Below are 48,755 nucleotides of genomic sequence, written 5' to 3'. Positions count from 1 at the left end.
ACCAGTCCCCGAACACCCACGAGACCAACTACACCGCTACGCTCCCGTCAGCGGCATAAATCCACCACCGTGTCCAAGAACCGGGGGTATGGCCCATCGGCGCTCGGGCCCGTATGAACCATTCGTACATGTAGTCATCGCGATGCTGGACGATGAGGGCCGCCTCGGTCACCTCAAGGTCAACGGGCCGGCCAGGGGAGGCGTCGAGCGCGGCAGCGATCTCGGCCGCGGGCTGCTGTCCGTTGGAGTAGGCCAGGCTCAGGTGCGGCTGGTAACCCGCGGCTGCCTCGGGGACCTCGGTCGCTCCCAGGACCTCGCCCAGTGCGATGCGGATAGCGTCTCGTACCTGGGTGATCTGGTTCGAAGGCAGCGCCGGGATTGCGATCGCCTCGGGTCGGACGATCGGGCGGTGGAACTGGACGAATACGCGGTCGAGTTGGGCCAAACGCTCCCGCACCGCCGTGACGATGCGGTCGACCTGGGCATCGTCGACGTCAGCGACGTGGCCGACACCCTGCATCGTGACATGGAGCCAGCGGCGGGGAACCAGGTCAAGTCCGCCGAACGGCGAGAGCACGGACTGGTAGTGGTCGACGAGCTGGTGAAGACCTTCGCGACCGTCGAAGGTCAGGTGCCAGGTGTAGAACCGGGTGCCTACCTGCCAGCCAGGTCGCCACCACCAGTGGTTGCGCAAGGCATCGGCGTGCGTCGTGGTCCAGTCGATCGGGGTGCTCACAGACGTAGTTCTCCTGGTCAGATGTCAGAGTGTTGGGGAGGCAGTTCGGCCTCCTCCGGGATGTCGTATTCGTCGATGATCTGCACGTGGGTCGCGGACCAAGCCGACTCGGAGACCTCGAGAATCGTTCCGTCCTGCGCCCGGGCGACATGGATGAGGTGGACCACGGCGGCGCCGCTCGGCAGTCCCAGTGCAACAGCTTGCTCGACGGTCGGAGGTCCTGCGCGCCAGACGTCACGGGCCGAGGTGTACGTCTTGCCGGCGAGCTCCTCCACACACAGGAACAGGGCTTTCGGTACGACGACCGGATCTTCGAGGTAGGTGCCCGCGGCAATCCCTAGCGGAAGGTAGCTCGCGCCGATCTCCTCGATCTGGCCTGTGACCGGGTCGGACAGAAGACGGTGCCGCGCAATGACCTCGGTATCGGGAGAGATCTCCATTGCCACCGCGATGTGATCCGGTACGACCTGTCGGCCGGCCTCCACGATCCGATGCTCAAGGTCGGAGCTGAGGAGCTGTCGGTCGCTACGGGCACGCCCGTAGCGTGCCCGGGAGTACCGCGAGCGGAGCTTGCGCGACTGAACGAATGTTCCACGGCCCTGCATCGATTCGATCAGGCCCTCGGAGCGCAGCTGAGCCAATGCCGACCGGATGGTCACTGCCGAGACCTTGAAGTGGTCGGCCAGCTCGCTCTCCGTCGGCAGCTTGGCGCCTGGAGCGTACCTGCCCGACCTGATGTCGCCTCGCAGTGAGTTCGCGACGTACTGGTTCTTCAGCTGAGCCGGCACCCGGACTCCTTCGGTCTTTGGGTCTTTATAAGAACTCTTGACTCAGCTTACGCGCTGAGTCACTCTGGAGAGGTCCGTACAAAGACCTAAAGACCTAAAGACCTAAAGACCTGTTCTCGGGCTCGAGGGGTGATCTGATGGACCTGGACATGGACGTACGGCCTGCTCGGGCCGTGACGGTGGAACAGGCCACCCCTCAGGTGATCCACGTGTGGTTCGGCCAATACCGGATCGCTACCTACCGCGCCGACAAGCAGCTCGCCGACCGGTACGCCGCCGCGATGGCCGCGGGTTTCGCCGGCCTGCACATCACGACCGCGCCAGCGGCCGACGAGACCAGCCCGCCGTGGCTCCCAGACGACGAACGACAGTGGGCCTTGACGGGCTTCGGTGGGGCTGGCCGCTGATGCGCCTTCGCCGCTTTCGGCTGTGCCGCCGCCACGACGTGTCCGGCGTCAGCGGCACCGGTCACCCCGCAGAGGGCGTCGAGTTCAGCGACGGATCGGTGGCGCTGCGGTGGACCGGAGACCATCCCGCAACGTCGGTGTGGCCGGACATCACGGCTGTACTGGCGATCCACGGCCACAACGGAGCCACCGTCATCGAGTGGATCGACGATCCAACCGGCAATGGCCTCGTCCACCACTTCGCGGCCTCGTGCCGCCAGTGAACCCGGTGTGACCGGCGGCAGTCCCTTCTGCTCTCCTGCGCTGCCGCCGGTCACACCGACCCAACGCCGTGCTGAGGAGCCGGCGAGAAGAACTTCGGGCCCCTCTGTCACAGACCGGGCCGGGACTGGGCCTTCTGTGGATATGAGCACCTCGACAGGCGGTCCTTAGCGAATGGGCCGGACTGCTTCGGACGTGCCGGTCGTTCCTGATCGGCAGGCAGCCGTCGTGCTCCTCATCGGCCCCGGTGGCGCTCCCTGCGATTCCGGCGCGGGCGCCACCGGGCACCACCCCGAACATGTCGATGGGAGATCGAACCTGCCAGCGACCGGCATCGGCAGGCTCAGCACAGCGCTGCGCATCTCGTCCGACGCTCTGGCGCCGTGGTTTGTCGCAACCCTGCTCGCCACGGGCGGGCACGGACTGGAGTGGCTGGCGCGTTGGATGCCGGCCGAATGCTGCAGGCCGACGCGATGCGCTCCCAGTAGTCGACCGCGAGGTATCGCGAGATCCAGACCCCTTACCCGAGCTGAAGCCGGAGATGATGACGATGAGCGATTCCAGCAACGAGACCCGCAAACCCCCGCCAACCGACGAACTCGGCCGATCGAAAGGCCCCTGGCTGAGCGTCCAGGCATGGAGGATCGTGGCGACCGCTCTGACCATGGGCGTAGCCGGCCTCAGTGCGATCTGGGTCCTGTACGGCGCCCCGGACCGGTACAGCGACATGCCGACCTGGTTCCGCAATGTTGCGGTCATCAACCTCGCGTTGCTCATCTTCTGGGTGGTCGTCGGCACACGGCTCAAGAGGTCGCCGTGAAGAACAGCTGCCGGCATCGCCGCCGCTGGCCCACGTGCAGTGCCACCGGCAAGCACCGCCTCAATGAGCTGAAGGACGTCAAAGCGGAACTGCACGCGGCTCGCGTTGCCAGAGGGCGTGCCACGGTGAACGGAGCTGTCCCGAACTGGGCTGTGGTCGACTGGACTGAATGCGCCGCCTGTGGCGGGTTTCACCTGACAAGCCGTCCGAAACCGAAGTGGACGACAGTGCGCCGGCGGACCCCTTTGGCCGTTGCGTTGCGGTTGGGATGGCAGATCGCATGCTGAGACACATGCGCCCCCAGTGCTCGACATCGGCGCGAATCCAGCGGGGCCAAGGCCCTGCCCACGTCATGGCGTGGGGCTTGGTGGTCGAGCGATGCATCGGTCGGCAGACCTCGCACAGCGTCCCTGAGGATCTTGGACAACCCAGCTGGCCAAGACAGTCAGCGCCGTTCTCGTTGCCTGAGGCACCACACAACCCAGTGCCTACGGCGACGCACTCGCCAGGACGTCCAGCCCTTGCGGCCCCGCGCGCAACGCTGCCGGCCGCACAGGCCACAGTTGTTCACCCCCGAAGACCCCATGCGGGGTGCTTCGGGGGTGAACAATCGGGCGCCGGAATGATGTTTAGGGCTGCGGTTGGCGCTAGCGTGGAGGGGAACCAACCACCGGGGCTAGCCACCCCAGACCGAGGGAGTTTCCCTATGTCCACAACAGTTGAGACTGCGCCTCAGACATCAGCTCAGGCGGCAGAGAGCGGGGCCGCCGCGCCGCAGAACAAGGCTCGTGCGTACTACTGGCCTTCGTCAGGCCGTGTGGTCGCCGCAACCGCGCGGAGCGAGATTCCCGCCGACGCGACGCCTTTGCCGGAGCCCGGCGAGGTCGTGAACCTCAGCGGGGCCGCGCTCGGAGACTGGATCGGCCTCGTTGAACCGGTCACCGGCCCGCAGGTTACGGCGCGTCTGCACCGCAACGGCGTGGTGTCGACCCACTCTGTGCAGGTCTCGAGCCTGCACGCTGATCGGGTTGTCATTGGCTCCGCAGATCAGCCCGCCACGTTCGCCCTCAAGGCCCTGAGCACGGCCTACGCGGACGCTGACCGGGCGCAGCAGGAGCAGAACTGGTGGAAGGCCTCGCTCGTCGAGGACGCCCACGAATGGGCCAACAGCAACGATCTGTGCTCACGCTTCGATGAGTTCATGCGCGAGCACGACCTGCCCGCGCGGGTCTTCGATCACCGCGCCGAGGTCGATGTCACGGTGACACTGACACTGACCGTCACCGGCCACGACGACGACCAGGCCCGCGATCAGGTCGATCGCGAGCTGGTGATCGATGCGCTCAACGACCGCAGCTCGCTCGATCTGGTGTCGTTCGAGGTCGTCAGCGTCGAAAGGGATTGATGATGTCCTACACCACCTATGTCGTCCTGGCGATCGACCATGGCCCGGAGACCACGCCGCACCTGTGGGATTGGCAGGTGCTGGGTGACCACCCGGACCGCATCGAAGTCCTGACTCATGCCCAGGTGCTCAACAGCGAGGGCGTTGGACTGTCCGAGCAGGTCCGCGATCGGTGGCAGGCTGAGTGGCTGATGCTCGCACTCGAGCAGCCGTTGTGCCTGCGGTGCGGTGCGACCCGTGAGGAGCCCGACCGGGAGTGCTCTCTGTGCTTCCGGCGCAGCAGCCATTCGGCCACCGCTGCACAGTGACCTAACCCTCCCGTGAGGTGTGGTTGCGACCGCAACCGCGACCACACCTCACAGCCCTGCAAACCCAAGGGACCCCATGCCGGGTGGTCCGGCGAGGTTGCTGCGCCCTGCTGCTGCGCCCTGTTGCTGACGTGATGTGCGGTGGCTCGTCGACGGGTCACGACACCATCGCGCGGCACTGCTCGCTGCCGCCTGCCCAAAGGAGCTGATCGAAGATGCCCGTAGTGCGCCGACGAGGGTCGCCGAGATGACATTGCCTGCTTGGGGCGAGATGTCCGACACCGATCGCGCGGCCGCGGTCGCCTTCGCCTGGCACTGCCGGCACCGGGGCGCACGGCACGCCCTCGAGCACGCACCCTGCCGCTACATCGACGCGCAGGCTCTGCAAGATCTCGACGTCACCGCGGCCGGCCTCCACGCACTGCTGGTGTGCGGGCCACTCGAGGAGCTGATCAGACGGATCGGCAAACCCGAATACGACCGGATCTACAACCTCGCCCTACCAAGACCTACCTGCTGACCACAACACGTGTGCCGGCCCGCCGTAAACGAAAGGACACGACAGGGTGACGATGACCCGCGACTCATTGACCAGCACAGCTGTTAAGACCAGCCAGGCCAGCGTCACCGAGATCGCCCCCAGTATTGCCGCGGTCGCGGCATGCCTGGAGGACGGTGTGTGCTGGCAGCTCCGGTCGAAGGAACATACCTCGAAGCCAAAGCACTTCCTCGTGCACGCCGACGCAGTCAAAGCCATGGACGAGACCTTCAACTTCGTTGAGAAGCGGACCTGCATGGACTCAGACTGCGTGGCCACAAGAGCAGCCGCTATCGACGCGTTCCACGAACTGCAGTCGAAGGTCGAGCAGGATCAAGCCGCGACAGCGCGTGCCTGGCACCTGGTCGCCACGAGCAATGGCGAGACCACCAAGGCTGACACGAAATCCGCCTTCATCGTGTCGATCGCTGCTGCGACGCTGCTGAGCTGGACTGCTGGCAGCAGCACGCTGCACGTCAATCAACCACTGCGATGGCTGGCCACCACGTTCCTCCTCGCGAGCGTCCTGGCCGTCGTTTGGGCCGTGCGCCCTCGCATGCCACGCCCATCGACGGGCGCCGGAAATGCCGCCGGAATGAACTTCGGCGCTGTGCGCCGGCTGTCAGCCGACGAACTCGCCGCGGCGCTCCGCGGTATCGACGAGCTCGCCGCGGCCACCTGCGAAGCCGTCGAGCTCGCTCGCATCGTTCACACCAAGTACGCCGTACTCGGGTGGGCAGTAGCCGCCGGCGCGTGCGGACTGATCCTCAGCGTTGCCGCTGTCGCTGTCGGCTGAGCAAGCCGAGTGCCGCCAGAGGGATCACCGACCTCAGCCGTACGGCTGGCTTGGTCCACGACGGTCACCAGTCGTCGCTCGTGAAGTCGCTGAGGAGGGACTCCTCGATTGCGTCATCGACACCGAGACCATCAGTGGCTGAGTGATCAGCAAGGTCGTCCGTGTGGGCCTCGGTGGTGTTCGGTTCGTCGGCTGTGTGGCTCATACCGCCAATTGCACCCGCGCAAGCCCGGGCGGCCGGTTCTGACACGCCCACAGCGTTGGAACAGCAGGCCGAGCGACGTCCTGTTCAGCCTCGGTCGGCTCCGGCATGCCGACGTGCGTCGATGCCCTGAGCTGCCCGCCTCAGCAGGCTCGTCACCCAGGAACAGAATGTGAGACCGATTGCTTCGACATCACAAGCTGAACCATCCGGCCACAGACGAAGGTCGGGCCTGACTCGACGTCAACGCGACCATGCAGCCCTGGTCAGGACTGAATAGCCGAACCGCACCACCATCAGGCACCACCATCAGGTGCCACCATCAAGCGCCCATGCGCGGCGTTGCGACTGTGCCGGCTGGCTGTCATGCCCGCGCGGGACGGCGCTGACCAGCTGCCTCACTTGCACCCCACGCGGCGTGGAGTACAGATGAAGTCGATTCTCCTGATCGCGTGCCGACTTGCGACCCATGCCCGCGTGACCCCCTTGCCGCGCGGAGCGTAGCCGATCGTGCGGTAGCAGACAGAGTCTGACATCGTGTTCGATGCTGTCGCGCCGTTACGGCCCCCAACGAGGAGAATCAAATGGTTCAGCGGACCACGATCAGACTCACCGACGATCTCGACGGCAGCGATATCCCTGCGGGTAAAGGCCAGACGGTGCAATTCGCCCTGGACGGGGCTTCCTATGAGATCGACCTGAAGACGAAGCACGAGGCCACGCTCCGCAGGGCTCTGCAGCCGTTCATCGCCGCTGGCCGGCGATCGGCACCGTCGCGGCGCGGCCCGCGCCGGAGCGCCGCCGAAGCTGCCGAGACCCGACGTATCAAGGCCTGGGCGCGGGAGAACGGCTACCAGGTTGCCGACCGGGGCCGTGTCTCGCGGCGCGTCCGTGAGGCCTACAACCAGGCCAACTAGGGATTCAGACGCGAGCCGGCGGTCGTCGCGGTGGATGAGATCAGGGCTCGAGGTTGCGCGATTGTCCTTGAGTCCTCCGGGAACGGCCGTACACCTCGGGGTCATCGTCGGGGTTCCAGCCAGGGTCGAGACGCGACCGGAGTTGCCGACTGTGGTTGAGAACGGTGCGGATCGCTGCCATCTTCTCTTCGAACGAGCTGGTCTCGTCGGCGAGTATGACGTTGATGGCGGCAACCTTTTCGGCGGCAGTCATGTCGCGGTCGTCGTCTACCCGGGATTGCGCCGGAGTGGGCATGGAGGGTCGATCACGTCATCGATGACGGAGAGTGAACTTTCCACGGAGTGTGCTCTGCAAGCACCAGACGGTGCGTGCGCTGAATCCCGGCGCTGCCGGAGCATGCGGGACCGCAGTGAATCCACTAAGTCAGTTGAGCTTCGGTGTAGAGCTCGGGGCATGGCGCAGACCCGGATGTCTTCCACACTCCGGAACCTCCAGCGCAGCTCGGAGAGATCCTTCGCGAGGCTGGCAGCAGTCTGCCGCCCCGGATCCCACGTGTTCATGGCGCCGACAACAGCCTCGAAGAGCCGTGCCCAGTTCGGACGGTCACAGCGCGCAAGGCTCTCTGCGATCTGCGCCAGGGAGGGAACATGCTGGTCCATGCGTGAGATCCCTCGCGGCCGACAGTGATGGGCTCGGAAAGAGGCGGGCCGGCACGGCGGACGCAGACTCGCGGCTCGTACGTCCGCCGCGCCGGCAGGGAAGAGTCCCTGGCCACCTGGGAATGTCAGCGACGGTGAGATCAGCTGACGGGGGCCGGAGACTCTGGCAGGAGGGAGAAGGGAGGCCCGGAGGCCAGCGACTGGAATCATCGCTGTGCACCGCCAGAAGGTGATGAATCAGCAGGACTGCCTGGTGCTTCAGGGGCGGCAGCCTCGGGCTCACAGCGGACGATGCCGTCGGAGAACTGGCGCCTCATGGCCTGTGCGAAGCGCTCCGCGCGGTTCCTCGCGCTGTCGGTCGGTGATCCGCTGACGACGTGGTCGACGCGCACCCTGCCGTCGACCGTCACTCGTACCCGGAACTTGTCCGGCAAGAACGCCTGGCGCGGTGCGCCTTGGCGTCCCGGCTGTGATTGCTGGCCCAAGGTCATCGCGCAGCCCTCTCGGTTCCGGGTGTCCCACGGGTAGGGCTGATGGGCGGCGGAATGACGGGCGAAGCACCCCGATGTGTACCGGCAGCCCGGTCTGCTGTAACCCAGGTGGGAGAACTGATTTCGCGATCCAGCTTCACTGGGCAGATCGACCAGGTGCCCCGTCGACAAGGGCCCTTGCGTTCGAGGACTGCGGTCCGAGAACCGGATCGTTCCCCGACCGAGGATGACCGCGGCGACGGTTGACGGACGTGCGTGAGGACTCCCGTGATCCGGCCCCCGATGTAGATGACGGCCCCCGCCGGCCGAGTCGCTCCCGACGCATCGGCAAGATTCTGGTCGTTGGTCACCAGGTGCCGTCCACAGGTACGTCGGGGTAATGCAGGGGGAGACAGCCGGGCGGCTTGCGGCCTTTGAACTCGATGTCCTTCCAGGTCTCGATGATCTGGAGGACCTCGTCGAGATCGAACAGGTACTCGCCCATGGGGCCTTTCACTGCGGGTATCCGCCCGGTCTTGGCGAGGCGTCTCAGCTGCATCTTGGTGTACCCGGTGTAACGCATCACTTCCACGGTTCGAGCCGTGTAGGCCGATGGTGCGGGCCCCGCCGACCTCGAGCCGGTGACCTGGCCGACCCGGTCGACCACCCACCCGTCGAGCAGGGTGGGAGCAGGTGTTCCGCGATCGGGCTCCTGGATCGGGCCGCGTTCGACGTCGTACATCTGCTGCTTCGGGTACAGGGACTCGATCTCCGCGGGGGTCCGGAACCGCAGCGGGCCGATCGGCGTACTGGCGAGCATGCTGGCCAGCAGCTCGGCGCGGTGCACACCCTCCTCGCTGTCGGGCAGCTGCAGGTGGGCCGAAACGGTGTAGGAGCCGTCGACCAGCTGGTCGACCCATTCGTCGATCACTTCTACGGCCTGCTCGGTGGGACCTGGGTAGTGCATCCAGGTGTCGCCGAACACGACCACGATCGGCTGGTCCCAGTCCAGCCAGCCGTCGATGTCGGGGTGCTGGCGTACTTGGAACGGCCGCCACGGGTCGGCAGGGTCGGTGGTGATGACGCGGACCTGGCCGGCCTGCGAGGTCGTGCGCAGGGCGCGGCTGTGGGCCGCGATGACCGGGTTGTCAGTGAGGTAGAGGACCTTGCGGTGAGGGTTGTGCGGCAGCACGATCCGGTACGTGTCACCTTCCGCGGTGGTCGCCGGGTAGCCCGGGCCGCAGTGGATCCACTGGCGCAGCTGCCGATCGGCAGCCAGCAGCCGCACCGCCCGGGCCCGGCCGGCCTCGAGCCGCCCGAACAGAAGACCGAGCTCGGGGAAGTCCCGCACCAACTTCGCGACGAGTTCCCGCTCCTGTCCCCATGCGTCCTTGCCATACAAGGCAGCCTCACGGAGACGCACCCAGTTCAGCCCGCCGATCCATCCGTCGTCCTGGGCGACCCCGTCCAGGTCTCTGCTGCTCGTTGGTGTCACGGTGGATCTCCTCTCGGCGAGCGGCGTCGATACCAGCGGGGTGGTGAACAGTGCAGACGTGGTGCGGGTTGCGGATCAGGAGGTGGAGTAGAGCGGCGCGGCGGACGCCGAGTCGGTGCTCGTACGTCCGCCGCACCGGCAGGGGAGGAGTCCCCGGCCCCTCGGGGGAGAGGGAGATGGCCGGTGTGGTTGCGGCTTCACCGGCCTGGGCCGAGGACTCCGGTAGGTGGGGCGGGATCTGCTCCGTTTAGTGAGGAGGTCCGCGGAGCATGGTTTGACGACAGCGGGTGAGGATGCCCGCGACCCCGCCCCGGTCTAGGTGACGACGGCCCCCTGACGTACCGATGTCGGAGCCGGCCGCTCATCCGGTCCCGGGTCGGGATCGTTGGTGACCCGGTGGGAGCGGAACTGGGCCTTGAGGGCGGCTTCGAAGGCCGCGGCCTTCGTCGCGGCGAGCGCCGGGTAGTCGATGATCGGATGCTCGCCGAGCCAGACCCTGACCCGGCGAGGCCCGTCGAGCAACGGTGCGGCCGTGACTGCTTGCCCGGCTGCTTGACTGCGCTGATCGTGACCCATGGTCAGGGGCCTTTCCGTGCGGTGGCGTGCCGGTGACTCCATCGAGGGTCGCCGCTGCATCACTCAGTGCGAGGGCCCTATCGAAGCATCTGGCATGCCAAAGTGGCAATCCCAGAATGGCATGCCATTCTGGGATTTGTGGCATATGGTGTAGGGCGTGGCGGCGTGTGGCTGACCTGTTACGGGGGACCGTTGCTACCGTTTTGGCCGTTTTAGAGATCGAGGTCAGATGACAGAACCCCCTAGCGGCGCGCTGGCGCGGTTTGCGATCGGGCCGCAGCTGAAGGAGTACCGCCTGCAGGCCAGTCTCACGCTGAAGGACGTTGAGGAGGAGACCGAGATCTCCGCGTCCAAGCTTTCACGGATCGAGCGTGGTGCGAGCAGCATCCGGTTGAGCGACCTCGGTGACCTGTGCAAGCTCTACGGCATCACTGACGAGGGCACAGTTCTCGACCTGCAAGGGCTCGCGAAGGCCACCAAGCTGCCCAGCTCGTTCCGGTCGTACGCCGACGTCGTGTCTCCGAACTTCCGTCGCTACATCGACCTCGAGGAGCAGGCGGCCACGTTCTCCTGGTACGAGGTCGCCAACGTGCCGGGTCTGCTGCAGACTCCTGACTTTGCACGCGCGATCATGGCCACCGCCTCGCGCGCCGGCTTCGAGCTGGACGACGACAAGCTGGAGCGACGGCTGCAAGTACGGCGCAAGCGCCAGAAGATCCTCGACCGTGATGCGCCGCCGGCGCTGAATGTCGTTCTGAACAAAGCAGTGCTGGACCTCGAGTACGGTGCGCCCCATGCATTGGCCGGCCAGCTCGAGTACTTCCTCGACACGATGGAGCGCCCCAACGTCGACATCCGCGTCATGCCGCCGGACCGGGTACACGCGGGCCTGGCTACCGGGCCGTTCATCATCTTGGACTTCCCCGAGGAAGCGACCACGCAGCTGCCGGCAAGCGTCTACATCGATGGCCACCTCGGCTTCAATCTCACCGACCGCAAGGAGGAGGTCGACCTATTCCGAACTGCCTGGGACGATATGTGGCACGCCGCACCCAGCACGCAGGAATCCGCCGACATCATCGGCGGGTGCCTCAGAGAGCTACGCCGCCGGCGCTGAGAGCCCGAACGGAAGGTGAGGCGCCCCCAGTTGACGGGAGGGAGAAGGGAGCTGTTTGCGTTGCCGAAGCCCCCATCCCATCCTGGCCCTCGGAGTCGGCTAGTTGCGCTCCGGCGGAGCGAAGTAGTTGCCGAGCATCGCGGTGGTCCAAGCCGGCTGATGGGTCTCGCCGCGGGGACCGAACTCTGCGAACCAGGGTTTGATGTCCAGCACGGGTGTTCCGTCGACGGCGTCTAGATCTTCCACATGCAGGTCGAGACCGTCGATCTCGAGCAGACGGCAACGGGACAGGCCGAACCAGTTGATCCGTCGCATATTTCGGTGGCCGAAGGCACCGACCTCAGGCCAGTCAGGGTTGTCCCGCGGGCGGCGCGCTCCGAGGTTCAGATCGCTCTGATCACTGAGATGGAAGAAGAAGACCACTTCCAGATGGGAGAACTCATCTAGCCCGGCCACAGCCCGCGCGTCGAACCGTTCGGAGTTGATGCGCAGGATCGCCCGGGTGCCGCCCCAGTTGTCGTCGGTCGGCTCGGTGCGGCCGCCGATGACCTGGGCGACTGGTTCAACCGTGATGGAGCTTTGTGGCATGGCGGGTTTCCTTCGATCGGCTACGGTGTTCGACAACGATCATCGTGCAGCGGACGCCAGATAGCGCGCAGCGCGGCGGTCAAGTTCGTCGGCAGCGGTGATCCGACGTGCCCGGAACGGTGAGAGCGCTGACCGCATGTCGACGACCGTCTGACGCGTACGGCCGGACTGTACGCCGTCCATGGCTTCGAGAGCTGTCGACCAGGTGGCGCAAGCTTCCTCGACGGCCCCTTGCCGCGCTTGGACCGCGCCGAGGTACCCGAGCGTCACAGCGTGCGTCCGTCGGAAGTTGGCGGCCTCGCGCAGTTGGACGCTGCGACGGAACTGATCGGTCGCTCCGTCGAGGTCACCGAGGTCCCGCAGGGTACATGCGGTTTCGTGAGCCAGGCTGGCTTCAGCGAAGAAGAAGATCCGGCCTGGTTCGTTGTCGCCGACAGTGGCGGCGTGGAGGTTACTCTCCGCGCGTACAAGCGCCCGTGCGGCCGCTGGGCCCTGGTGGTCGGCAGCAAGCGCGCGGGCGTGAACGACCTCGAACAAGGCACGTTCGCGAGAGCTGGCCAGGACAGATCGGCGTCCTGCCAATGACGCTTTGGCCAGCCTTACGGCCTGGCGAGAATGCCCGAGATCAACGGCCTGGTGAGCCATGGCCCGCAGGATGTGGCCTTGCAGAGGCGGATCGTCGGCCTCGGCCGCGAGCTGAGTGGCAACCGTGAAGTACTTCTGTGCGATCGCGTGGTCGTGTGCGTCGAAGGCCATCCAGCCGCTGAGGTATGCCAGCTCGCCGGCGGTCGAGAACAGTCCGCGGCGCACGTCTTGGCTGGCGTGTGCTGCCCGCAGCATGCTGGCGACATCGGTGGTGAGGTACTGGGTGACGGCGCTGCGTGCGTGGCCGCCGCCGCGTCGCTGGTCGATCTGGGTGAACATTTGGACGGTCTCGCGGATAGCTTCGAGATCGCCTGTGCCGATCAGCCGCCCCGCGCGGGAAGCGCGTGAGGTGCCCTGCCGGGCCTTGGCTTCCCACCACGAGTCAGGAGGCAAGGCGAGGGCAGCGACGGAGTAGCCGGCGGCCCGCAGGACCGACCTGCGTTCGATGTCCACGTTGCCTCTTCCCAGGTCGGCGAGCGTCGTCAGCGTATCGGCGGTCCAGCCGAGGGGCGTCGATGTCTGGGGGGTGGACATACCGAGCTCGTCGACGGTGACGACTCGGCCGAGACGGCGGGAGAGTGTCTCTGCAAGGACTGTCGGAGCGTCGCCCGATGGCATCGAGCCGTCGGCGACCCAATGGGCAATGTGCGATCGGCCCACCGAGGCAAGCCGATGGTTCCCTGATTCTGCAGCGACGCGACCGACTGCTTGAGCCAGCTGAGCATAGGACAGGTCAGTCTCAGCGATGACAGCAGCGAGTTGGTCGTTTCGGCGCGCAACGCCTCGGACCTGGCGCCGTTCCGCTGGGGTCTCGTTCATCACTTTCATCACCTTCGCCCGCTAGAGCCGTACCGCACCCACGGTAGCGAGTGATTCGCTCGTTGTGTTCCGCATCAGTTCACTACAGAACAGCACGGGGAGATCGAGTGATGCATCCCGGATTCTGGGCGCTGAGTGTCGTCGCGCTCGTTCTGTACATCGCGATGATCCGCGAAATCGGGCGGGAAATCCGCGGCTGATGACGACCATGACTGGGCGTGCAGGACTGCGCAGCGAATTCAGGGACAGGCCGTCCGGATCGATGAGGAGCCTGGTGGAGCGCCGGGCCTACAAAGCAGACGAGGACGCAGAAGGGAAGCCTGTGGCTGATCTGACCGGAGTTCAGTGGCACAAGTCGACCCGCAGTGCGCCCAACAACAACTGCGTCGAGGCTGGCCTTCTTGCCGATGGCGGTGTGGCCGTTCGTGACACCAAGCAGGGTGACACTGGCCCAATCCTGGAGTTCACCAAGTCGGAGTGGGTCGCGTTCCTCGACGGTGCCAAACGGGGAGAGTTCGACATCGTCCACTGTGGCCGATTCTCGATAGGTCGGCTGCTCGGCAGGATCTTGCGGCGGTGCCGGTCAAGGGCTCTCCTTCCTCCCAGCGTCTGATGGCCGGCATGCTGGGCGTTGCCGGGCATAAGGGCAGGATGCATCACGGTCAACCCAAGGTCCCTGCCAGTCTGATCCACCCGCATGCCGGCCTCGTCGTGTCGACCGGGCAACGCCCCTGGACCGGACCGCCGCGCCGGCCCCGACGGGTTGGTGGCGGGCGATAGCAAGGCGCGATGCCGCGGCCATGACCGAGCTGGGCCAGCTGCGCAGCCTCGCCCGACGCCGCGGAACACCGAGCCAGGGCCGCACTACTTCGAAGGCGATACCTCGAGGGTCTTGCTGAACGCCCGATTGGTTTCACGCCGGCCCGGCACGTAAGGCGGAATAGGTTCGTATCCGGCCGCGACGTAGAGCCGGATGGCGGCATGGTTCAGTGCGCCTGTTTCGAGGAGGACTCTCCGGGCGCCGTGATCTGTGGCGTGCTGCTCCAGCGCGCTGAGGATTCTCCAGCCGAGACCGCCACTGCGGTACGCCGGCGCGACGTACATCTTCCGCACTTCAGCAGTCCGCGGGTCTCGGTCGTAAATGCGATAGCCGCCACATCCGACAGGTTGCCCGGACGGCGAGTACGCGACGAGAAACAGGCCGGAAGGTTCGGCGTAGTTGTCGGCCTTCTCTGAGCTGGGCGAGTCGGCGAAGGTGTAGGTGTCGAGCTGTTCGGCGTACAGGGCGTTCACGAGCAGCTCGGCGTCAGCGTCGTCGTAGCGGCGCGGAAGAAGCTCGATCGGCGAATCGGTGCAGGCGTCGGAGAGCGGCCGATCCCCGCCGGCCGAAGGGGATCGCTTCATCGGCCCTCCAGCGCGACGTCGAGCTCCGGCAGGAAGTCGGCGACGACCGCGGCCCGTTGCCGCTGGGCGAGGTTCCGACGAAGTTCGCGCAGCGACGCAATGCAGCGCCCTGATTGCACCTCGGCCAGCCGGCCGAGTGCGATACGCGCGGTTTCAACGGTGCCCTCGAGGTCGCGGCGCAGCAGGTGGGCGCGCGCCAGCTGGCAACCGTGCAGCAGTGCCGAGCGTTGGTACGCCGGATCGTCGCCGATGCTGGACAGAGGTGTCAGCAGCTCGATCGCCTGCTTGAGCAGCGGTTGCCGATACAAGTCGGTGCGCGCAGCGATGGTGAGCAGGCCCCACCCGGCCTCGGCAGACAGCTGGTCGGGGCTCAGGTAGTACAAGTACGGCGACAGCTCGTCAGCTGTCGCGCCGGCCAGCAGATCCTGTGATCGATCGGCCGCGGTGCGGAAGGCTCCGAGGTCGCCGACGCTGGCGTGGGCGGTGGCGGCACGGCCGGTGGTCCGGGCCCGCAGCAGATCGCTCGACGTCGGCACGCTGTTGGCGGCGTCGATGATCCGGAGCGCGTCGGTTCCTTGGTTGCTGTGGGCAGCGATGTAGGTCAGCATGCCGACGTTGTTGACCATCCGGCCGTCGTCGCTGGCCGCGCGCGCGACCCGGATCGCAAGCAGCAGATAGCGCTGGGCGATGGCCGTTTCGCCGGCGTCGAACTGCATCCATCCGGCCAGCTGCGCCAGGTCGGCCACGATGGTCAGCAGGTCCCGGCCGACCTCGGGCTCGTAGCTCGCGCTGCGCACCAGGTCGAGCACGCCGGCGAGCTCGTGGGTGACGTAGCGCAGGCTCAGCGCGCCGCCACCTTGCCGGTCGTCGAGATGGCGCAACGCAGTCACGTGCGAGGCGATCAGCTCGGTCTGCGGTGTCATCACCCGATCGGGTTGGGCGTGCGCCGGGATCGACTCGATCGTCGTCTGGATGCCGTCGAGCACTGCCGCGACCAGATCGGGGCCGCTCGTCGGCAACGGCCGCGATCCGCTGACGAGCTGCTCGAGCGAACGTACGAGCCCGTCGAAGTTCTGGTCGACGCCCAGCTCGCTGACCCGGGCCGTCGAGCGGCGAGCTCTCGCGTTGCCCGGCCAGAGCTGCTCGGCCGACACGAAGCTGCCGAGCTGGTCGGTCAGGATGATCGCGACCACCTCCGGGATCGACCCGTGGGGGCAGTAGTTGGACCGGACCCACGGGTACGCCGCGGTGATGTCAATCCGCTCGGCCGCGCGGCCGCGGCGGGTCAACCAGTGGTTCACCGCGCGGGCAAGGTCCCGAGGGCCCCAGCCGACCAGGTCTAGCGCCTCGGCCAGCGATGCCGGGCGCAGACCGGTATCAGCCATGGCGGTTGCTGTCGTTTCGCGCCTCACGCTTCCACGGTAGAGCCCGGTAAGACACCAGGTGGCGACGATCCGCTGGTCCGTGGATCTCTGGAGCAGACTTCACGACCTTCACGCCCCCTGTCCTGGACTTCGCACCGTTCACCGCTTCATCAGGTTATCAACCGTCCACGCTCAGTGATCCACTCGATGGAACACAGCAGCGAGACGAGGGGAGGCGAACATGATCCACCTACTGATGAGCCCGTGGCCGCTGATCATCGGGTACGCCGTGGCAGCGGTGCTGGTGGTCTTCATGATCCGCGACATCGCCGAAGAGGTGCGCGGCGAATGACCGCGGTCGCGGGCGGGGCGATGCCGAACAAGCGCCGCGGCCGCAAGTGTCGCCGCGGGACGAACTCCACACCCTGCGCCGACGCCCGCGATACATGGGTAGTGCAGCTCTGGTACGGCCAGCTCCGCATCAGTGAGCAGAAGGGCACCCCTGCACTCACCGCCAGGTACGCCGAATGCTGGCAGCGCCGTTTCCCCGACCTGCGGATCACCCTCCGTCCGCTCAAGCTGGCGCCGGAAGTGCGGCCGTGATCGGCCAGGCGGGGCTGCTGCCCCTGGACTACCTGCGGCATTTCGGCCACGGCACAGGCGTACGCCGGCCGGGTGCCGTCACTGAGCAGGCGAGCGGGCGAGGTCGATCCCTGCATCCCGAGCCCGCTCGCCGTTCCACCCGCGGGGTCGGATCGGATCCCGCCGGGGCCGGCGCCGTTCCCGCGCCGGGCGAGCCGAGCGGGAACGGCGCCCGAACGACGACCACCACGACCGTCAGGGCTGTCACGGTCGTAGTGGTTCCTGAGCAGGTCTGGCTCCGGCCGGACGGCACCACCGACGCGAACGACTGCCTTGAGTACGCCGTACTGCCGGACGGCGGCGCCGGCGTGCGGCACGGCGGCCAGCCCGGCGTCGTACTCTGGTTCACCGCGGCCGAGTGGGAAGCCTTCGAGGCCGGCGTACGCGACGACGAATTCGAGCACGCGACGATGATCGCGACACGTCCTGTCCAGCCGGGCAAGCGCGAGCGGGAGTCCTCGTTGTGAACGACCCTCGCCCCGTCATGGTGGGCTACCTCGTCCGGCCACTGACCGCGTCCCCTCAGCAGGACCAGGAGGCCGCGAGGCATCTGCATACCCTCGCTCAGCGCCTGGGCCACCAGCTGACCAGGGTATTCCGTGATCAGCGCCACGGCCGCCCGGCTGCGGCCATCGCCATGCTCGCCTACACGCGCAACCACAGCGTCGACGTGGTCGCCCTGGTGGGCGTCGACGACCTCGCGGAACCACACCGGGCTGAACTCGTTGCTGCAGGCATCCGGATCGTCAACTTCACGCCCCGCCACCGTAGCGAGCACGGGACTGAGGAAGCCCGGTCCGACGAACCACAACGATCAGACTCAACACCGAAGGAACCCCGATGACAGACCCCGGCCGGCGCGTGTATCGCAAGTCCAGTCGCAGCAGCCCGAACAACAACTGTGTGGAGATCGCCGTCGACCTGGTCGACGACGTCGTGGCGATGCGCGACAGCAAACTCCGCGAGGCCAGCCCCGTGCTCCAGGTTTCGGCCGCAGCCGGCCACCAGTTCCTCGCCAGCATCAAGACCGGCCGGTTCAGCTCACCCACGACCTGACCAGCCCCACGCTCTCCGTGCCGCCTCCAGGGCTTGGCGACACGGAGAGGTCGCGACGCCGCCTGCCCCTGATGCCTCATCGCTGTTGGAAGCAGAGAGGCCCAGTGGGTGGAAGCTCGGTGCCCCTCCCGAGGCTCCCGCCGAGCTGTCGCTCGCCGCGGCGACGCCGCTACGGATGCCCGCACCTCACGCAAGTGGAGGTGCGGGCATCGTCGATGCTGCCGCTGGTCGTACGCCGAGGCGGCTTGACCGCGCCCGGCCGGCAGCGGACTGTCGGTGCAAGAGTTCGGGGAGGGCGTCCGGCGCTGCAAGGCCAGCTGCGACTTCTTCGCTCACTGCCATGGATCGCACGCCGAAAATCTGTTCTTCGAGCACGGAACTCTCCTGGCTACCGAAACCGAACACTGCCGGACCTCGACCCAAGCCGTCGTGCTGGCTTGCACGACATCCATTCCGGAAGGCCTCCCAGGATGACCCATCCTTGAGCAGTTGGCCACGGCAACCGACGGCCAAGTGGCCCACATGATCGCTGCCCGGCGCGCGGCAACCCGAGCAGGAAATACCTGATCCCACACTGGTGGGGTGGGACTACAGGCCGAGCTGGGACAACTGGGCACAGAAGCCGAAACCGTTCAAGAAGAAGCGGGTCTACTTCGGCAAGAGGAACTAGCCTGCTACAGAGAAACGGTGACGACGCAGGCCGTCAGGATCGGGTAGGGAATGCAAACTCAGAAGTACGGCCGGGCGCGGGTCGTGAAGCCGCACATCGAGCTGTCCGAGCTGCACCACATAGACAGCCTGGAGGGCGAGAGGACGATCAGCGACTTCGACTACGGCCCGCAGCACGTCCGTGACCTCGTGGTCGCCGAACACACGCTGCTGTCCGGCCGGATCTCGAAGCTCGTTACTGACCGCCTCACCTTTGAGGCGGTCACCCTGCAATCGGTCATTGTCACCGACTGCGTGCTGAGTTCAAGCGACTGGATCGACTGCTCCCTGAACCGGGTCGTCTTCCGCGGCTGCAAGCTCTTGGGTGCCAACTTCACCGACAACAAGTGGTCCAGTGTCGTCTTCGACAACTGCCGCATCGAATACGCAACCTTCGACTCGATTCACGCCAGCGGGCCGGCTGTCTTCGTCGACACCCGATTCAAAGAGGTCACCTTCCGCCGCACGGACTTCCCAGGCGGGCACATGGCCCGCTGCACACTTGAGGATGTCGAGTTCGACGGCGGCACCTACACCGACTTCGACCTCCGGACCACCGACCTGTCGACCATCCGGGGCGCCGGGCACTTGAACGGTGTGCTGATCGACCCGGCACAGAGACTGGAGCTCGCTGAGGCGCTGGTCTCCGAGCTCGACCTTCACTATCCCGACGACGACACCACGAGCGGCCGCGCGTGACGAACATGCACGAGCAGCGGCAGGCGTGGATGGAAAGCCACCTGGAGTGGGCCGCACGAACCTTCGGCGTGCAACCCGTCAGTTCCCCGGTGCACACAGCGCGGCTGCATTCGGTCGGCTGCCGCGTCTGCGACACCACCGGAGGGGACGCGTGGCTGCGCGTCGTGTATGCCGACCCCGAATGGGGACAAGGCAACTACCTGGACGGCAACCTCACCGCGAATACAATCAACAACGTCCCCAAGCCGCAGGTCGCGCAATGGAAAGAGTGGGATGACAACGGCCGGCAGATCCGTGGCGAGATCAGCACCTACATCCCGGACACAGCCATCTCGGCCGGTATGACCCTGCCCGCCGGCTTCGCGCCCTCCGACCAGTGGCTCGCCGAACTCACCCGCGCTCTGCGGGCGCTATCAGCACATCCGGTTCCTGCAGGCGGTCTGGATGCCGACTCAGTCAACAACGGCATCCGTGCCTTCTTCGGCGCCGAACTCGACATCATGGCCGTGCCGTGGACGTCGGCACACTGCGACCTGCACTGGGGAAACCTCACCGCACCGCGGCTGTTCCTTCTCGACTGGGAGACCTGGGGCCGGGCGCCAGCCGGGTACGACGCCGCGACCCTGCTGTGCGCCACCCTGAACCAGCCGGAAACCGCCCATCGGATCCGCGAAGCGCTCGCAGAATTCCTCGACACACCAGCCGGACGCGTCGCGACCCTCACCGCGGCCGTACGGTTCCTCCGGTTCGCCGACGACGGCGACCACACGCAGCTCGCCATACCGGTACGGCGACACGGCTTGGCGATGCTCGAGCAACTCGGCATGAGCCCGACCGGGGCGGCGCTCGGCAGCGAGGGGTAACCACCGCCATGGGCAGGCGCACAGCGGGCAGCAGTGTCCGAGCTATCCCTGAACCGTTCGCTGGCCGATGAACGGGGACCGGAGCTGGTCGACGTGCGCGGACAGCGCGTCGGCCAGCTCGGGGAAGTCTCCGTCGTCGATGCGGTCCTTCAGGCGTGCTGCGGCGATCAGCTGCGCGGTCCGGCCGGCGGGGGAGTCGAGTATCTCGCCGAACGCGGCACGAACGCGTTCCGCGGCCGCGGGGATATGCAGGCTGAACAGGAACAAGGTGGCCTCGTCGTACCCGGCGGGTCCTCGTCCCCAGAATTCCCAGTCGAGGATCCCCAGCAGCGGAGCGAACACGTTCGCCCAGTGCAGGTCGCCGTGGATGGTTGCCCACGTGTCGACACCGATTGGTGTCCCGTAGACGCGTTGGGTACGTTCACGGGTGCGTTCGACGTTGATCCCTGACCGGGAGGTCTTGGTCCGGTGGAGCGCGCCCAGTGCGGCCGCCAGGCCGGTCCACCAGGTCTCGGGCAGGCCGGGATCGTGCTGCAGGTCGTCGGCGGCCGAAACCGTCTGGCCGGGCAGCAGAGTCATGAGCTCGGCGCGCTGGCGGCGCCAGTCAGCCTCGGTCCACTCGTCGACGTCGAGCACTCGTGCCCGCGGAACCCCGGTCAGGTCGTTCGCGTCGCTGTTGCCGGTCCAGGTGTCGCCGGCGGCGTACTCGGGGAACTCCGACACGACCCGCAGCCAGCGCCGCCCGGCTGGGCCGTTGACTGGGGCACCGATGGTCCGTAGCCGCCACCCGTACGTCGGTTCGCCGTCGACGTCGACCCCGAAGTGCCGGGCCGCGCGTGCGAGGTTCAGCCGCATCCACTCGGCGAACCGGGCGTCCGCGGCCGCGACCTCGTCGGCGGCCGGTTCATCGGTGCGCACGAACGTCGTCCTGCTGATCGTCGTCGATGACGTGGTGCAGGTATGCGTCAGGCGAGTGCAGGAACCTCGCCCAGTGGTCGACCAGGTCAAGGTCCTTCCACGCGGTGCGGCGGAAGCCGTACGGGCCGACCTCGACGACATCCGCGCCCGGGGTCGCCGCGAGGAGGGGGGAGTGGGTGGCGCACACGATCTGTGCCCCGCTGCGGCCGAGGTCGTGCAGGACCGAGATCAGGTGCAGGCACGAGGAGAACGAGAGCGCGGCCTCGGGTTCGTCCATCACGTAGAACCCGGGCGCGTTCATCATCGCCTGGACCATCGTGACGAACCCCTCGCCATGGCTCATCGCGCTGGTGTCGTCCTCCCAGTACCCCGCAACGCCGCCGAGGTTCTCGGTCATCGAGAACGCCGTCTCGGCCCGCAGGAAGAAGCCCTTCTTCTTCAGCCGCGGCCCGCCGAGCATCTTCGATCCCGCCGCTGTGGTGTCCAGCCGCAGCACCTTGCCGAGCTCGGTGGTGATCGGCTCGGGTCGGCCCATCTTGGCGCTCGCGCGGCCGCCGTGCGGATCGAGCTTGAACCCCTCGGCGATCGCCTCGACCAGGGTCGACTTGCCGGACCCGTTGTCGCCCATCAGGAACGTCACCGGCCGCCGGAACTCCAAGCCTTCGTCGGCCAGCTGCGCCACGCACGGCACCGTGAATGGCCACCGTCCCCGCCGCCCACGGTCAGGCTGCAGGTGCTCCGGGATGTAGGCCCGACGTACGAACAGCTCTCCAGGCCCTTTCTGCCGATCCGAACAAGTCCTTGCAGGTCAGGCTAGCTGGCATGCCTGGAACAGGGGTCGACCGTTGCAGCTGGTCGACGCTCATGTCATCCAGGTCGACGGCGGCGCAGAGAGCAGCCGCTCAGAAGATCACCTCCGTCGCTACGCTGAGCGGCATGCCGACCGTCGCGGAACTCCTGCCGGCGGCCGTCGGGTTGACGCGGGCGTCGTGCGAGCGATTGCTCGGTGAGTCGATCAGGACCGATGATCCGATGATCACAACGGTCCAGGCCGAACGTGTACTGGGGCTGAGCAGTGGTCAAGTACTCAGGCTGCATCGCCAGGGGTGGTTGGAGCGTCATGAAGCCCAGCTTCGGCGGCACTACCGGCTCGTCGACGTGCTCGAGCTTGCCCAGCCGATCTCTGTTGAGGCGGCGGCCGAGCTGATCGGTTGCCAGCCGCATCAGGTTGTGGTCCCGCCCGATCGGGCGCTGCGGACGCTGGACGCTGTTCTGCAGCGAGGGCGTCGTCGACGCCCACCGGACAGGTCCTGGCCGTTCCCGGACGACGACGTAGTGGAGTTGTCGCCGGTCCTGGTGGATGAGGACGCGGCCAGGTGGATCGGGATGGCAGAGGCCTCGGTGATCCTCGGAGTGAGCTACCGCACCGCGGTACGCATGGCGGCCGCGGGGAGGCTACCAGCCGAAAAGGACCGTCAGAACAGGTGGAGAGCGCAGTACGGCAAGGCGATCCTGGTGCGCAACGCGCTGCGGGCGCGGGCTGACCGCTCCGCGGGCCGACCAATCACGGACGACTGACGGGTTCGCTACAGCTGCAGCTGGTCGACGTCGGCGGGCGTGAGGTCTGGCCTGATGCGGAGGTAGCGCATCAGATGACGGGACTGACGTCCCTGGGTCGCGGTGTCGACTGCCACCTCAACGACGACGTTCGGTTCGACCTTCGTGAGTGGCCTTGCGGCATCACGTCCGCTCCACGGGTACGCCGAGATCTCGTCAGGCCAGGAGTGCCCCGCCTGAGCAGGGGAGAGGAGTGTGGCGAGCTGGGCCGACTGGCTGGGAGAGAGGGTGCCGGTTCGGCCGACGATGATCAGGTTGCCGCCGGCGTCGTACTGGCCGGCGATAACGGCGTCAGGCCGGGTGATGGGGCCGAGGACGCCGCCCACGATGATCTCTCGGCTGTGCCGGTGGCGGATCTTCTGCCAGTCGCGGCGTCCGCCGACGTACCGGGTGCCGGCTCCCTTGGCCACCAGCCCTTCGATACCCATCGTGGCGAGGGATTCGAACCACAGCCGGGCCTCGGCCGGATCCTCGGTGACGGGGGTGAGCTGCAGTGGTGGCCGCCATCGGGCGGCCAGCTGTTCGAGGCGCTGCCGGCGTACTGTCCAGCGCTGGGTTCGCAGGTCGACCCCGGCGACCGCGGACGTCGAACGCGACGTACGACGCCGGCTGTCCGCCGGACCGTGGACGGACGGTCCGGCGGCCCGTGGCGAGGCGGTGCTGCAGCTCGTCGAAGCTCAGCCGGCCGTTGACGTAGACGACGAGCTCGCCGTCGAGTACGACGCCGTCGGACACCTGGTGAACGGCGGCGGCCACGACGTCGGCGAAGCCGGCGGTGAGGTCGTTGCCGTTGCGCGACCATAACCGGGCCGCGTCGCCGGAGCGGACCAGGACGGCCCGGCTAGTTGACTGAACTCTTCGGTGCGCCGATTGGCGTCGGAGATGCGTGACTGGAGAGGGTGTGTCGGTGGTTGCTGATGCGGGTCGGGTGGTCGAGTTCGCGACGGGGTTGCGGTGGCGGGTGCTGTTCCCGGAGTCCGAGCACGTCGCGGCCTCTCGGTTCCTGCGTGATCTGGCCGCGTCGGATTGCTCCGCGGCGACGCTGCGCAGCTACGCGTACGACCTGTTGCGCTGGTTTCGGTTTCTGCATAGCCGCTGGACGCCGTGGGAGCGGGCGGAGCGAGTGGATGTGCTGGAGTTCGTGGAGTGGCTGCGGGAGACGCCGGTTCAGCAGCGGCTGCACCGGCGGAGGGACGCGTCGCCGCCTGGATCGGTGAATCCGCTTACGGGCAAGATGTCACTGGGAGCGACGTACGCGGCCCGGACGATCAACCATCAGCTGAGTGTTCTGTTCGGGTTCTACGAGTGGGCGTGCGCGGCCGACCTGGGACCTTTGGTCAACCCGGTTCCCGCGCAGCGGACTCGGGCTGGTGGCCGGGTGGCTGCGCATCACAACCTGATGGAGGACTTCGTCATTCACCGGCGGGCGACGTATCGGCAGAAGACACCGCGGCCGACGTGGCGGGCGATTCCTGATGATGCCGCTGACGCGCTGTTCGGCGCGTTGCGCAGTCACCGGGACCGGGCGCTGGTGTCGTTCTGGTTGTCGAGCGGTGCCCGAGCCACCGAACTGTTTGGGGCTGTGCCACGGAACGGACCTCGATGCGGGCGCGAACACGATCACGGTGGTCAGCAAGGGAAGCCGGGTGCGGGAGACGATCCCGGCGAGCGTGGATTCGTTCGTGTGGCTGGCGCTGTATCTGCGGGAGGAGCGGCCGCCGGCTCAGCCGGGCGGCCCGGTGTGGTGGACCCGGCAAGGATCACCGCGCCCGTTGACTTACCACGCTGCGAGGGCGGTGCTGCAGCGAGCCAACGCGGCATTAGGCACGAACTGGACCCTGCACGATCTGAGGCACACTGCGGCGGCCCGGTTGCTGGCCGATCCGGCGTTCACGTTGTTCGACGTGCAGACGATCCTTCGGCACGCGAGCGTATCGACCACCCAGATCTACACCCAGCCGCGATTGGAGGACTTGGTCGCCAAGGTCCTCGAGCACCATGCCCGACCCCGGCCGGTCGGTCCGGTGATCGAGCCTGCCTACGACGACGCCATGGTGAGGGAGCTCCTGGGGCTTCCCGCATGACGGAGGTATCAACCGGCGCTGAGCGCACGGCCGACCCACGATCGGCTGCGCGGATCCAGGCGGCCCGGACGCGGGCGGCATCCGGACCAACGACCAAGCCATTGTCGCCACCGGCCGTGGTAGAGCCGGATGCTCTGTTCGGGCGGCATGGACGGATCCTCCAGCGGCATGCCTACGACCTCGGGTCTGCGCCTCCGGCATTGCTGCCTGGTGCACCTGGCGAGGAGGTCCAGGGCCTTGGCCTGGACGATGCGATCGGTTACACCCTGGATCGGGTGCTCGGGGTGATTCCGAGCCGGAAGCCGACGTCGACCGGCGTGCGGCGGATCCTGCGCTGGCTGGACCGATTCGACGGCGACACTTGGGAGCAGCGCTGGCTGGCCAGCGGCGCCGACCGGGCGCCTCGAGCCTGGCGGGCGGCGGTTACGCCACGCACACCGGAACCGTCGGTGGCCCAAGGCGTGAACGCGTTGATGGTTGCACGCATCCTGCGCCCTTCGTACGGCTGGCAGCTGGCTTCCAAGGCCGGCGCTTACCTGCCTCAGCGCATGCTCGCCGTCAACGAGGCGGAGCAACTGGAACGGCTACGGGCACTACCGGCCTACCAGGCGGCGCTGTTGCGGCACCAGTACGACGCGGAGGCCTGCTTGTCGCGGGTGCTGATCCGGACCGGGAAGCGCCTCGGCCAGCTCCAGGGCGAGGATCTGCTCTTCTACGCCGACGTGGTCCGCACATCAGGGCGGAACCGGCGCGAGCACCTGGCCTGGGAGCTGCTGGTCGCGCTCGGACCGTTCGCGGCAGAGCCCGTCACGCTCCGGGCCGCCTGGTCGGCCAAGGGCAACACCCGCCAGCACTCGGTCGAGACCCTGGTCGACCGCTACTGCATCCCGGCGGGCGGGGTGCGCGACCTGCTCGTCGACTACCTGCGCGAGCTCAAACCGTCGATGGACTACGGCAGCCTGGAGGGCTGGGCCTACCGGCTGGTGCGGTTGTTCTGGTGGGAGGTGCTGCAGATCAACCCCGCCCAAGCCGATCTGCGGCTGGCGCCTGAGGTCGCGGCTGAGTGGCGCGAACGGCTGTCAGTAACAACTGATGGGCAGACCCGCCGCGAGATCCACTCGATCCTGTTCGCTGTCCGGGGCATGTATCGGGACCTGGCGGAGTGGTCACACGACGAGCCGGCGAGATGGGGACCGTGGGTCGCGCCGTGTCCGGTCTCGCGGCACGAGTCGAAGAACGCCTCGAAGGCCAAGAGGCATCAGCAGTCGCGGATGCGGAACCGCACCCGGGCGTTGACACCACTGCTGCCAGCCCTGCTCGCCGAAGCGGTGCGCCGCCGCGACTGGTCGGCCCGGTTGCTGACCGTCGCGCAACACGCTGGCCATGGGCAACGGTTCGTCGTCGACGGATCGGAGTTCGAGCTGCATCAGCCGCCGCCACGCCGCTACGAACGGGACCGGCCGAGCCTGCTGCGCGCCCGGATCATCACCGCGGCGCCGGAGCTGCCGTTGATCCGGGTCAACCGGCACGGCCTGTTCGACATCACCGCGGCCGAAGCCAACGGATTCTGGGCATGGGCGGTCATCGAGACGCTGCGCCACACAGGGATCCGCATCGAGGAACTCCTCGAGCTGACCCAACTGTCGCTGCGCCACTACACAGCCGCCTCCACCGGCACGCTCGTGCCGTTGCTGCACATCGTTCCCAGCAAGACCGACACTGAGCGGCTGATACCGATGACGCCGGAACTGGTCACAGTGCTGGTCGCAGTTCAGCGCCGGGCGAAGGACAGCAGCGGCCGGATCCCGCTGTCAATACGCTACGACCCACACGAGAAGGTGCACGGAGAACCGTTTCCGCACCTGTTCGTCCGCCGGATCGGCACCCGGAACGAAGTCTTGTCGCCGTCGGTCGCCCGACGGCTCATCCTGGACGTCGCAGTCTCGGCCGGGCTGCGCGACGCCGGCGAGCCGATCCACTTCACGCCGCACGACTTCCGGCGGCTGTTCACCACCGAGATGGTGTCCACAGGTCTGCCGCTGCACATCGCCGCGACCCTGCTCGGGCACCTCAACCTCGACACCACCCGCGGCTACACCGCCGTCTTCCCCGAAGAGGTGATCGCCGCCCATCAGCACTTCATCGAACGTCGCCGAGCCACCCGCCCGGCCGGGGAACTGCGGACCGCGACGGGTGAGCAATGGGCGGAGTTCGAGAACCACTTCCTGCTGCGCAGGGTCGCCCTCGGCGACTGCCACCGCCCCTACGGCACACCATGCGTCCACGAACACGCTTGCGTGAAATGCCGGTTCCTGCGAGTCGATCCCACCCAACTGCCGCGCATCGAGGAGATGACGGCCAACGCGACCGAGCGGCTCGCCGAGGCCCAGGAACGAGCATGGCTTGGCGAGGTGGCGGCGTTGGAGGACTCCTTGACGCATCTACACCAGCGCCGCACCGAGGCCGAGCAACAGCTCAGTGCCGCACCGGCGCCCTTACCCGCCGCAGGTCGCTGACTTCCGTCCACAGGCAGGGCTTCCGCTCAACGCTGCAGGCAGGCTAGATGGCAACGGCAGCCGATTGACGGTGTCCTCGATGCCCACCGTCAGCACAGCCTTGCAGGAAAGCTGCAACGCTCGAGGTCTACACATCCGGCCTAGACCCGTCTACCGTCAACGCTGGGGGTTCGTAGAGGCATGAGGGTGGGCGTCGGAGCGAGCCGAGGGTTGTCGGATCCCGTCGTCCTTTCCACGATCGCTGCCGTGGATCGTGAGGGGCGCGCTGCCTATGGTCTCGCTCGGGGACGCGGACCGTATAACCACAGTCCAAGAGATACAGGGGAAAAGATGCGTAAACTTGGCGCAGCCACGGTGATTGTTGTTGCCATATGCGCCGCGGCAGGGGGTATTCCTGCCGTAGCCGCCGATAATCCACCGAGTCAGAGCACAGACACAAGCGATCAGGCCACACTGCGTAGCGGCAGGTCGTTCGAAAAGATTCGTCCCTTGATTCCACGTGACGCATACGCGGGCGCCTATCTCGACACGAGCTCGGGCACGTTGCGTGTCATGGTCACGAAGGTGCCCCAGCTACCTGCATTGGACCCGCAGGTGGACGCCCCGGTCGAACTCGTAACCGTCCGATACACGTTGGAATATCTCGACCAGCGGATGGCTCAAGTCTTCGCCGCCGCGAGCAAACTGGGCGACGCGGACTCGCAAATAGTCACTGTCGATGTCAATGAAGCCAAGAACACGCTCGAAGTCGCGGTGGACGGACCGATCACCTCCTCCCTGCGGGAGCGTATAGCACAAGTCGCCCCCGACACCCCGCTCGAGCTGGTGCCGGGACCTCCGCTGGTTCCAGGTGTAGCGCACTACACGCCTAGCCGAGTGGCCGACTTTGCTCCATGGAGCTCCGGGACGTTCATCTACAATCCGTCTATCGGTGGGATCTGCACCTCTGGCCCCGGTGTGAAGATCGGATCGACCGAATACATGCTCACTGCGGGCCACTGCGCGAGTGCTACTGGTCAACAGATCCAGCAGGGAGACCCTGACGTGATCCCCCCGCCGCTGCCGGTCGTTGGGAACGTGGCGAATAGGTCAGGATATCCGAATCTAGATGCGATGCTGATCACCGCAAATGTCAGTAATACAATGTATAGAACCTGGTACAACTTCTACTCCGTAGATTCCACTCCATGGGAGAGTTTGACGGGGCAGACGGTGTGCACGGGTGGTGCATTCTCAGGCGAGCGATGCAATCTGAGTGTCGGAGCGACCAACTATTGCTCCAAGGTCCAAAACTCTTGCGGCCTGACTTTAGCCTACCGCAGTGGATATATCGCCGCCGGAGAAGGTGACAGTGGTGGGCCTGTTTACATCTTAGCGCCGGGTCTGAGGTACAGCGGAATTGTGACCGGACCACGCTACACGACGGACAATTTCGATTGTCCGAGCTATCCGTCCGGCATTAGATCCTGCTCCTCATATATCGTGTTCACCAGAATACAAAATACCCTAGGGTATTTTGGGGCCTCGTTGGTGTCGTCGTGACGACTTAGACGGGCGCAAGCATCCCAGAAACCAAACCTGGTGCCGGTGTCCAACTGCCGGCACCAGCCGCCCGTGGGGGCTATCGCCCAGGGTGTGCATGCCGGGCTCAGACAGCCTCGATGCGACAGTTGCCATAGATTGCTGGCGGGTGGTGGCGGGGCTATGGATGTCACGGAGACGCGATGCGCATGGGGTCCTGGCGGCAACGAGCGACAGGACGGTGGCAAGAACAGGGCGGAACCTTTGGGTACTGCCAGCCTGTCTATACGAGTGAAGGGCTCTGAGGGGACAGGTGGGACATGGCTGGGGACTCGGATTTTGGCGAGTACGTTGCCGCGCGCTGGCCCGGCTTGGTGCGCTCCGCGGTGCTTCTGGGATGCACGCGCCCGGAGGCCGAGGACCTCGTGCAGACGACCCTCGAACGATGCCTGGTGAAGTGGACCAAAGTACGGGCGGCCGATGACCGCGACGCCTATGTGCACCGAGTGTTGCTCAACGTCTTCATCTCCGCACGTCGCCGTCGCTGGATCGGCGAGAGGCCAGTGTCGGTTCTGCCGGAGCACGCCGGCCCGGACGAGACCGCCAACATTGACGACACCGACGCGATGATGCGCGCACTTGACCGACTGAGCACCGATCAGCGCGCCGCTGTGGTGCTCCGCTACTACGCCCGCCTGACTGACGCGCAGATCGCATCCGTGCTCGACGTCGCGGTCGGAACAGTAAAGAGTCGACTCTCCAGAGCCGTGAAAGTCCTGGCGCAGGACCCTGACGTGGCAGAACTGCGAGGAACATGATGATCGATTCCAAGTTGACCGAGATCCTCGAGCGTACTGCGCAGCGGACAAACGTGGGGCCAGCACCGATCGAGGCGATTCGCGCAGGCGCTGCGCGACGCCGGCGTCGCCGCGCAGCCGCACTATCGGCTCTCGGCGTAGGAGCCGCGGCGATCGCGGTGAGCGCAACGATGCTGCTCACGGGCAGCCTCAACCTCACGAACCCCACGCCGCCGGTCGCGACTGCGCCAACCGCGGGGATGCGACTTGTCGGCATCGGCCATGCCGCGATCGCGGTGCCCGAGGAATGGGGTACCAACCAAAGCTACTGCGGAACACCGCAGAACGACACAGTCCTGATCGACGAGCCTCCCAACGGCTACTGCCAGAAGACTCGCCCCAAAGGCATCGACAGCGTGGCGCTGACAAGTGGTAAGCCAATCGGCTTCGAGGCCGACAGCACCTTCGAGATCGACGGTGTCCAGGCCGAACGTCAGCGGACAGTCTGCTCTGTCGCGCCGATCAACCACGTTACGGTCTGTTCCGGCACAGTGTTCATGCCAACTCTCGATGTGTCGTTCCGGGCAGAGTCCAGCACCGCTTCCGATGAAGTCGGCCGGATTCTTGACCGAATCTTGGTCACGCCAGACCAGATCGGTGTGCCGGACCCCCAGTTCGATGGATCGAACCCGGCCATCCGCTCAGGCGAGAAGTATGCGGAGAGACTCACGGCACTGGGCCTGAAGGCCACCATCGAGACCAGGAAAGCTCGTGGCTTCATACCCGGCGACATCCTGGCCGTATCACCCTCGCCAGGCACCATGCTGGCGCCTGGAACGACGGTATCGGTGACTGTCGTCGCCCAACCTTGAGTCCAGCAAGGACCAAGTCGCTGGACGACGCCGCGCGTAGCCTTGGGTTGACAAGGTTCAGTGAAGGAACCCGTCCCATTTCGGCTCGTACCGGGTTCCTCCCACCAGATCCTGTGGGCCGGGAATCTGCTCGACAGCTTTGGCCAGCACGACGTCGACCGGGCCTGCCAGACCGGCCGGGATCGGCACCTGGCCGTCAGTACGTCGTCGGGCCGGGCTCACCGTGACTCCGCGGCCGCGGACGTCTGCGGCGGTGGCCGAACGGTGGCCAGGCGACGACGACCACCCTCTCGACCTTCAGCCTGGTGTCCCGCTGCGGGCAGAACCGATGGACTGGCAACGAGTACATATTCGAAGTGTGCGCTATTCGTCTGTCGTGCGCTGAGCGCGGCGAGCCACAGACGGCGACGACGAACCGTTGCCGGGCGTAGCTTCCAGGTGGACGAACCGATGTTGTTACTCGACCTCATCCCGCTCGGTCCGGATTGTGTGTGAGGTCGGGCGCGTACCTATGGCACCTGCTTGAGGCCAGGCAGGCATCGCATCGGTGACCCACCGACGTCCGAGCCACTCACAGCAGCAGAGTCGACCACGCTCCCCCGAGGCCATCGGCCACCAGTCGGCCGTCCGACAGCCTAAACGGAAGGCTTAGGAGGCCCAACTGGGGCTTCGGGAACGTCGGGTTCGACAGCCACGAAGGCTAACCCATCGGTTCTGGCCTCCAGGTCTGCCGCGTAAGCGGCGTCGACCCTGCAGAGCGTGATCATGACAAGTCCCGATTCGGGGTCCGGGCCGACCGACGTCACAGGCGTACTGGAGCCATCGACGGGGAGCAGGGTGTCAAGTGCCCAGCGCATGATCCGGTCGACTTCATCCTGTGGGGGGCGCCAGCGACGAACGCGCAGGTGCTGGGGCTGGCGAACTAGCTGCAGCAGTTCTCGCCGCGCTCGATGCATCTCCGTCCTGTCCGGGATATTGACGACCAGGATCTCCTGGCCGGCTTCGGCATCCACGACTGTGCTGAGGTGCGCCTGAGCACCCGGATTGTGTTCGATCCACCCCTGTACCGCCTGGCGGTCCGGCGAGGGTCTCCGATCGGGCCTCGGAGGAGGCGCTGCGTTGGTCACGTCGGATCCACTCCCGAAGTTGCATGAAGCTGCAATGCCGAGCTCTGTCAATCCAGACTAGCCCGCTCTATCTTCGGCGTGGAGGTGGGGGAAATGTCTCGAGCAAAGACGCCTCTGCTGTTCACGGCGGCCACTGCCGCCGCCGTCCTGTGTGCATCAACGGCCACCGCGACCGGACCAATCCGCCTGGGAGAGCCGAACCCGCAGCAATCATCCATTCCAGCAGAGTTCCTGCCCACCGCAGCCGAGACAGCTGCGACGAGCCTGTCGGATTGGATCGAGGAGCATCCGACTGTCGCCGGCGCCGGCGGGGTCGCGATCTCCGACGACCTGGCGACGGTCAATGTCTATTGGAAAGGAACAGCCCCGTCCGACCTGCAGAGCCTTGCAAAGACTCAGCCCGCGCCGGTCGCCTTCCGCTCAGCCGCGTACTCGAACGACGAACTATCGGCGACATCACAGAAGCTCATTGACTCCTTTCCAGGCGTGGTAACGTCCGCCGGGCCGAGCCAGGACTGGTCAGGTGTCGTGGTCACCTTGAAATCAAATGCGCCCGCGAGCGCGATGACGACCCTGAGCACCGCCGCCGCGGGTACGCCGATCACGTCGCTTGGAGTCGACGAACCCCAGCCCGCCGCTCGAAACAACGACTACGCGCCCTGGTTCGGCGGCAGCCTGATCACCGGACCCAAGACCTGTACAACGGGAGTCGCTGCTTACGCTGGGACCCACAGCTACATCACGACCGCCTACCACTGCCTTGCAGGGACGTTCTACAACTACGACTCTCCCCGAGCGGAAGTCGGTGCAGTGAGCGCACGCAATGGGCCTCACGACATCGAAGTCATTCCGACAAGTAGTAACTACTTCATCTGGGACGGCGCCTGGAACAGCGGCTCCGCATCGTCGGTCTACCGCGCCTTGGCGCCTGTGCTCAACACGCGCATCTGGGTCAGCGGCGGAATCTCCGGAATAGCCGTCTACCAGCGCTACATCAGACTCCTGAACCGCTACTACTCCCTCGGGAGTGCCCAACCAAGAGTCGGGCGAGCCTTCGTTTTCATGGAAAGTCTCACCGGCACTGGGTGCGGCACCGGTGGCTGTGGCGGTGTCTTCCAAGGAGGCGACTCAGGGGCGCCCGTCTTCCGTTACACCAGCAACGGCCAGAAGGAAGTGTTTGGCTTCTTGTCTGCCTCGTACGGTGTGCACGCGACCTTCTGCGACACCTCGAACAAACGCCCAGAACCACAGTACTTCTGCGCGAATAGCTACCCGTACGGCTACGCGGTCAATGCACTCGATGCGCTGGGCAGCATGGGCTTGCACGCCAAGGTCGGTTGAGCGTTCCGTGGCTTGACACCGCGCAGCTATTAGTCGCGCCGACCGCACATCCATATCGACGCGGCCATCCGCGACCCGGCCCGACGAGCCAGGGTCGCGGATGAGCGATACACACGGTTCATCCATCCCACTCCCGGTTATGCTCAGGGATGTCGGCCCCTTCGCATCGTCCACAGTGCCAGTCACCGGTCACAGCTACCAGACTGCGCTCGGCCATCAGGAGCTGTCGCCTGTCATTGTGGATCCGCAGCGACGTCGTCGACCTTCTGGAGGTCTTGGCGCGGCACCAGCCGCACGGTCCCGTCCTCGTCTTCGACCCGGCCGTACCAGACGCCATCATCGCGGATCCAGGTAGCGAGCTTGCCCGCGTGTTACTCCGCCCGCCGGACCCGCTCCGGAGCGTCGAGCTTCCGGACGGTCTCCGCCGACCGCGGGCCGTGCGCGTCCTCCTGAATCTCCAGATCGACGCAAACTCGGTTCGCGGTCCGCTCGTCAGGGAGGTTCCGCGCCCTATACCCGTGGACAGCGCCATCCCAGACCGCGAGCTGACCGCTCCCGTCATCGTCCGGCCGCACCGTGAATCGTCGCGCCATGACCACAGCATAAGCCTGTACTCGAACATTTGTTCCCCTAAGTTCGAGCGTTCGCGCGGACCGCAAGCCACCTCATGACCGCGGGTCGCAGCGACACCGATCACACGGTGGGCCGACTGGGCGTTGAGCGCGCCCTTGTGGAGCCGGGCCAGGTCGTGGTGTCGTGCACCCACGGCACGGCGGCCGCGGCTGTTCAGCGCGGAACACTCGACGCCCGACGGGTGATCGCCACCGACCGCCGCCGGTGGGCCGCCGCGCCGACGACGCGGTGCGACGCTGAACGCAACGAACCAGACCAAGTCGGCGGTGTTCGTGTTGCTGAGCTACAGGTTCTGGCTTGTCCGGCGTTATAGGACCGTCGGCGACAGCATCTTGGCTACCGGCGAAGCGTGCGTCATCCGCGGGTCACAGGAAGCACAACGAAGGTCCGGCACGTGATCCGTCTGAGGACCTCCTAGGTGGTTGCGGGCGTCCAGTTCAGCAGCGCGCGCAGCTCCGTGATTGTGTCGGAGAGTTGGTCATGCACGACCAGGTCGGGCCGTTCGGAGCGGCACTGCAGGACGACGTCGGTGCGACGCAGATACCCGGGAGCCGCGCCGATGACGATCGGGAGTTCGGGGCGGGCCAGGGCCGCGCCGAGCTCGAGCAGCGAGATCGGCTGGACCGAGTTGGACGCCGGGAACCAGAAGAGCATGTAGGACAGCCGCGGATGTTTGCGGTTGGCGACCTCCCAGCCGATCTGCTCGGCGGTCGCCTCGGGGGAGGCGAGGTCGAACTCGCTACGCCGGGGGTTGAGTACGACGACCGGGTCGCAGTCAGCGTGGCAACAACGTCGGCCTGCCAGTCCGGGCAGTCGCTGATCCCGCCGGCGGCGGCTCCGAGTCAAGGTCCGTCCAGTGGCCTGGTCAGTAGCTTGTGCGGCGGCCGGACTTGTAGTCCGACCGGTCAAAGGGGCCCGGTGGAAGGTCAGCTGCCGGGTTGTAGGCAACGCGGCGTACGCCGTACCGGCCGCGTGCAACGCGGCCCCCGCCCGGACCGAGCTGGGCGGGGGCCGCGAGGGGGGACGCACAGCGTACGGCAGACCAGCCGGACCCGTCACCGGCTTGGGTACGCCGGGGGCGCTGCCGGCTCGTAGTCTGCTCCGACGACGGTCCGCACAAGCCGCGCCGGATCTGGTGCGGCTTGTCGGTCAATCCCGCCACACTGATGCCATGACCGACACCATCGACGCTCGGGAACCCGAGGACGTCGCCGCCCGCCGTACGCTGCTGCGCGATGTACTGCGGCTGCAGGACGAGCACACGCAGCTGGAGGTGGAGTACCTCGCGGTGCTCGCCACCGAGGACACCGACCGCGTGGAGGACCTGAACCTGCAGCTCCTGACAACCACCGCGCGGGCTGAGCAGCTGCTCGCCGATGTCGATCTGGCTGGACGGTGAAGGACCGGCCGAGCGCGAACTCCGGCCCGGCCGAGTGGTCAGCAGGTCCTGGATGCTGCACAACCTCGAAACCCTCGCCGGGCATTGTGTACGACCGGACAATGACCAGTTGTGGATGAGATGAGCGGATCGCATCGGGTTCGGCTATCCCGGGCCGCCGGTTGGAAGCTTCCGGCCGATGCCGTGTCGGTGGCGTGGCCGACGAAATGGGTGAACCCGCATCGGCCGGCTGAGCGGTCGCTTGAGGCAAATGCCGCGGCGGTCGCGGCTTACCGCGAGCACATACGGAGCCATCCCGAGCTCGTTGCTGCTGCCCGTATCGAGTTGCGCGCCAAGCGACTGGGTTGCTGGTGCAAAACGGAGTGGCCGTGTCATGCCGATGTGCTTGCTGAAGTCGCTGCCGGCGAGTGGCCGTGACGATCTGTAAGGATCTCGGGTGGTCGGGACTAGTTGGCGGGTGCATCTATCTCAGCCTCGACAACCACCGCCTCCGCCACACCCTGGCCCGCCGGCAGCAACATCACCCCGATCGACACCAAGCCAAGACCCGGATGATGGTCCGCGTCTGCGTCGGTGCCAGCAGATAGCTTGCCCAGATGAGCACAGACGTCGCCGGCGGCCGCCCACGGCAGACAGCCTTGATTCGTGAGCATGGCGGGGCGAGAACCCGCACCCTTGATGAGCACATGTTTACTGTCGGCGCTACGCCGTTCCGGCTTCAGCTGTTCACCGCACCCGGCCTACGGCCAGTAGCGCTGACGACCCAGTTCCAAGGCGAAGGCGCGTCGCTGGTCCAAGGCGCCACCCGGTTCGCGGAGGCGATCTGGCAGCGCTGCTGCCCAACCGAGCTGCAGCCGCCAATCTTCATCACGCACCAACTGCACCAAAGCCGCCCCGCGCAGGGTTTCGTCCAGCTCAGCAACCCAGTGGTGGCTCACCAGACGCTCGCCCCGCCCGCGCAACGCGAAACAACCCTCACCGCCGACGAGCTGACACAACTCGTCGGCATGCCGATCGACGATTCGCGAGGCGACAGCTACGTCAAGGCCGAACCAGACGAGCCAGCCGAACGGTTCACCGTCACCGCGGTCGTCCGGCTGCCACGTCCCAACCTGGAGGGAAACCCAGCCTGCATGCCCGTCGGGATCCCATGGTGGCGTCGCCTGGGCCGCCAGCTCGTGCCACGCCGCAGCGGGCGCGACTGCTGCGACTATCATGCCGCCGACTGGGCGGCTGCAGGTAGCGCTGCAGTCCGCGCACTCAAAGCCGCCAGAGCTGAGCTGACGTCTGCGAGCCGCGCTAAGAACACCTCGATCCAACACGACGAGCTGCTCACGGCCGTGCTGGACGCGATCGACGAAGAGCAGAAGCTCGATGCAGAAACCCGAGAGTGGGCCCGGAGCTTATTCTTCGACCCGATTCGCCTCAGCACTCTGACATTTGCGCGCTATGACGAAGGACGACACCGCAGCCAAGCCATGCTCGACGCAGGAGTCCGCTTGACGGTCGTCGTCCCCGCGCTCCCAAATGGCGACGAGACATGATCGACAAGGTTCGACCGGTCAATGGTCAGCCTAAAGTACAGCGATAACGGGCAGACAGCGATAACGGGCAGACACTGGTCTGCAGGTGCCCGGTCAACGAGCTGCCCTGCCATTCTGCCGAGCTGGTACGGCGGGCGGCCAGTCGGGCGGTGTACGCCGAGCGGGCACAACTCGTGGCGTATGTGAGTGCGTGCCCACGATGCCATGATGGCGACCGACCCGGCCGAGGCGGTGTGCCCCGCGGTCGTCTACGTACGTACGCCGGCGGGCCAGCTGAGCTGGCACGTGGCCGCGCCGGACCTGCGGCATTTCGAGCACCTGGTGGTGGCCGGACCCGAGGATCCCGACGCGCAGTGGGACGGGCACAGTACGGCGGAGAAGTACGCCCGACTCTGTCGGCTCACCGCGGCCGCGAGCACGCGATGAGCGGCGCTGGAGTTCGTGAGGACCTGGTGATCGCCTCCCTGAGCGTGCTGCCGGGCACCCAGACGCAGCCGCTGGCATAGCGGCGCGCTGCTGCTGCCGGACCGGCGGCCGCCCTGATGGCTCCGGTCGACGCACCTGTGCACGTCTCGAACTAGGTCCGTTGTACGCCGAGGCACACCTGATCTGCGGGCCTCTGGCCGAGGGTGCTGATTGCGCTTTAGCTGCTCGTTGCTGCCCCAGAGGAAGTTCAGCGTGAGACGAACACGAATGGCAGCGGCAGGCGTAGAGGATGTAGGCGCCGCGGGAGGGCACCGTGGGTCATTTGTGCACGAAGGAACTGGCGCTACGCCGACGAGCTCGCCCGCCGCTTTCCCCGGGTCAAGCTGGACCCAGCACCTATCTACATCCGCGCCGACGACACCTACACGCCCGCATGGAACACGACCGCGCTCGACCTGACCCTCGCGTTCGTGGCCGACGACCTGGGTGCCGATGTCGCGCGATCCTCCTCCTCTTTCGAGGACTACGGTGTTCGTATGACCGAGATCGACATTGCCGGCCTGAAGAAAGAGATCGTCCTGGCTGCGTTGTACCACAGGGCTGCGGCAGTCGGCGCGGGTTCTCTGCATCCGCGGGTGGAGGATGAGCTCTCGGTGGCCTCAGCACGAGAGTTGTGGCGTGCGCACGGACAACTTGTCGATCAATCCCGGCGAGGCTTTCGCAGGATCAAGCACATTCGGTTCGACTACCTGCACGGTCGTCTGCTCAAGGTCACATTTCTGGGGCGGACGTCGGTGGATGTCACTGGTTTCGACCGACAGTACGGACCTGGTGCGGCAATACGAGTGGTCGATCGTCTCCGCAGCGGAGCGTCGATCAAAGAATCTGCCGAGTAAAGGTCCGGACAGGCATCGGTCTCAGCGGCGGTCAGATCATGCGGCACTTCGACCAGCCATCGGCCGGCCCGGAGACGTAGAACGTCCACGCCTCCCGCTGGTCGACTCCCGCGCGGACGGCGATAGCTGGTCGGAAGTCGGGCGAGTGCTTGGCGTAAGCAAGCAGGCGGCTCAGCAAGGCCCATCGCCCCACTCAGTGATCGTGATCGAGCTTCGTTTGGCCAGTAGACGCCGAACGCACCGCGCAGAGCATCTTCACGGCTTGAGCGGTCGGCGGAGAGCCCCCGCGGCTGCAGCCCGCGCGTTTCGCGACGTCTTGCTGGCTACCGGAAATCGCGCGACGCCGGCTGTCCGGAGAGCGGCAGGCGGACCAGGCGATCGGCGATCAGGTTGGTGACCCCGCTGGCTCGCTCGAGGCGGCCGCGGACAATCAGAGCACTTGAGTCGCGAGCGACGACCCGGTGATGTGCCCAGCAGCCGGGAGAGACGACCACGTTGATGAAGCCAGTTTCGTCTTCGAGGTTGATGAAGGTGACGCCGGAGGCGGTGGCCGGCCGCTGGCGGTGGGTGACGACGCCGGCGGCGTAGACCCGGCTGTTGGGAGTCGCGGAGCGCAGCTGTGCGGCGGACAGGATCCCGTCACTGGTGAGCTGGCTGCGAATGTGCTCGATCGGGTGCTGACCGGTCGAGACGCCGGTCGCTGCGAGGTCGGCCATCGTGAGCTCGGTGATGCTCATGCCGGGCAGCGCGGGCGGCGGTTCGACCACGGTGACACCGGGAAAGCGGTCGGGACGCTCCTCGGCTGCGCGGCCGGCCTCCCACAGAGCCTGGCGGCGCGAGTGCCCGAAACAGTCGAAGACGCCGGCCGTCGCGAGGGCCTCGACCTGAGGTGTGGTGAGCCCGGTCCGCCGGACGAGGTCGGCCATGTCGGTGTACGGGCCGTGGAGGGTGCGCTGTTCGACGATCTTCTCGGCGCCCGCTTTCCCGATCGTCTTGATCCCGGCCAGCCCGAGCCGGACAGCGAAGGCGCCGTCGCGGCGATGGTCTGTGCAGGTGTCGGGAGCGTCCGAGTTAAAGGGGCCGATCGGTGGCTGTGGATCGGCGAGACAGGAAGCCATGCCCGTCGGCGCGGTGGCCTGGCCGTCGACGAACTGTTCGAGTTGGGCGTTTACGCCGGACAGTTGCATGTGGGGCCGGCGTACGTCGACGCCGTGCCGTTTCGCGTCGGCGACTAGCGACTGGGGGGAGTAGAAGCCCATGGGCTGGGCTCGCAGCAGTGCGGCGAGAAACGCGGCGGGGTAGTGCAGCCGGAACCAGGCCGAGGCGTAGACGAGCAGGGCGAAGCTGATCGAGTGCGACTCGGCGAACCCGAAGTTGGCGAAGGCCTCTATCCGGGCGTAGATCGCGTCCGCGACGTCGCCGGTGATCCCGTTGCGCTCCATCCCGGCGTACAGCTTCGCCTTGAGCGAGGAGATCTTCTCCACGCCGCGTTTGGAGCCCATCGCACGGCGCAGCAGATCGGCCTCGTCGCCGTCGATCCCGCCGACGGCCATGGCCATCTGCATCAGCTGCTCCTGGAACAGCGGGACGCCCTTGGTCCGCTCGAGGACAGGCTCCAGCAGCGGGTGCGGGTAGCTGACGGGTTCCTGGCCGGTCATCCGCCGTACGAACGGATGGACCGCGCCGCCCTGGATCGGGCCGGGCCGGATGAGCGCGATCTCGCAGGCCAGATCGTAGAAGCGGCGCGGCCTCAGCCGCGGCAGAGTTGCCATCTGCGCCCGGGACTCGACCTGAAAGACCCCGACAGAGTCGGCGCGGCACAGCTGGTCGTAGACGCCCTGCTCCTCCTTCGGGATTGTGTGCAGCTGCCAGGCCTCGCCGATCCGGTCCTCGACCAGATCGATGCAGTACTGAAGTGCGGCGAGCATCCCGAGTCCGAGCATGTCGAACTTCACCAAGCCCATGTAGGCGCAGTCGTCCTTGTCCCACTGCAGGACCGTGCGCTTGTCCATGCGGGCGTGCTCGATCGGAACCACCTGACCCACGGGGCGCTCGGTGAGCACCATGCCGCCGGAGTGGATCCCGAGATGCCGCGGCGACTTGAGCAGCTCCGATGCCATCGCGACCACCGGAGCGGGAATGTCGTGGTCGGTCGACGTGATCTGTGCGCCCCAGCCGTCGATCTGCTTCGACCACGCATCCTGCTGGCCCTCGGAGTAGCCAAACGCCTTCGCGATGTCCCGTACGGCCGATCTCGGCCGGTAGGAGATCACATTGGCGACCTGGGCGGCGTTGCGCCGGCCGTACTTGCCGTAGACGTACTGGATGACCTCCTCGCGGCGGTCGGAGTCGAAGTCGACGTCGATGTCGGGTTCCTCGGTGCGGGTCGCGGCCAGGAACCGCTCGAACGGCAGCTTGTACAGGATGCTGTCGACGGCGGTGATGCCCAGGCAGTACACAACCGCGGAGTTCGCGGCCGAGCCGCGGCCCTGGCACAGGATCCGGCGGTCGCGGGCCCACCGGACGAAGTCCTCGACGATCAGGAAGTAGCCGGGGAAGTCGCGCTCGGCGATCACGTCGAGTTCGCGCTCAAGGCGCCGGTAGGCGTCCGGGCGCTGCTCGCGGGTGCCGTACCGCTCGCGGGCACCCCGGAACGTCAGGTGCCGAAGCCACGACATCTGGTCGTGGCCGGCCGGTACGTCGACCTTCGGGAGCCGAGGCTTAGCGGAGCGGAGGTTGAACGCCAGCTGATTCGCGTACTCGACAGTCCGGGCAACGGCACCGGGGAACTTGCGGAACCGCGTGGCCATCTCGGCACCGGAGTGCAGGAACGCCGCCGGCCCGGCAGGCAGCCAGCCGTCCATCTCGTCCAAGCTCCGCCGCGCCCGCACTGCGGCGATCGCAGCGGCGAGCTTGTGGCCGCGCGGTGTCGTGTAGTGGACGTTGCCGGTCGCCACGGTCGGCAAGCCGGCACGCTCGGCCAGACCGGCCAGGATGCGGTTCTCCGTCGACGAGGTCGGCATCTGGTGGTCGATCAGCTCAACCACGACGCGATCCCGCCCGAACAACGCGACCAGCTTGTCGAGCTCGCGGGCGGCCGCGGCCGGACCATCAGCGTGGCCGCCGGCAGCGAGGGCCTGGCGAACTGAGCCTTTGCGACAACCGGTCAGTACGAGCCAGTGGTCGCCGCCGCTGGCCGCCAACTGCTCAAGGTCGTAGACCGGTCGGCCCTTCTCCTTACCGGCCAGGTGGGCCTCAGTGATCGCACCGGCGAGCCGGTGATAGCCCTCCTGGCGCTCGGCCAAGACCAGCAGGTGTGATCCTTCGGGATCCGCGACACCGTTCTGCGGGCCTGGAAGGCCTAGGGACAGCTCCGCGCCGTAGACCGTGGTCACGTCGTACGTCGCGGCGGTCTCGGCGAACCGGGCGGCCCCGTAGAAACCGTCGTGGTCGGTGAGGGCAAGGGCATGTAGCCCGAGGCGCACGGCTTCCTCGACCAGGTGCTCGGGGGAGGAGGCGCCATCGAGGAAGCTGAAGTTCGAGTGGACGTGCAGCTCGGCGTACGGCGTGATCGGTCCCTCAGGGTGACGTGGCCTGTGCTCGGCCGGCGGGACGTAGGGACCACGGTGCTGGCTCCAGGCGGGAGAGTCGCCGCCGTCAGCCGCGTCGGGTCGGTGCCCGTTGGAGTCCGGCCGGGACCGATCCGATAGCTTGCGCTCGAGCTCGTACCAGCGAATCGGCGGATTCTGGTAACCCATCCGCGCCACCTCCAAGCTCTTCGTGCAGGCCCGCGCCGCTGCCGCCGACTGCCGTCGGCCCTCCAGTCAGTAGAACATGCTTTCGAATACATGGCATCCTGTGGGCCATGGTCGGTAGATTCACGGTGCGGCGACCAGGGAGACGAATTCGTCTGGCCGAGAGCCCTGCGGCTCCAGATCGGCCGCCTGATCATAGGCCTCCCCGCTCGAGCAGTCCGGATCCACGATTCCCATTGGCCACGTTGTCCCAGATCGTCCAGTCCTTGCTGCCAGCGCCGGAGCGAAGTACACACTCACACCGCCGAACGGAGGAGAGCTTCGTCGTACGTCAACTGCGCATCGGCCGGCCCGCCGGTCCTGGAGCAATCGACGATCCGGTCGGGGTAACGGCGTGCAACCTGGGTGCGCGCGATCGGTGAAATTCGTCGGATCGACCGGTTAGCGTGGCGGTGTGAATGCGTCCTCGAACGGTCTGGTCCCAGTCCACGTGGCCCAGCCAACCCCGGGGTCTCAGGCCGAGCGTGTGATGATCGCCACCGCCGCCCGCGCGCACAACGTCTTCGGTAACTCATCATGCCGCCTACGGATCCCCGCGGATGCGGCCTGGCAAGCGAACGGCCTGGAACCACCCTGGCTGGGAATGGAAAGCAGCGACTGCCCCGCAGCGCTGGAGCCGAGTAAGTTCCACGGTGCCGGCGCGGACGAGGCTCGAACGCTTCCTGGCCGGTGCCGACCGCCGTGGCGAGGTCGCCATGGTGATCTCGATTATCGGTGACGCTGAAGACACCGAACCGCGGAGCGTGATGGCGAACTATGACGCCTCGATCGAGCTGCCACTGAACTACAACAGGGTGACCGGTCGCCGGCTGCCGAGCGGCACCAAACCGCGGCTCGCAGAAGACCTCGACCCCGCTGACCGGGACCTCGCGCTGCGCCTCACGAACCGACCGATCGACGCTCCGTGGTGGTCCCTTGAACTGCAAGGCACCACCCTGAATCGCGTGGACGGCCGGGGGCCGGAAGTGCACCATCCGGTCGGGACCTTCAAGCCCCTCCTGGTCGACGGACTCGACAACCCGATCGCAGCGGTCTGGATCGAGCCCAGTCAAAGCCAGCGCTGGTACATCGTCCCGGACACAACCGACGTCAACCTGCTCTTGTCGTGGCTGATCAACCAAGGCCTACCGGCGTACGTGCCTGAAGTGCTGCGGCGCGTCCGATCCGCACACTTTATCGACCCGGACCTGCAGACCGCCGCCGAGCTCGCCGCACGTCGCCAGCTCGACGACTTCGAGGCCGGCTACGCCGCCGAGAATGCCAGGCTGCAGCTCGAGCTCCGCCAAGCCGAGGTGGCCGCCGAATCGATCAGATACGGCCTGCTCTATGGCTCGGGAAGCACCCTGGTCACCGCAGTCAAGGCGGCCCTCACCGCGGCGGGTCTGGCAGTCGTCGACCTCGACGACGAACTCACCGGCACCCGATCCGCCGACCTGCTCGTCCTCGCCGATGGACACCGGATCCTGACCGAGGTCAAAGGGGTCGGAGGGGCAGCACCGGAAAACCTCGTCGGCGACCTGAAGCGACACCTCGAGACCTGGCCACCGCTGCGCCCCTCCCAGCCCATCACCCAGGGCCTGCTGATCGTCAACCACCAGCACAAACTCAGCCCAGCCGACCGTGCGCCGCAGGTGTACTCCCGGCCAGAGTTTGTCCAGGCACTCGACGTGCGTGTGCTGAGTGCGCTCGAGTTGTTCGAGCACTGGCGCACCGAGAACTGGCCCGCACTCAGAGACGCAGTCATCGGCGACCCCCAGCCCGTGGCAACGTCGGCTGAGGCTGACCGTCGGCCACGCAGATCCTGGTGGGGCGGACGCCTCAGCTAGCAGGTTGGCCTCAAGGAACATCCGGATTGCGGACTTGGTCGCGATCGCTCCCGCGGGCGACTGGGCTGACGAACGTCGCTCACACTCGGTTCGGCGACATCCCGGCGTGCCGGTCCAGCGATACCCTCGTGAGCAAAGCCTGACAGCGTCTTCGAGGAAATCCCCGACCCGAGCCCGCCGCGATCGGATAGCGGGGTTCGGCGATCGTGAGCACGGCGACACCATCGGGCCGGTGCCCGCCGGTGCCCGCCGGTGCCGGGGTCGTCGATCAGGACGGCTGAGGCCAGGATCCCGGCCACGCGGGCCCTTGCGTGCACCGATCCGGACCGCGGGTCACGTCTTAGTCCCGCGGCTGGAAAGATGTCTGGGCGGGCCTCTGGCCCAGGAATAGCTAGCGCTGCTCGGCGCCGGCTCGTGCGTCATCGTCGGGATGCAGGTGGATCCACATCTCAGCGCGGTGGACCTGAACCGTTGAGCAGTCCTCCATGACCCAGGCCAGTTCCTTGCCGAGGTGCTCGGCGCATGCACCGATGCCTGAGGCGTAGTCGATCACGTAGTCCGCGAAGTGGTTGCAGTCCTTGTCCAGACGTGGATACCGATGGTGGCACTCGGTCGGGCGTGGTCGACGGATACGGGTCTTTGTCGAGTCAGCGCGCGGGCCGCCGCCGAAGTTCGTTGTAGTCACGCGTCCTCCTCGGACGGCCTGCTGAGTGGGTGATCATTCAGACTTAGTGCGCAGGACCATGGGTGCGGGAGCGTCGGGGCCGTGGGTGCCGTCACCGGGAGATCGCTGGGTCTCGAAAGTGTCGCGCGGCAGAAGTCTGATCCGGACCTAGACAACGTCGCTGCGTAGGACGATCCACTGGGTTCCGACTTGACGAGCTGACAGTTGGCCCTTGTGGATCTGGTAGTGGACGGCCTGCCTGGTCTTGCCTTGTGCGGTCGCAACGTCATCGACGGCTACCAGGTCCGGCACGTTCTCCCAGCCGCTGGGTTTCGACCGGGCTTCCTCGGTGGCCACAGATGCAGAGACCGCGACTCCGTAACGCTCAGCAAGCCGTGTCGCGGCCTGGAATGCCTGCTGTAGGGACTCTGCCGGCATGGTGAGAACGACGGCCACTCGTTGTCCTGATACCTCCTGTGCGAGTGCGTCCCAGTCGGCCAGCTGCATGCGGATCTCGTCGACGCGTGGTGTCTGGGGTGTCTTGTCGAGCAGGATGTCGACGACATACTGAAGGATCATGGCCGGCCTCTCGGGGTGTGCTTGCAGAAGTGAACCTAGTCGGTGGCCCTCGCGGGGCGTGGGAGCGATCAGTGGGGAGCCGGACCGTTCCCGGGAACGATGTGGCTCGCCGGACCCCATGCGGGTGAGCCAGGGGAGTCGCTGCTTGGCAGGCCGGGAGGAATGCATACTTGGCGGTTCTCTCCCGGCCAGGGGGAGGTGGGATCGCTCGAGCGTTAGCCGTGGCCGGGCTGAGTCGGACCAGGCTGGATTGAGGCGTGGTCGAAGATCCAACTGACAACGGCAGATGCCCGGACCGGCTTCGCTGCCTGGTCAGGTCCTGCAGAGGTCGTGACAGCCGTCCGGGTACAGGTATGCCGGCCTGATGGGTTGTCGGGGGTCTCGATGAAGTCGACCGTCAGCCGGTTCCCGTTGTGGGCGATGGCCAGCACACGAACAACGTCGGCGGACGGCCGAGTAATCATGTTGAATACCCCGCGACGCTCGGCGAAATGGGCTAACCGTGCGGCATGCCGAGACGCGGCGACCGGCTCGACAGAGCCAGACGCGGTCTGTGCGGTCACGGTGTGACCACCGGGACGATTCGGTCGACCCTGTGCAACCCGATGGTGAGCCACTCAAGATCTTCGGGAGCAGAGACAACCAAGGAGTCGCGCCCGTTGCCATCCAGGGGGCGAGAGGTTCCGTGGACGCGGAACCGCTGTGTCCGGGGCTTGTCGAAGGTTGACGGCGCCCATGTGACCTCGAGGATGCCTTCGAGGGCACTGCTCGCCAGTGCGCTGCTGACCTGCCGGTCGGCCTCGTCGCGACGCTGGCCGGGCTTCAGGCCGCTGATGAGCTTGTCTGGCATTCGGACACTCCTCTGGATCGCTGCCGATTTTGTCGGTTGTCAAAGACAATCTAGCAGAAGTGTTTGACGATCGACAAAAATTGTATAAAGTTCGTGGCATCGAAGGCCGAGTCCGACGGAAGTGAAGCAGAAGGGGCAAACAACCCCCCATGTCGCTCTGCCAGCAACCCTTGGTCCCGCGTCGAAGCGTGACCGTCCCTCACCACGAGCCCGATCGGAGCCCCCAGCCAATGACCGCACAGCCGCTGTCCGACCGCCTTGTAAAGGCCTTCATGACCACGATCAAGGTGCGGACGCTGGCAGACCTGAACGAGTTTTCGTCTGACCGATGCGAAACGATGCAACGGGAGACCGACTTTCTCAGGGGCCTGCTGTTCGGGAACATCCGGTGTGAGGAGCTGATCGAGGAACTGACGAAAGCGCAGGACAGGTTCAGCGCGGAGGATATGTCCGCAGCGGCGGACGAGCTGGTTCGAGAGCTGGCTAGCGGCACGATCAACTGACGTCTGGGACAAGCCTTGAATAGGCCCGCGCCGGCGCCTGAAGATGGTCGGGCGCCCTAAGGAACTCGATGCGGTCGGCCCCCAATGTGGGGCCGGCCGCATTGCCCCTTTGCGCCAAGACCCCATGCGGGGTGTTCCGGCGGTCTGCTGTGGACGCTTTCTGTCGGTGGTCGGGGCTAGTGTTGGTGGCAACCAACCAAGGCGGGATCTAGCCAATCCCCGAACGCAGTAGAGGGAGTCTTGTCATGTCTGATGCTGGTGCTGAGGGCAACGAAATCGACGCCGAACGTGAACGGCCGGTGATCCGGCTTACGCACTCCCACGCTGAGGGGACGTTGGCCGAGGGTACGACACGTGGGGATGGCTCGGCAGAGGTCTTCAAGGCGCAGCGGTGGCGCTGGTCGAGATTGCTGGGAATGTGGCACGTGCCGCGCTCGCGTGACCGGCTCGCGAAGCTGTGGGAGATCAACGCGGCCAAGCAGGCCCTCGAAGCGGCCGGGTTCGTGGTTGAGGTCGACGTCGACGAGCAGAGCCCGCGGTCTGTTGAACAGCGCGAAGCAGACCTTGCGGAGAGTGCGGAGGCGCGCGCCGCGCGGCTGCAGAACAGGGCTCAGCGGCAGCGTGCTGCGGCCGACAGTGCGGCGGAGGCGTCGGATCGGATCAGCGACGGCATCCCGATGGGGCAGCCGATCCTCGTCGGGCACCACTCCGAGCCTCGGCACCGCCGGGACCTCGGGCGCATGCATCGGCTCGATGCGAAGGCGGCCGAGCTGTCCCGGAGCGCTACTGAATCTCAGCGGCGTGCAGATACCGCGGCTGCGTCCACGGAAGCGCGCTACTCACCTGTGAGGGTCGGAAACAAGATCGAGACCCTGAATACCGAGCTGCGCCGGGTTGCCCGGGAGTTGGCCGGCTACACACATAAGGCCGGTCCCTACACCGAGGTGCACCCGCCTGCAAGCGGCCTGCACGCGGAACGGCTGAGGATCTCGCAGGCCGACATGGAGGCGCAGCTGGTGTACTGGGAGAAGGTTCGGGCTGATCAGATCTCCGAGGGACTGGATGTCTTCTCCGCGCAGACGATCAACAAGGGTGACTACGTCCGGGTCTCTGGCTCCTGGCGGAAGGTTGCCCGGGTCAACCAGAAGACCGTGAGCTGCGAGACGGGCTATAGCTGGACAGACAGGGTGCCGTACCACACCATCACCGCACACCGGACCGCCGCCGAGGTCGAGTCGGCGGGTGGTGAGTGATGGGCATGCGTTTCGAATGGTTCCAGGCCTCCATGACAGACGCCTTGTATGTCCCGGCCGGGTGCGATATCCGGACCGGCAAACCTGGTGACGAGTTCGGAGAGGACTCCACATCGGTGGGCGCTCTCGTGGTGGTACTGGATGAGGCTTCGGTTTTCGAGGGAACACCGCGTGAGCTTCAGGCCTTTGTGGAGCGCCTTCGTGGTGCCCTGCCGCTCGTAGCCGAGATCCCGGAGTGTGAGTCAGGGGAGGAGTGCTGATGTCGGCGTCGATCGTGTCAGCGCTGCACGTGAACCTGCTGGTATACGCGGGCCTGTCCCTGGTGCAGCACGGGGAGCGGCTGCGATGGTTCTCCCGGCCCATGATTGACGAGGAGAAGGCAGCAGCACACGAGGTCGGCTCCTGGACAGGCCCCGGCGCCTTCGAGGTCTCTGGGCAGCTGATGCGCGAGCTGGACAGGGAGAGCGTCGGCGCGGTCCTTCTCGCCGAGAACGCCCGCAGCGTCAACCACCGCTACGACGCCGACGACTGGGAATCGGTGTTCGAGTACACCCCGATGTCGGGCCGCGTGGATCCGCTGCATGTGCTTGGGGCGCTCGGGTACTACGAGTACCAGTCATGTGAACATCCCGACTGGGATGCTTCCGAAGCTCAGGCCTTCTGCACTGCCCTCCGCCACCTGGCAATCAGGAAGCTGCCCGGCTATGACTGGGTTGTGGCCGAATCCACGGAGGCCCTGGGCCGGGTCGGCGTCTCCATCGCCTGAATGGCAACAGGCCCCCCCGGGGCCGGCAGCCAACTGGCGGGGCCTTGGCAGTACACGACCGTTTGACGATCGCCAAAATTTGTTGAGAATTTGGGACCACATGAGGTGTGCGCTGGGTTTCGAGGTTTGTTGCTGGTGGCCCCTCTTGTCTGTGGTTGGGGTGAGGGTTGCTGGTTTGTAGGGGTGGTGACGGTGTGTGGTGGTTGGAGTGTTGTGGTCGTGAGTCGTGTCGGCGTAAGTGTAGCAGGGTGATGGGCGAGGTTTGTTGTGGCCTGCGCCGGGGCCGAGCGGGGGGTTGAAGGTTTGCTGTTGGCAATTGTGTTTGTGAGATTCCCTTGTGCGTAAGGGGTCTGGGGGTTTTGAGTTCGCGATGCGTCAGCATCGTGAACGCCGAGCCGTCAGGCTCGTGTTGGGCGTGTCGGCGCGTCAGCGCCGGGCACGCCCAACACAAAGGGTGAGCACTTGCCTAGGGCAACCCGTTGGCAGCCCGTCAGGGCTGGCTAGTGGGTCGGCGCGTCAGCGCC

General features: G+C 66.4%; 54 protein-coding genes and 2 pseudogenes. 34 read left to right on the top strand and 22 right to left on the bottom strand.

Annotated elements, in window-relative coordinates; genetic code table 11:
- Positions 1–28: 28 nt before the first annotated feature.
- Positions 29–736, bottom strand: coding sequence for a 2'-5' RNA ligase family protein (locus ACFV9C_RS44040; protein ID WP_380203976.1), 708 nt, complete (start codon positions 734–736; stop codon positions 29–31).
- A gap of 17 nt (positions 737–753) precedes the next feature.
- Entirely contained in the window at positions 754–1,524 is a 771-nt protein-coding gene (locus ACFV9C_RS44035; RefSeq protein WP_380203974.1) for a GntR family transcriptional regulator, read from the bottom strand.
- A gap of 137 nt (positions 1,525–1,661) precedes the next feature.
- Here ACFV9C_RS44035 and ACFV9C_RS44030 point away from each other — a divergent pair, with 137 nt between their 5' ends.
- The 7 genes from ACFV9C_RS44030 (at position 1,662) to ACFV9C_RS44000 (ending at position 6,059) form a co-directional block, all read left to right on the top strand.
- Positions 1,662–1,931, top strand: coding sequence for a hypothetical protein (locus tag ACFV9C_RS44030; protein ID WP_380203972.1), 270 nt, complete (start codon positions 1,662–1,664; stop codon positions 1,929–1,931).
- Positions 1,931–2,194, top strand: a complete 264-nt coding sequence (locus ACFV9C_RS44025; protein WP_380203970.1) for a hypothetical protein — start codon at positions 1,931–1,933, stop codon at positions 2,192–2,194. The genes ACFV9C_RS44030 and ACFV9C_RS44025 overlap by 1 nt, the downstream gene beginning before the upstream one ends.
- A 548-nt stretch (positions 2,195–2,742) precedes the next feature.
- Entirely contained in the window at positions 2,743–3,012 is a 270-nt protein-coding gene (locus ACFV9C_RS44020; RefSeq protein WP_380203968.1) for a hypothetical protein, read from the top strand.
- Positions 3,013–3,718: 706 nt separating this feature from the next.
- Positions 3,719–4,417, top strand: coding sequence for a hypothetical protein (locus ACFV9C_RS44015; RefSeq protein ID WP_380203966.1), 699 nt, complete (start codon positions 3,719–3,721; stop codon positions 4,415–4,417).
- Positions 4,418–4,419: 2 nt separating this feature from the next.
- Positions 4,420–4,725, top strand: coding sequence for a hypothetical protein (locus tag ACFV9C_RS44010; protein WP_380203964.1), 306 nt, complete (start codon positions 4,420–4,422; stop codon positions 4,723–4,725).
- 247 nt (positions 4,726–4,972) lie between these two features.
- The gene (locus ACFV9C_RS44005) at positions 4,973–5,245 is read left to right on the top strand and encodes a hypothetical protein (RefSeq protein ID WP_380203962.1); all 273 of its coding nucleotides are present in this window, start codon (positions 4,973–4,975) and stop codon (positions 5,243–5,245) included.
- A 52-nt stretch (positions 5,246–5,297) separates the two neighbouring features.
- A complete protein-coding gene (locus ACFV9C_RS44000) occupies positions 5,298–6,059 on the top strand; it encodes a Pycsar system effector family protein (RefSeq protein ID WP_380203984.1) in 762 nt (253 codons plus the stop codon).
- A 64-nt stretch (positions 6,060–6,123) separates the two neighbouring features.
- Here ACFV9C_RS44000 and ACFV9C_RS43995 read toward each other — a convergent pair whose 3' ends face one another.
- On the bottom strand, positions 6,124–6,264 hold the full coding sequence (locus ACFV9C_RS43995; protein ID WP_380203960.1) for a hypothetical protein: 141 nt from the start codon (positions 6,262–6,264) through the stop codon (positions 6,124–6,126).
- A 581-nt stretch (positions 6,265–6,845) separates the two neighbouring features.
- Here ACFV9C_RS43995 and ACFV9C_RS43990 point away from each other — a divergent pair.
- On the top strand, positions 6,846–7,178 hold the full coding sequence (locus ACFV9C_RS43990) for an Lsr2 family protein (RefSeq protein ID WP_380203958.1): 333 nt from the start codon (positions 6,846–6,848) through the stop codon (positions 7,176–7,178).
- Between the two features lie 40 nt (positions 7,179–7,218).
- Here the strand turns inward: ACFV9C_RS43990 and ACFV9C_RS43985 are convergent, their stop codons facing one another.
- From ACFV9C_RS43985 to ACFV9C_RS43975, 3 genes are all read right to left on the bottom strand, one after another.
- A complete protein-coding gene (locus tag ACFV9C_RS43985) occupies positions 7,219–7,431 on the bottom strand; it encodes a hypothetical protein (RefSeq protein ID WP_380203956.1) in 213 nt (70 codons plus the stop codon).
- A 1,244-nt stretch (positions 7,432–8,675) separates the two neighbouring features.
- Complete coding sequence (locus tag ACFV9C_RS43980; protein WP_380203954.1) at positions 8,676–9,803, bottom strand: SAM-dependent methyltransferase; 1,128 nt, start codon at positions 9,801–9,803, stop codon at positions 8,676–8,678.
- A 315-nt stretch (positions 9,804–10,118) separates the two neighbouring features.
- Positions 10,119–10,379 carry a hypothetical protein gene (locus ACFV9C_RS43975; RefSeq protein WP_380203952.1) on the bottom strand — a complete coding sequence of 87 codons (261 nt, stop codon included), beginning with the start codon at positions 10,377–10,379 and terminating at the stop codon, positions 10,119–10,121.
- A gap of 229 nt (positions 10,380–10,608) precedes the next feature.
- Here ACFV9C_RS43975 and ACFV9C_RS43970 point away from each other — a divergent pair, with 229 nt between their 5' ends.
- A complete protein-coding gene (locus tag ACFV9C_RS43970; protein ID WP_380203950.1) occupies positions 10,609–11,496 on the top strand; it encodes a helix-turn-helix domain-containing protein in 888 nt (295 codons plus the stop codon).
- A 99-nt stretch (positions 11,497–11,595) separates the two neighbouring features.
- Here ACFV9C_RS43970 and ACFV9C_RS43965 read toward each other — a convergent pair whose 3' ends face one another.
- A complete protein-coding gene (locus ACFV9C_RS43965) occupies positions 11,596–12,084 on the bottom strand; it encodes an SAM-dependent methyltransferase (RefSeq protein ID WP_380203948.1) in 489 nt (162 codons plus the stop codon).
- A gap of 39 nt (positions 12,085–12,123) precedes the next feature.
- Complete coding sequence (locus ACFV9C_RS43960) at positions 12,124–13,551, bottom strand: hypothetical protein (protein WP_380203946.1); 1,428 nt, start codon at positions 13,549–13,551, stop codon at positions 12,124–12,126.
- Positions 13,552–13,747: 196 nt separating this feature from the next.
- Here ACFV9C_RS43960 and ACFV9C_RS43955 point away from each other — a divergent pair, with 196 nt between their 5' ends.
- Positions 13,748–14,161: a DUF397 domain-containing protein gene (locus ACFV9C_RS43955; RefSeq protein ID WP_380203944.1), complete on the top strand. Its 414-nt coding sequence runs from the start codon at positions 13,748–13,750 to the stop codon at positions 14,159–14,161.
- 251 nt (positions 14,162–14,412) lie between these two features.
- On the opposite strand, the gene ACFV9C_RS43950 is transcribed toward ACFV9C_RS43955, so the two are convergent.
- On the bottom strand, positions 14,413–14,952 hold the full coding sequence (locus ACFV9C_RS43950; RefSeq protein ID WP_380203942.1) for a GNAT family N-acetyltransferase: 540 nt from the start codon (positions 14,950–14,952) through the stop codon (positions 14,413–14,415).
- Entirely contained in the window at positions 14,949–16,337 is a 1,389-nt protein-coding gene (locus ACFV9C_RS43945; protein ID WP_380203940.1) for a hypothetical protein, read from the bottom strand. The genes ACFV9C_RS43950 and ACFV9C_RS43945 overlap by 4 nt, the downstream gene beginning before the upstream one ends.
- Before the next feature lie 327 nt (positions 16,338–16,664).
- On the opposite strand from ACFV9C_RS43945, the gene ACFV9C_RS43940 reads away from it, so the two are divergent.
- The 6 genes from ACFV9C_RS43940 to ACFV9C_RS43915 all read left to right on the top strand — a co-directional run bounded on the left by ACFV9C_RS43940 (position 16,665) and on the right by ACFV9C_RS43915 (position 20,284).
- Positions 16,665–16,919, top strand: a complete 255-nt coding sequence (locus ACFV9C_RS43940; protein ID WP_380203938.1) for a hypothetical protein — start codon at positions 16,665–16,667, stop codon at positions 16,917–16,919.
- Positions 16,916–17,425: a DUF397 domain-containing protein gene (locus ACFV9C_RS43935; protein WP_380203936.1), complete on the top strand. Its 510-nt coding sequence runs from the start codon at positions 16,916–16,918 to the stop codon at positions 17,423–17,425. Before ACFV9C_RS43940 ends, ACFV9C_RS43935 begins: the two co-directional genes overlap by 4 nt.
- A 17-nt stretch (positions 17,426–17,442) precedes the next feature.
- Positions 17,443–17,802, top strand: coding sequence for a hypothetical protein (locus tag ACFV9C_RS43930; protein ID WP_380203934.1), 360 nt, complete (start codon positions 17,443–17,445; stop codon positions 17,800–17,802).
- Positions 17,799–18,014, top strand: coding sequence for a DUF397 domain-containing protein (locus ACFV9C_RS43925; RefSeq protein WP_380203932.1), 216 nt, complete (start codon positions 17,799–17,801; stop codon positions 18,012–18,014). Before ACFV9C_RS43930 ends, ACFV9C_RS43925 begins: the two co-directional genes overlap by 4 nt.
- Positions 18,015–18,767: 753 nt before the next feature.
- Complete coding sequence (locus tag ACFV9C_RS43920) at positions 18,768–19,421, top strand: pentapeptide repeat-containing protein (protein ID WP_380203930.1); 654 nt, start codon at positions 18,768–18,770, stop codon at positions 19,419–19,421.
- Positions 19,418–20,284, top strand: coding sequence for a hypothetical protein (locus tag ACFV9C_RS43915; RefSeq protein WP_380203928.1), 867 nt, complete (start codon positions 19,418–19,420; stop codon positions 20,282–20,284). The genes ACFV9C_RS43920 and ACFV9C_RS43915 overlap by 4 nt, the downstream gene beginning before the upstream one ends.
- Positions 20,285–20,326: 42 nt before the next feature.
- Here ACFV9C_RS43915 and ACFV9C_RS43910 read toward each other — a convergent pair whose 3' ends face one another.
- Positions 20,327–21,202, bottom strand: a complete 876-nt coding sequence (locus ACFV9C_RS43910; protein ID WP_380203926.1) for a hypothetical protein — start codon at positions 21,200–21,202, stop codon at positions 20,327–20,329.
- Positions 21,189–21,884 carry an ATP-binding cassette domain-containing protein gene (locus tag ACFV9C_RS43905; protein ID WP_380203924.1) on the bottom strand — a complete coding sequence of 232 codons (696 nt, stop codon included), beginning with the start codon at positions 21,882–21,884 and terminating at the stop codon, positions 21,189–21,191. Before ACFV9C_RS43905 ends, ACFV9C_RS43910 begins: the two co-directional genes overlap by 14 nt.
- 254 nt (positions 21,885–22,138) lie before the next feature.
- Here ACFV9C_RS43905 and ACFV9C_RS43900 point away from each other — a divergent pair, with 254 nt between their 5' ends.
- Positions 22,139–22,780: a hypothetical protein gene (locus ACFV9C_RS43900; protein ID WP_380203922.1), complete on the top strand. Its 642-nt coding sequence runs from the start codon at positions 22,139–22,141 to the stop codon at positions 22,778–22,780.
- 8 nt (positions 22,781–22,788) lie between these two features.
- Here the strand turns inward: ACFV9C_RS43900 and ACFV9C_RS43895 are convergent, their stop codons facing one another.
- Positions 22,789–23,247: an ATP-dependent DNA ligase gene (locus ACFV9C_RS43895; RefSeq protein ID WP_380203920.1), complete on the bottom strand. Its 459-nt coding sequence runs from the start codon at positions 23,245–23,247 to the stop codon at positions 22,789–22,791.
- Between the two features lie 214 nt (positions 23,248–23,461).
- A pseudogene (locus ACFV9C_RS43890) lies at positions 23,462–23,650 on the bottom strand (ATP-dependent DNA ligase); the annotation flags it as partial.
- Positions 23,651–23,705: 55 nt separating this feature from the next.
- Here ACFV9C_RS43890 and ACFV9C_RS43885 point away from each other — a divergent pair.
- The 6 genes and pseudogenes from ACFV9C_RS43885 to ACFV9C_RS43860 all read left to right on the top strand — a co-directional run.
- Positions 23,706–23,981, top strand: a pseudogene (locus ACFV9C_RS43885) (site-specific integrase); the annotation flags it as partial.
- A 313-nt stretch (positions 23,982–24,294) separates the two neighbouring features.
- Positions 24,295–24,903 (top strand): tyrosine-type recombinase/integrase, encoded by a 609-nt coding sequence (locus ACFV9C_RS43880; protein WP_380203982.1) that lies wholly within the window; start codon positions 24,295–24,297, stop codon positions 24,901–24,903.
- A gap of 275 nt (positions 24,904–25,178) precedes the next feature.
- Positions 25,179–27,419: a tyrosine-type recombinase/integrase gene (locus ACFV9C_RS43875; RefSeq protein WP_380203980.1), complete on the top strand. Its 2,241-nt coding sequence runs from the start codon at positions 25,179–25,181 to the stop codon at positions 27,417–27,419.
- Between the two features lie 330 nt (positions 27,420–27,749).
- A complete protein-coding gene (locus tag ACFV9C_RS43870; protein ID WP_380203918.1) occupies positions 27,750–28,961 on the top strand; it encodes a hypothetical protein in 1,212 nt (403 codons plus the stop codon).
- A 299-nt stretch (positions 28,962–29,260) separates the two neighbouring features.
- A complete protein-coding gene (locus ACFV9C_RS43865) occupies positions 29,261–29,758 on the top strand; it encodes a SigE family RNA polymerase sigma factor (protein WP_380203916.1) in 498 nt (165 codons plus the stop codon).
- A complete protein-coding gene (locus ACFV9C_RS43860; protein WP_380203914.1) occupies positions 29,758–30,609 on the top strand; it encodes a PASTA domain-containing protein in 852 nt (283 codons plus the stop codon). The genes ACFV9C_RS43865 and ACFV9C_RS43860 overlap by 1 nt, the downstream gene beginning before the upstream one ends.
- Before the next feature lie 57 nt (positions 30,610–30,666).
- On the opposite strand, the gene ACFV9C_RS43855 is transcribed toward ACFV9C_RS43860, so the two are convergent.
- A complete protein-coding gene (locus ACFV9C_RS43855) occupies positions 30,667–30,831 on the bottom strand; it encodes a hypothetical protein (RefSeq protein ID WP_380203912.1) in 165 nt (54 codons plus the stop codon).
- A gap of 998 nt (positions 30,832–31,829) precedes the next feature.
- Here ACFV9C_RS43855 and ACFV9C_RS43850 point away from each other — a divergent pair.
- A complete protein-coding gene (locus ACFV9C_RS43850) occupies positions 31,830–33,077 on the top strand; it encodes a hypothetical protein (protein ID WP_380203910.1) in 1,248 nt (415 codons plus the stop codon).
- Between the two features lie 371 nt (positions 33,078–33,448).
- On the opposite strand, the gene ACFV9C_RS43845 is transcribed toward ACFV9C_RS43850, so the two are convergent.
- On the bottom strand, positions 33,449–33,670 hold the full coding sequence (locus tag ACFV9C_RS43845; RefSeq protein WP_380203908.1) for a hypothetical protein: 222 nt from the start codon (positions 33,668–33,670) through the stop codon (positions 33,449–33,451).
- Positions 33,671–34,124: 454 nt separating this feature from the next.
- The gene (locus ACFV9C_RS43840) at positions 34,125–34,556 is read right to left on the bottom strand and encodes a hypothetical protein (RefSeq protein WP_380203906.1); all 432 of its coding nucleotides are present in this window, start codon (positions 34,554–34,556) and stop codon (positions 34,125–34,127) included.
- A gap of 325 nt (positions 34,557–34,881) precedes the next feature.
- Between ACFV9C_RS43840 and ACFV9C_RS43835 the strand changes: the two genes are divergently transcribed.
- From ACFV9C_RS43835 to ACFV9C_RS43815, 5 genes are all read left to right on the top strand, one after another.
- Positions 34,882–35,109 carry a hypothetical protein gene (locus ACFV9C_RS43835; protein ID WP_380203904.1) on the top strand — a complete coding sequence of 76 codons (228 nt, stop codon included), beginning with the start codon at positions 34,882–34,884 and terminating at the stop codon, positions 35,107–35,109.
- 120 nt (positions 35,110–35,229) lie between these two features.
- A complete protein-coding gene (locus ACFV9C_RS43830; protein WP_380203978.1) occupies positions 35,230–35,526 on the top strand; it encodes a DUF4326 domain-containing protein in 297 nt (98 codons plus the stop codon).
- 179 nt (positions 35,527–35,705) lie between these two features.
- Positions 35,706–36,653, top strand: a complete 948-nt coding sequence (locus ACFV9C_RS43825; protein WP_380203902.1) for a hypothetical protein — start codon at positions 35,706–35,708, stop codon at positions 36,651–36,653.
- A gap of 207 nt (positions 36,654–36,860) precedes the next feature.
- Positions 36,861–37,079 carry a hypothetical protein gene (locus ACFV9C_RS43820; RefSeq protein ID WP_380203900.1) on the top strand — a complete coding sequence of 73 codons (219 nt, stop codon included), beginning with the start codon at positions 36,861–36,863 and terminating at the stop codon, positions 37,077–37,079.
- A 470-nt stretch (positions 37,080–37,549) separates the two neighbouring features.
- Entirely contained in the window at positions 37,550–37,975 is a 426-nt protein-coding gene (locus ACFV9C_RS43815) for a hypothetical protein (protein WP_380203898.1), read from the top strand.
- Between the two features lie 31 nt (positions 37,976–38,006).
- On the opposite strand, the gene ACFV9C_RS43810 is transcribed toward ACFV9C_RS43815, so the two are convergent.
- Both ACFV9C_RS43810 and ACFV9C_RS43805 read right to left on the bottom strand, forming a co-directional pair.
- A complete protein-coding gene (locus ACFV9C_RS43810) occupies positions 38,007–38,168 on the bottom strand; it encodes a hypothetical protein (protein ID WP_380203896.1) in 162 nt (53 codons plus the stop codon).
- Between the two features lie 130 nt (positions 38,169–38,298).
- Positions 38,299–41,733 (bottom strand): error-prone DNA polymerase, encoded by a 3,435-nt coding sequence (locus ACFV9C_RS43805; protein WP_380203894.1) that lies wholly within the window; start codon positions 41,731–41,733, stop codon positions 38,299–38,301.
- Between the two features lie 689 nt (positions 41,734–42,422).
- Between ACFV9C_RS43805 and ACFV9C_RS43800 the strand changes: the two genes are divergently transcribed.
- Entirely contained in the window at positions 42,423–43,616 is a 1,194-nt protein-coding gene (locus tag ACFV9C_RS43800; RefSeq protein ID WP_380203892.1) for a hypothetical protein, read from the top strand.
- 391 nt (positions 43,617–44,007) lie between these two features.
- On the opposite strand, the gene ACFV9C_RS43795 is transcribed toward ACFV9C_RS43800, so the two are convergent.
- The 3 genes from ACFV9C_RS43795 to ACFV9C_RS43785 form a co-directional block, all read right to left on the bottom strand.
- Positions 44,008–44,301: a hypothetical protein gene (locus ACFV9C_RS43795; RefSeq protein ID WP_380203890.1), complete on the bottom strand. Its 294-nt coding sequence runs from the start codon at positions 44,299–44,301 to the stop codon at positions 44,008–44,010.
- A gap of 147 nt (positions 44,302–44,448) precedes the next feature.
- Positions 44,449–44,859: a hypothetical protein gene (locus tag ACFV9C_RS43790; RefSeq protein WP_380203888.1), complete on the bottom strand. Its 411-nt coding sequence runs from the start codon at positions 44,857–44,859 to the stop codon at positions 44,449–44,451.
- 559 nt (positions 44,860–45,418) lie between these two features.
- Positions 45,419–45,709 carry a hypothetical protein gene (locus tag ACFV9C_RS43785; RefSeq protein ID WP_380203886.1) on the bottom strand — a complete coding sequence of 97 codons (291 nt, stop codon included), beginning with the start codon at positions 45,707–45,709 and terminating at the stop codon, positions 45,419–45,421.
- A 230-nt stretch (positions 45,710–45,939) separates the two neighbouring features.
- On the opposite strand from ACFV9C_RS43785, the gene ACFV9C_RS43780 reads away from it, so the two are divergent.
- The 4 genes from ACFV9C_RS43780 to ACFV9C_RS43765 all read left to right on the top strand — a co-directional run bounded on the left by ACFV9C_RS43780 (position 45,940) and on the right by ACFV9C_RS43765 (position 48,231).
- A complete protein-coding gene (locus ACFV9C_RS43780; protein ID WP_380203884.1) occupies positions 45,940–46,212 on the top strand; it encodes a hypothetical protein in 273 nt (90 codons plus the stop codon).
- A gap of 245 nt (positions 46,213–46,457) precedes the next feature.
- Positions 46,458–47,465, top strand: coding sequence for a DUF3560 domain-containing protein (locus ACFV9C_RS43775; RefSeq protein WP_380203882.1), 1,008 nt, complete (start codon positions 46,458–46,460; stop codon positions 47,463–47,465).
- A 32-nt stretch (positions 47,466–47,497) separates the two neighbouring features.
- Positions 47,498–47,725: a hypothetical protein gene (locus ACFV9C_RS43770; RefSeq protein ID WP_380203880.1), complete on the top strand. Its 228-nt coding sequence runs from the start codon at positions 47,498–47,500 to the stop codon at positions 47,723–47,725.
- A complete protein-coding gene (locus ACFV9C_RS43765; protein WP_380203878.1) occupies positions 47,725–48,231 on the top strand; it encodes a hypothetical protein in 507 nt (168 codons plus the stop codon). The genes ACFV9C_RS43770 and ACFV9C_RS43765 overlap by 1 nt, the downstream gene beginning before the upstream one ends.
- Positions 48,232–48,755: the final 524 nt, after the last annotated feature.

Origin of the sequence: Kribbella sp. NPDC059898 (assembly GCF_042730855.1) — a bacterium.
Taxonomy (GTDB): domain Bacteria; phylum Actinomycetota; class Actinomycetes; order Propionibacteriales; family Kribbellaceae; genus Kribbella.
The sequence above is the reverse complement of the archived record's forward strand: the minus strand, read 5'-3'. Positions and strand labels throughout refer to the sequence as shown.

Coding starts and splice junctions, on each gene's coding strand:
- ACFV9C_RS43950 (WP_380203942.1), bottom strand. CDS start 14,952: ATGAAGCGATCCCCTTCGGCCGGCGGGGATCGGCCGCTCTCCGACGCC.
- ACFV9C_RS43970 (WP_380203950.1), top strand. CDS start 10,609: ATGACAGAACCCCCTAGCGGCGCGCTGGCGCGGTTTGCGATCGGGCCG.
- ACFV9C_RS43770 (WP_380203880.1), top strand. CDS start 47,498: ATGACAGACGCCTTGTATGTCCCGGCCGGGTGCGATATCCGGACCGGC.
- ACFV9C_RS43930 (WP_380203934.1), top strand. CDS start 17,443: ATGGTGGGCTACCTCGTCCGGCCACTGACCGCGTCCCCTCAGCAGGAC.
- ACFV9C_RS43925 (WP_380203932.1), top strand. CDS start 17,799: ATGACAGACCCCGGCCGGCGCGTGTATCGCAAGTCCAGTCGCAGCAGC.
- ACFV9C_RS43785 (WP_380203886.1), bottom strand. CDS start 45,709: ATGCCAGACAAGCTCATCAGCGGCCTGAAGCCCGGCCAGCGTCGCGAC.
- ACFV9C_RS44020 (WP_380203968.1), top strand. CDS start 2,743: ATGAGCGATTCCAGCAACGAGACCCGCAAACCCCCGCCAACCGACGAA.
- ACFV9C_RS43790 (WP_380203888.1), bottom strand. CDS start 44,859: ATGATCCTTCAGTATGTCGTCGACATCCTGCTCGACAAGACACCCCAG.
- ACFV9C_RS43990 (WP_380203958.1), top strand. CDS start 6,846: ATGGTTCAGCGGACCACGATCAGACTCACCGACGATCTCGACGGCAGC.
- ACFV9C_RS44010 (WP_380203964.1), top strand. CDS start 4,420: ATGTCCTACACCACCTATGTCGTCCTGGCGATCGACCATGGCCCGGAG.
- ACFV9C_RS43825 (WP_380203902.1), top strand. CDS start 35,706: ATGAGCACAGACGTCGCCGGCGGCCGCCCACGGCAGACAGCCTTGATT.
- ACFV9C_RS43975 (WP_380203952.1), bottom strand. CDS start 10,379: ATGGGTCACGATCAGCGCAGTCAAGCAGCCGGGCAAGCAGTCACGGCC.
- ACFV9C_RS43955 (WP_380203944.1), top strand. CDS start 13,748: ATGACGACCATGACTGGGCGTGCAGGACTGCGCAGCGAATTCAGGGAC.
- ACFV9C_RS43995 (WP_380203960.1), bottom strand. CDS start 6,264: ATGAGCCACACAGCCGACGAACCGAACACCACCGAGGCCCACACGGAC.
- ACFV9C_RS43945 (WP_380203940.1), bottom strand. CDS start 16,337: ATGGCTGATACCGGTCTGCGCCCGGCATCGCTGGCCGAGGCGCTAGAC.
- ACFV9C_RS43775 (WP_380203882.1), top strand. CDS start 46,458: ATGTCTGATGCTGGTGCTGAGGGCAACGAAATCGACGCCGAACGTGAA.
- ACFV9C_RS43780 (WP_380203884.1), top strand. CDS start 45,940: ATGACCGCACAGCCGCTGTCCGACCGCCTTGTAAAGGCCTTCATGACC.
- ACFV9C_RS43880 (WP_380203982.1), top strand. CDS start 24,295: ATGATGCCGCTGACGCGCTGTTCGGCGCGTTGCGCAGTCACCGGGACC.
- ACFV9C_RS44000 (WP_380203984.1), top strand. CDS start 5,298: ATGACCCGCGACTCATTGACCAGCACAGCTGTTAAGACCAGCCAGGCC.
- ACFV9C_RS43860 (WP_380203914.1), top strand. CDS start 29,758: ATGATCGATTCCAAGTTGACCGAGATCCTCGAGCGTACTGCGCAGCGG.
- ACFV9C_RS43845 (WP_380203908.1), bottom strand. CDS start 33,670: ATGGCGCGACGATTCACGGTGCGGCCGGACGATGACGGGAGCGGTCAG.
- ACFV9C_RS44005 (WP_380203962.1), top strand. CDS start 4,973: ATGACATTGCCTGCTTGGGGCGAGATGTCCGACACCGATCGCGCGGCC.
- ACFV9C_RS43965 (WP_380203948.1), bottom strand. CDS start 12,084: ATGCCACAAAGCTCCATCACGGTTGAACCAGTCGCCCAGGTCATCGGC.
- ACFV9C_RS43805 (WP_380203894.1), bottom strand. CDS start 41,733: ATGGGTTACCAGAATCCGCCGATTCGCTGGTACGAGCTCGAGCGCAAG.
- ACFV9C_RS43830 (WP_380203978.1), top strand. CDS start 35,230: ATGAGCGGATCGCATCGGGTTCGGCTATCCCGGGCCGCCGGTTGGAAG.
- ACFV9C_RS43985 (WP_380203956.1), bottom strand. CDS start 7,431: ATGACTGCCGCCGAAAAGGTTGCCGCCATCAACGTCATACTCGCCGAC.
- ACFV9C_RS43900 (WP_380203922.1), top strand. CDS start 22,139: ATGCCGACCGTCGCGGAACTCCTGCCGGCGGCCGTCGGGTTGACGCGG.
- ACFV9C_RS44015 (WP_380203966.1), top strand. CDS start 3,719: ATGTCCACAACAGTTGAGACTGCGCCTCAGACATCAGCTCAGGCGGCA.
- ACFV9C_RS43870 (WP_380203918.1), top strand. CDS start 27,750: ATGCGTAAACTTGGCGCAGCCACGGTGATTGTTGTTGCCATATGCGCC.
- ACFV9C_RS43765 (WP_380203878.1), top strand. CDS start 47,725: ATGTCGGCGTCGATCGTGTCAGCGCTGCACGTGAACCTGCTGGTATAC.
- ACFV9C_RS44025 (WP_380203970.1), top strand. CDS start 1,931: ATGCGCCTTCGCCGCTTTCGGCTGTGCCGCCGCCACGACGTGTCCGGC.
- ACFV9C_RS44030 (WP_380203972.1), top strand. CDS start 1,662: ATGGACCTGGACATGGACGTACGGCCTGCTCGGGCCGTGACGGTGGAA.
- ACFV9C_RS43865 (WP_380203916.1), top strand. CDS start 29,261: ATGGCTGGGGACTCGGATTTTGGCGAGTACGTTGCCGCGCGCTGGCCC.
- ACFV9C_RS43820 (WP_380203900.1), top strand. CDS start 36,861: ATGGCGACCGACCCGGCCGAGGCGGTGTGCCCCGCGGTCGTCTACGTA.
- ACFV9C_RS43895 (WP_380203920.1), bottom strand. CDS start 23,247: ATGGGTATCGAAGGGCTGGTGGCCAAGGGAGCCGGCACCCGGTACGTC.
- ACFV9C_RS43835 (WP_380203904.1), top strand. CDS start 34,882: ATGACCGACACCATCGACGCTCGGGAACCCGAGGACGTCGCCGCCCGC.
- ACFV9C_RS43850 (WP_380203910.1), top strand. CDS start 31,830: ATGTCTCGAGCAAAGACGCCTCTGCTGTTCACGGCGGCCACTGCCGCC.
- ACFV9C_RS43940 (WP_380203938.1), top strand. CDS start 16,665: ATGACCGCGGTCGCGGGCGGGGCGATGCCGAACAAGCGCCGCGGCCGC.